58 protein-coding genes and 1 pseudogene (1 of these 59 cut by a window edge) are annotated in these 53,864 nt (G+C 64.6%); 38 read left to right on the top strand and 21 right to left on the bottom strand.

Features of this window, described 5'->3' with window-relative positions:
- Window positions 1-256 precede the first annotated feature (256 nt).
- The 4 genes from ACIOVF_RS14100 to ACIOVF_RS14085 all read left to right on the top strand — a co-directional run bounded on the left by ACIOVF_RS14100 (window position 257) and on the right by ACIOVF_RS14085 (window position 5,930).
- Window positions 257-1,420, top strand: a complete 1,164-nt coding sequence (locus ACIOVF_RS14100; protein ID WP_045198521.1) for an isovaleryl-CoA dehydrogenase — start codon at window positions 257-259, stop codon at window positions 1,418-1,420.
- Between the two features lie 132 nt (window positions 1,421-1,552).
- Window positions 1,553-3,157, top strand: coding sequence for a carboxyl transferase domain-containing protein (locus ACIOVF_RS14095; protein WP_045198519.1), 1,605 nt, complete (start codon window positions 1,553-1,555; stop codon window positions 3,155-3,157).
- Window positions 3,158-3,159: 2 nt separating this feature from the next.
- Window positions 3,160-3,978, top strand: a complete 819-nt coding sequence (locus tag ACIOVF_RS14090; RefSeq protein WP_045198517.1) for a gamma-carboxygeranoyl-CoA hydratase — start codon at window positions 3,160-3,162, stop codon at window positions 3,976-3,978.
- A complete protein-coding gene (locus ACIOVF_RS14085; protein ID WP_401290152.1) occupies window positions 3,975-5,930 on the top strand; it encodes an acetyl/propionyl/methylcrotonyl-CoA carboxylase subunit alpha in 1,956 nt (651 codons plus the stop codon). Before ACIOVF_RS14090 ends, ACIOVF_RS14085 begins: the two co-directional genes overlap by 4 nt.
- Window positions 5,931-6,044: 114 nt before the next feature.
- On the opposite strand, the gene ACIOVF_RS14080 is transcribed toward ACIOVF_RS14085, so the two are convergent.
- Window positions 6,045-6,704: a LexA family transcriptional regulator gene (locus ACIOVF_RS14080; protein WP_045198513.1), complete on the bottom strand. Its 660-nt coding sequence runs from the start codon at window positions 6,702-6,704 to the stop codon at window positions 6,045-6,047.
- A 131-nt stretch (window positions 6,705-6,835) separates the two neighbouring features.
- Here ACIOVF_RS14080 and ACIOVF_RS14075 point away from each other — a divergent pair, with 131 nt between their 5' ends.
- The 4 genes from ACIOVF_RS14075 to ACIOVF_RS14060 all read left to right on the top strand — a co-directional run bounded on the left by ACIOVF_RS14075 (window position 6,836) and on the right by ACIOVF_RS14060 (window position 10,749).
- Complete coding sequence (locus ACIOVF_RS14075) at window positions 6,836-7,168, top strand: DUF6124 family protein (RefSeq protein WP_045198511.1); 333 nt, start codon at window positions 6,836-6,838, stop codon at window positions 7,166-7,168.
- Window positions 7,169-7,613: 445 nt separating this feature from the next.
- Window positions 7,614-8,126, top strand: coding sequence for a DUF4880 domain-containing protein (locus ACIOVF_RS14070; protein ID WP_045198509.1), 513 nt, complete (start codon window positions 7,614-7,616; stop codon window positions 8,124-8,126).
- A 49-nt stretch (window positions 8,127-8,175) separates the two neighbouring features.
- Window positions 8,176-9,324: a M14-type cytosolic carboxypeptidase gene (locus tag ACIOVF_RS14065; protein ID WP_401290147.1), complete on the top strand. Its 1,149-nt coding sequence runs from the start codon at window positions 8,176-8,178 to the stop codon at window positions 9,322-9,324.
- Window positions 9,325-9,432: 108 nt separating this feature from the next.
- Window positions 9,433-10,749: a hypothetical protein gene (locus ACIOVF_RS14060; RefSeq protein ID WP_401290144.1), complete on the top strand. Its 1,317-nt coding sequence runs from the start codon at window positions 9,433-9,435 to the stop codon at window positions 10,747-10,749.
- Here ACIOVF_RS14060 and ACIOVF_RS14055 read toward each other — a convergent pair.
- From ACIOVF_RS14055 to ACIOVF_RS14045, 3 genes are all read right to left on the bottom strand, one after another.
- On the bottom strand, window positions 10,746-11,243 hold the full coding sequence (locus tag ACIOVF_RS14055) for a PaaI family thioesterase (protein WP_045198503.1): 498 nt from the start codon (window positions 11,241-11,243) through the stop codon (window positions 10,746-10,748). The genes ACIOVF_RS14060 and ACIOVF_RS14055 overlap by 4 nt on opposite strands.
- A 109-nt stretch (window positions 11,244-11,352) precedes the next feature.
- The gene (locus ACIOVF_RS14050; protein ID WP_195883836.1) at window positions 11,353-12,762 is read right to left on the bottom strand and encodes an amino acid permease; all 1,410 of its coding nucleotides are present in this window, start codon (window positions 12,760-12,762) and stop codon (window positions 11,353-11,355) included.
- Window positions 12,763-12,900: 138 nt separating this feature from the next.
- Window positions 12,901-14,391, bottom strand: coding sequence for an aldehyde dehydrogenase family protein (locus ACIOVF_RS14045; RefSeq protein ID WP_401290140.1), 1,491 nt, complete (start codon window positions 14,389-14,391; stop codon window positions 12,901-12,903).
- A 150-nt stretch (window positions 14,392-14,541) separates the two neighbouring features.
- On the opposite strand from ACIOVF_RS14045, the gene ACIOVF_RS14040 reads away from it, so the two are divergent.
- Window positions 14,542-15,459 (top strand): LysR substrate-binding domain-containing protein, encoded by a 918-nt coding sequence (locus ACIOVF_RS14040; RefSeq protein WP_045196844.1) that lies wholly within the window; start codon window positions 14,542-14,544, stop codon window positions 15,457-15,459.
- A 79-nt stretch (window positions 15,460-15,538) separates the two neighbouring features.
- Window positions 15,539-16,789, top strand: a complete 1,251-nt coding sequence (locus ACIOVF_RS14035; protein WP_401290137.1) for an aspartate aminotransferase family protein — start codon at window positions 15,539-15,541, stop codon at window positions 16,787-16,789.
- Here ACIOVF_RS14035 and ACIOVF_RS14030 read toward each other — a convergent pair.
- The gene (locus tag ACIOVF_RS14030; RefSeq protein ID WP_401290135.1) at window positions 16,786-17,421 is read right to left on the bottom strand and encodes an ArsR/SmtB family transcription factor; all 636 of its coding nucleotides are present in this window, start codon (window positions 17,419-17,421) and stop codon (window positions 16,786-16,788) included. The two genes, ACIOVF_RS14035 and ACIOVF_RS14030, sit on opposite strands and share 4 nt — an antisense overlap.
- Before the next feature lie 75 nt (window positions 17,422-17,496).
- Between ACIOVF_RS14030 and ACIOVF_RS14025 the strand changes: the two genes are divergently transcribed.
- Complete coding sequence (locus ACIOVF_RS14025) at window positions 17,497-17,985, top strand: DUF2938 domain-containing protein (RefSeq protein ID WP_258610465.1); 489 nt, start codon at window positions 17,497-17,499, stop codon at window positions 17,983-17,985.
- Window positions 17,986-17,994: 9 nt separating this feature from the next.
- Here the strand turns inward: ACIOVF_RS14025 and ACIOVF_RS14020 are convergent, their stop codons facing one another.
- Complete coding sequence (locus tag ACIOVF_RS14020) at window positions 17,995-18,282, bottom strand: hypothetical protein (protein WP_401290133.1); 288 nt, start codon at window positions 18,280-18,282, stop codon at window positions 17,995-17,997.
- A 166-nt stretch (window positions 18,283-18,448) separates the two neighbouring features.
- Here ACIOVF_RS14020 and ACIOVF_RS14015 point away from each other — a divergent pair, with 166 nt between their 5' ends.
- Complete coding sequence (locus ACIOVF_RS14015; RefSeq protein ID WP_401290130.1) at window positions 18,449-18,886, top strand: hypothetical protein; 438 nt, start codon at window positions 18,449-18,451, stop codon at window positions 18,884-18,886.
- A 92-nt stretch (window positions 18,887-18,978) separates the two neighbouring features.
- Here the strand turns inward: ACIOVF_RS14015 and ACIOVF_RS14010 are convergent, their stop codons facing one another.
- Window positions 18,979-19,923 (bottom strand): LysR family transcriptional regulator, encoded by a 945-nt coding sequence (locus ACIOVF_RS14010; RefSeq protein ID WP_045196831.1) that lies wholly within the window; start codon window positions 19,921-19,923, stop codon window positions 18,979-18,981.
- An 83-nt stretch (window positions 19,924-20,006) separates the two neighbouring features.
- On the opposite strand from ACIOVF_RS14010, the gene ACIOVF_RS14005 reads away from it, so the two are divergent.
- From ACIOVF_RS14005 to ACIOVF_RS13990, 4 genes are read left to right on the top strand one after another with little or no spacing between them, the layout of a single operon-like run.
- Window positions 20,007-21,059, top strand: a complete 1,053-nt coding sequence (locus tag ACIOVF_RS14005) for a Gfo/Idh/MocA family protein (RefSeq protein WP_401290127.1) — start codon at window positions 20,007-20,009, stop codon at window positions 21,057-21,059.
- A 53-nt stretch (window positions 21,060-21,112) separates the two neighbouring features.
- Entirely contained in the window at window positions 21,113-22,504 is a 1,392-nt protein-coding gene (locus ACIOVF_RS14000; RefSeq protein WP_401290125.1) for an MFS transporter, read from the top strand.
- Entirely contained in the window at window positions 22,501-22,956 is a 456-nt protein-coding gene (aroQ, locus tag ACIOVF_RS13995) for a type II 3-dehydroquinate dehydratase (protein WP_045196826.1), read from the top strand. The genes ACIOVF_RS14000 and aroQ overlap by 4 nt, the downstream gene beginning before the upstream one ends.
- Window positions 22,953-24,119, top strand: a complete 1,167-nt coding sequence (locus tag ACIOVF_RS13990; RefSeq protein WP_401290122.1) for a Gfo/Idh/MocA family protein — start codon at window positions 22,953-22,955, stop codon at window positions 24,117-24,119. The genes aroQ and ACIOVF_RS13990 overlap by 4 nt, the downstream gene beginning before the upstream one ends.
- Here ACIOVF_RS13990 and dsdC read toward each other — a convergent pair.
- The gene (gene dsdC, locus ACIOVF_RS13985; RefSeq protein ID WP_401290119.1) at window positions 24,112-25,044 is read right to left on the bottom strand and encodes a DNA-binding transcriptional regulator DsdC; all 933 of its coding nucleotides are present in this window, start codon (window positions 25,042-25,044) and stop codon (window positions 24,112-24,114) included. The genes ACIOVF_RS13990 and dsdC overlap by 8 nt on opposite strands.
- Window positions 25,045-25,046: 2 nt before the next feature.
- On the bottom strand, window positions 25,047-26,399 hold the full coding sequence (locus tag ACIOVF_RS13980) for a D-serine ammonia-lyase (protein WP_213601548.1): 1,353 nt from the start codon (window positions 26,397-26,399) through the stop codon (window positions 25,047-25,049).
- Window positions 26,400-26,575: 176 nt separating this feature from the next.
- Here ACIOVF_RS13980 and fusA point away from each other — a divergent pair, with 176 nt between their 5' ends.
- The 6 genes from fusA to ACIOVF_RS13950 all read left to right on the top strand — a co-directional run bounded on the left by fusA (window position 26,576) and on the right by ACIOVF_RS13950 (window position 34,358).
- Window positions 26,576-28,681, top strand: coding sequence for an elongation factor G (gene fusA, locus ACIOVF_RS13975; RefSeq protein WP_401290116.1), 2,106 nt, complete (start codon window positions 26,576-26,578; stop codon window positions 28,679-28,681).
- A 197-nt stretch (window positions 28,682-28,878) separates the two neighbouring features.
- Complete coding sequence (gene ligD / locus ACIOVF_RS13970) at window positions 28,879-31,329, top strand: DNA ligase D (protein WP_401290113.1); 2,451 nt, start codon at window positions 28,879-28,881, stop codon at window positions 31,327-31,329.
- On the top strand, window positions 31,326-32,339 hold the full coding sequence (locus ACIOVF_RS13965; protein WP_401290110.1) for an acyl-CoA dehydrogenase: 1,014 nt from the start codon (window positions 31,326-31,328) through the stop codon (window positions 32,337-32,339). Before ligD ends, ACIOVF_RS13965 begins: the two co-directional genes overlap by 4 nt.
- Entirely contained in the window at window positions 32,336-33,100 is a 765-nt protein-coding gene (locus ACIOVF_RS13960; protein WP_401290107.1) for a PIG-L deacetylase family protein, read from the top strand. The genes ACIOVF_RS13965 and ACIOVF_RS13960 overlap by 4 nt, the downstream gene beginning before the upstream one ends.
- Window positions 33,097-33,696 (top strand): class I SAM-dependent methyltransferase, encoded by a 600-nt coding sequence (locus ACIOVF_RS13955; RefSeq protein WP_401290104.1) that lies wholly within the window; start codon window positions 33,097-33,099, stop codon window positions 33,694-33,696. Before ACIOVF_RS13960 ends, ACIOVF_RS13955 begins: the two co-directional genes overlap by 4 nt.
- A complete protein-coding gene (locus ACIOVF_RS13950) occupies window positions 33,693-34,358 on the top strand; it encodes a glycosyltransferase (protein WP_401290101.1) in 666 nt (221 codons plus the stop codon). The genes ACIOVF_RS13955 and ACIOVF_RS13950 overlap by 4 nt, the downstream gene beginning before the upstream one ends.
- Here the strand turns inward: ACIOVF_RS13950 and ACIOVF_RS13945 are convergent.
- Window positions 34,327-35,250 carry a LysR family transcriptional regulator gene (locus ACIOVF_RS13945; protein WP_045196807.1) on the bottom strand — a complete coding sequence of 308 codons (924 nt, stop codon included), beginning with the start codon at window positions 35,248-35,250 and terminating at the stop codon, window positions 34,327-34,329. The two genes, ACIOVF_RS13950 and ACIOVF_RS13945, sit on opposite strands and share 32 nt — an antisense overlap.
- Before the next feature lie 114 nt (window positions 35,251-35,364).
- Here ACIOVF_RS13945 and ACIOVF_RS13940 point away from each other — a divergent pair, with 114 nt between their 5' ends.
- Both ACIOVF_RS13940 and ACIOVF_RS13935 read left to right on the top strand, forming a co-directional pair.
- On the top strand, window positions 35,365-36,561 hold the full coding sequence (locus tag ACIOVF_RS13940) for an MFS transporter (RefSeq protein ID WP_401290098.1): 1,197 nt from the start codon (window positions 35,365-35,367) through the stop codon (window positions 36,559-36,561).
- Between the two features lie 9 nt (window positions 36,562-36,570).
- Window positions 36,571-36,960 (top strand): nuclear transport factor 2 family protein, encoded by a 390-nt coding sequence (locus ACIOVF_RS13935; protein WP_401290096.1) that lies wholly within the window; start codon window positions 36,571-36,573, stop codon window positions 36,958-36,960.
- Here ACIOVF_RS13935 and ACIOVF_RS13930 read toward each other — a convergent pair whose 3' ends face one another.
- A complete protein-coding gene (locus ACIOVF_RS13930; protein WP_401290093.1) occupies window positions 36,961-37,821 on the bottom strand; it encodes a Ku protein in 861 nt (286 codons plus the stop codon).
- Window positions 37,822-37,999: 178 nt separating this feature from the next.
- On the opposite strand from ACIOVF_RS13930, the gene ACIOVF_RS13925 reads away from it, so the two are divergent.
- The 3 genes from ACIOVF_RS13925 to ACIOVF_RS13915 all read left to right on the top strand — a co-directional run bounded on the left by ACIOVF_RS13925 (window position 38,000) and on the right by ACIOVF_RS13915 (window position 39,557).
- Window positions 38,000-38,509 (top strand): DUF4142 domain-containing protein, encoded by a 510-nt coding sequence (locus tag ACIOVF_RS13925; RefSeq protein ID WP_401290090.1) that lies wholly within the window; start codon window positions 38,000-38,002, stop codon window positions 38,507-38,509.
- Between the two features lie 14 nt (window positions 38,510-38,523).
- On the top strand, window positions 38,524-38,811 hold the full coding sequence (locus ACIOVF_RS13920) for a hypothetical protein (RefSeq protein WP_045196801.1): 288 nt from the start codon (window positions 38,524-38,526) through the stop codon (window positions 38,809-38,811).
- Window positions 38,812-38,942: 131 nt separating this feature from the next.
- Entirely contained in the window at window positions 38,943-39,557 is a 615-nt protein-coding gene (locus ACIOVF_RS13915; protein WP_045196799.1) for a Yip1 family protein, read from the top strand.
- 20 nt (window positions 39,558-39,577) lie between these two features.
- Here the strand turns inward: ACIOVF_RS13915 and ACIOVF_RS13910 are convergent, their stop codons facing one another.
- On the bottom strand, window positions 39,578-39,850 hold the full coding sequence (locus ACIOVF_RS13910; RefSeq protein ID WP_258610448.1) for a DUF1652 domain-containing protein: 273 nt from the start codon (window positions 39,848-39,850) through the stop codon (window positions 39,578-39,580).
- Between the two features lie 293 nt (window positions 39,851-40,143).
- Here ACIOVF_RS13910 and ACIOVF_RS13905 point away from each other — a divergent pair, with 293 nt between their 5' ends.
- From ACIOVF_RS13905 to ACIOVF_RS13895, 3 genes are all read left to right on the top strand, one after another.
- Window positions 40,144-40,323, top strand: coding sequence for a general stress protein (locus ACIOVF_RS13905; RefSeq protein ID WP_082075430.1), 180 nt, complete (start codon window positions 40,144-40,146; stop codon window positions 40,321-40,323).
- A 49-nt stretch (window positions 40,324-40,372) separates the two neighbouring features.
- Window positions 40,373-40,933, top strand: coding sequence for an ATP-dependent Clp protease proteolytic subunit (locus tag ACIOVF_RS13900; RefSeq protein ID WP_045196795.1), 561 nt, complete (start codon window positions 40,373-40,375; stop codon window positions 40,931-40,933).
- 100 nt (window positions 40,934-41,033) lie between these two features.
- The gene (locus ACIOVF_RS13895; RefSeq protein WP_045196793.1) at window positions 41,034-41,261 is read left to right on the top strand and encodes a DUF6555 family protein; all 228 of its coding nucleotides are present in this window, start codon (window positions 41,034-41,036) and stop codon (window positions 41,259-41,261) included.
- A 1-nt stretch (window position 41,262) separates the two neighbouring features.
- Here ACIOVF_RS13895 and ACIOVF_RS13890 read toward each other — a convergent pair whose 3' ends face one another.
- The 4 genes from ACIOVF_RS13890 to ACIOVF_RS13875 form a co-directional block, all read right to left on the bottom strand.
- The gene (locus ACIOVF_RS13890) at window positions 41,263-42,180 is read right to left on the bottom strand and encodes a DNA-3-methyladenine glycosylase family protein (RefSeq protein WP_401290085.1); all 918 of its coding nucleotides are present in this window, start codon (window positions 42,178-42,180) and stop codon (window positions 41,263-41,265) included.
- 107 nt (window positions 42,181-42,287) lie between these two features.
- On the bottom strand, window positions 42,288-42,914 hold the full coding sequence (gene ycaC / locus ACIOVF_RS13885; protein ID WP_093383839.1) for an isochorismate family cysteine hydrolase YcaC: 627 nt from the start codon (window positions 42,912-42,914) through the stop codon (window positions 42,288-42,290).
- A 51-nt stretch (window positions 42,915-42,965) separates the two neighbouring features.
- Window positions 42,966-43,652, bottom strand: coding sequence for a hydrolase (locus ACIOVF_RS13880; protein WP_045196787.1), 687 nt, complete (start codon window positions 43,650-43,652; stop codon window positions 42,966-42,968).
- A 28-nt stretch (window positions 43,653-43,680) separates the two neighbouring features.
- The gene (locus tag ACIOVF_RS13875) at window positions 43,681-44,571 is read right to left on the bottom strand and encodes a pirin family protein (RefSeq protein ID WP_401290081.1); all 891 of its coding nucleotides are present in this window, start codon (window positions 44,569-44,571) and stop codon (window positions 43,681-43,683) included.
- 96 nt (window positions 44,572-44,667) lie between these two features.
- On the opposite strand from ACIOVF_RS13875, the gene ACIOVF_RS13870 reads away from it, so the two are divergent.
- The gene (locus ACIOVF_RS13870) at window positions 44,668-45,576 is read left to right on the top strand and encodes a LysR family transcriptional regulator (protein ID WP_045196855.1); all 909 of its coding nucleotides are present in this window, start codon (window positions 44,668-44,670) and stop codon (window positions 45,574-45,576) included.
- A 13-nt stretch (window positions 45,577-45,589) separates the two neighbouring features.
- Here the strand turns inward: ACIOVF_RS13870 and ACIOVF_RS13865 are convergent, their stop codons facing one another.
- The 4 genes from ACIOVF_RS13865 to ACIOVF_RS13850 all read right to left on the bottom strand — a co-directional run bounded on the left by ACIOVF_RS13865 (window position 45,590) and on the right by ACIOVF_RS13850 (window position 48,579).
- Window positions 45,590-46,465, bottom strand: a complete 876-nt coding sequence (locus ACIOVF_RS13865) for an alpha/beta fold hydrolase (protein WP_401290078.1) — start codon at window positions 46,463-46,465, stop codon at window positions 45,590-45,592.
- Between the two features lie 17 nt (window positions 46,466-46,482).
- Window positions 46,483-47,112 carry a LysE family translocator gene (locus ACIOVF_RS13860; RefSeq protein ID WP_176794269.1) on the bottom strand — a complete coding sequence of 210 codons (630 nt, stop codon included), beginning with the start codon at window positions 47,110-47,112 and terminating at the stop codon, window positions 46,483-46,485.
- Window positions 47,113-47,191: 79 nt separating this feature from the next.
- On the bottom strand, window positions 47,192-47,800 hold the full coding sequence (locus ACIOVF_RS13855) for a 2-hydroxychromene-2-carboxylate isomerase (protein ID WP_045196779.1): 609 nt from the start codon (window positions 47,798-47,800) through the stop codon (window positions 47,192-47,194).
- Window positions 47,801-47,847: 47 nt separating this feature from the next.
- A complete protein-coding gene (locus ACIOVF_RS13850) occupies window positions 47,848-48,579 on the bottom strand; it encodes an SDR family oxidoreductase (protein WP_045196777.1) in 732 nt (243 codons plus the stop codon).
- A 91-nt stretch (window positions 48,580-48,670) separates the two neighbouring features.
- Between ACIOVF_RS13850 and ACIOVF_RS13845 the strand changes: the two genes are divergently transcribed.
- Together ACIOVF_RS13845 and ACIOVF_RS13840 are read left to right on the top strand one after the other, a co-directional pair.
- The gene (locus ACIOVF_RS13845) at window positions 48,671-49,225 is read left to right on the top strand and encodes a TetR/AcrR family transcriptional regulator (RefSeq protein ID WP_045196775.1); all 555 of its coding nucleotides are present in this window, start codon (window positions 48,671-48,673) and stop codon (window positions 49,223-49,225) included.
- Complete coding sequence (locus ACIOVF_RS13840) at window positions 49,212-49,808, top strand: DUF4157 domain-containing protein (RefSeq protein ID WP_045196773.1); 597 nt, start codon at window positions 49,212-49,214, stop codon at window positions 49,806-49,808. The genes ACIOVF_RS13845 and ACIOVF_RS13840 overlap by 14 nt, the downstream gene beginning before the upstream one ends.
- On the opposite strand, the gene ACIOVF_RS13835 is transcribed toward ACIOVF_RS13840, so the two are convergent.
- On the bottom strand, window positions 49,809-50,405 hold the full coding sequence (locus ACIOVF_RS13835) for a TetR/AcrR family transcriptional regulator (RefSeq protein WP_045196771.1): 597 nt from the start codon (window positions 50,403-50,405) through the stop codon (window positions 49,809-49,811).
- Window positions 50,406-50,515: 110 nt separating this feature from the next.
- Here ACIOVF_RS13835 and ACIOVF_RS13830 point away from each other — a divergent pair, with 110 nt between their 5' ends.
- From ACIOVF_RS13830 to ACIOVF_RS13810, 5 genes and pseudogenes are all read left to right on the top strand, one after another.
- Window positions 50,516-51,571: a sugar phosphate isomerase/epimerase family protein gene (locus ACIOVF_RS13830; protein WP_401290073.1), complete on the top strand. Its 1,056-nt coding sequence runs from the start codon at window positions 50,516-50,518 to the stop codon at window positions 51,569-51,571.
- Window positions 51,572-51,600: 29 nt separating this feature from the next.
- Window positions 51,601-52,467: an alpha/beta fold hydrolase gene (locus ACIOVF_RS13825; protein WP_401290070.1), complete on the top strand. Its 867-nt coding sequence runs from the start codon at window positions 51,601-51,603 to the stop codon at window positions 52,465-52,467.
- 91 nt (window positions 52,468-52,558) lie between these two features.
- Window positions 52,559-53,605, top strand: a complete 1,047-nt coding sequence (locus ACIOVF_RS13820; RefSeq protein WP_045196765.1) for a class I SAM-dependent methyltransferase — start codon at window positions 52,559-52,561, stop codon at window positions 53,603-53,605.
- A gap of 54 nt (window positions 53,606-53,659) precedes the next feature.
- Window positions 53,660-53,767: pseudogene (locus ACIOVF_RS13815) on the top strand (GntR family transcriptional regulator); the annotation flags it as partial.
- Between the two features lie 80 nt (window positions 53,768-53,847).
- A protein-coding gene (locus ACIOVF_RS13810; protein WP_045196763.1) for a GntR family transcriptional regulator crosses the window boundary here: on the top strand, window positions 53,848-53,864 show its beginning. Its footprint extends 655 nt past the window's final position; the window shows 17 of its 672 coding nt (coding positions 1-17); it begins with the start codon at window positions 53,848-53,850; its stop codon lies beyond the right edge, outside the window.

Below are 53,864 nucleotides of genomic sequence, written 5' to 3'. Positions count from 1 at the left end.
GGCGGTCCCTTTTTGTGGTTGTTCTGGGAGCTGATTCAAGCGCGACTTACTCTGGCGCATATTTACGTTAACGTAAAGGTCATGGCGAGATTGACAGCTAACGATGGCAGGTTTACGTTAACGTAAAGGTTACAAGCCCATCGCTGGCAAGCCAGCTCCCACAGTGTTCGGTGCACTCGCTACTTGTGGGAGCTGGCTTGCCAGCGATGAGGGCAGACACCACACCCTGAGCCAAGAACAAATAGAAGGTGCCCGCATGCGTTATCCGACCCTGAACTTCGCCCTGGGCGAAACCATCGACATGCTTCGCGACCAGGTGCAGTCCTTCGTCGCCGCAGAGCTGGCGCCGCGCGCCGCGCAGATCGACCAGGACAACCTGTTCCCCGCCGACATGTGGCGCAAGTTCGGTGACATGGGCCTGCTGGGGATCACCGTCAGTGAAGAATACGGCGGCGCCGGCCTCGGCTACCTGGCCCACGTGGTGGCCATGGAAGAAATCAGCCGCGGCTCGGCCTCGGTCGCCCTCTCCTACGGCGCCCATTCCAACCTCTGCGTCAACCAGATCAACCGCAACGGCAACGCCGAGCAGAAAGCCAAGTACCTGCCCAAGCTGATCAGTGGCGAGCACATCGGCGCCCTGGCCATGAGCGAGCCGAATGCCGGTTCCGACGTGGTATCGATGAAACTGCGCGCCGAACAGCGCGGCGACCACTTCGTCCTCAACGGCAGCAAGACCTGGATCACCAACGGCCCGGACGCCAACACCTACGTGATCTACGCCAAGACCGACCTCGACAAAGGCGCCCACGGCATCACCGCCTTTATTGTCGAACGCGACTGGAAAGGCTTCAGCCGCAGCAACAAGTTCGACAAGCTGGGCATGCGCGGCTCGAACACCTGCGAGCTGTTCTTCGACAACGTCGAAGTACCCAAAGAGAACATCCTCGGCGTGCTCAACGGCGGCGTCAAAGTACTGATGAGCGGCCTGGACTACGAGCGCGTGGTGCTCTCCGGCGGCCCGACCGGGATCATGCAGGCCTGCATGGACCTGGTGGTGCCCTACATCCACGACCGCAAGCAGTTCGGCCAGAGCATCGGCGAGTTCCAGCTGATCCAGGGCAAAATCGCCGACATGTACACCCAGCTCAACGCCAGCCGCGCCTATCTGTACGCCGTGGCCCAGGCCTGCGACCGCGCCGAAACCACGCGCAAGGACGCCGCCGGGGTCATCCTCTACACCGCCGAGCGCGCCACCCAGATGGCCCTTGAGGCGATCCAGATTCTGGGAGGCAACGGCTACATCAACGAATTCCCGGCCGGCCGCCTGCTGCGCGATGCCAAGCTCTACGAGATCGGCGCCGGCACCAGTGAGATCCGCCGGATGCTGATCGGCCGCGAACTCTTCCAAGAGACGCGCTGAAGCGCTTAGCAGCAAGCTACAAGCGGCAAGTCGATGCAGCCCGCACAGTGCTGACGGCTCGCGACTGCCGCCATAACACAGATCAGTCTTGCAGCTTGAAGCTTGTCGCTTGATTCTGCGTGAGGAACCACAATGATCATCAAGTCTCACATCAATCCGAAGTCAGCAGAGTTCGCGCAGAGCTACGCCGCCATGGCGAACCAGGTCGACGCCTTGCGCAGCCTGATCGCCCAGGTGCACCAGGGCGGTGGGCCCAAGGCCCAGGAGCGGCACACCTCGCGGGGCAAACTGCTGCCACGCGAACGTATCGACCGCCTGCTCGACGCAGGTTCGCCGTTCCTTGAAATCGGCCAGCTGGCCGCCCATGAGGTGTACGGCGAAGACGTCCCGGCCGCAGGCGTGATCGCCGGCATTGGCCGGGTTGAAGGCGTCGAATGCATGATCGTCGCCAACGACGCCACGGTCAAAGGCGGCTCCTACTACCCGCTAACGGTGAAAAAACACCTGCGCGCCCAGGCCATCGCCCTGCAGAACCGCCTGCCGTGCCTGTACCTGGTGGACTCCGGTGGCGCCAACCTGCCGCGCCAGGATGAAGTGTTCCCCGACCGCGAGCACTTCGGGCGGATCTTCTTCAACCAGGCCAACATGAGCGCCCTCGGCATTCCCCAGATCGCCGTGGTCATGGGCTCGTGCACCGCCGGCGGCGCCTATGTGCCGGCCATGGCCGACGAAGCGATCATGGTCCGCCAGCAGGCGACGATCTTTCTTGCCGGCCCCCCGCTGGTCAAGGCTGCCACCGGCGAAGTGGTCAGCGCCGAAGACCTCGGCGGCGCCGACGTACACTGCAAAACCAGCGGCGTCGCCGACCACTATGCCGACAACGACGAACACGCCCTGGCCATCGCCCGGCGCTGCGTGGCCAACCTCAACTGGCACAAGCTCGGCGAGTTGCAGCAGCGCGCGCCGGTGGCGCCGCTGTACAGCAGTGAAGAGCTGTACGGCGTGGTGCCGGCCGATGCCAAGCAGCCGTTCGATGTGCGCGAGGTAATTGCGCGGCTGGTCGACGGCTCGGTATTCGATGAGTTCAAGGCGTTGTTCGGCACCACTCTGGTGTGCGGCTTTGCCCACCTGCACGGGTATCCGGTAGCGATCCTGGCCAACAACGGCATCCTCTTCGCAGAAGCTGCGCAAAAAGGCGCGCACTTCATCGAGCTGGCCTGCCAGCGCGGCATCCCGCTGCTGTTCTTGCAGAACATTACCGGCTTCATGGTCGGCCAGAAGTACGAGGCCGGTGGCATCGCCAAGCATGGCGCCAAGCTGGTCACCGCGGTGGCCTGCGCCCAGGTGCCGAAGTTCACCGTGATCATCGGCGGCAGCTTTGGCGCCGGCAACTACGGCATGTGCGGCCGCGCCTACGACCCGCGCTTCTTGTGGATGTGGCCAAACGCACGGATCGGCGTGATGGGCGCCGAACAGGCCGCCGGCGTGCTCGCCCAGGTCAAGCGCGAGCAGAGCGAGCGCAGCGGCCAGGCCTTCAGCGCCGAAGACGAAGCGCGTCTGAAGCAGCCGATCCTCGACCAGTACGAGCACCAGGGCCACCCTTACTACTCCAGCGCCCGGCTGTGGGACGACGGCGTCATCGACCCGGCGCAAACCCGCGAGATCCTTGGCCTGGCGTTGTCCGCGGCCCTCAACGCACCGATCGAACAGAGCCGTTTCGGCATTTTCCGGATGTGACCATGAGCGACTTCACTACCCTTGAACTGATCAAGGACCCCCGTGGTTTCGCCACCCTGTGGCTGAGCCGGGAAGACAAGAACAACGCCTTCAACGCGCAGATGATCCGCGAGCTGATCATCGCCATCGACCATATCGGCGCCGACAGCAGCCTGCGTTTCGTGCTGCTGCGCGGCCGTGGCCGGCACTTCAGCGCCGGTGCCGACCTGGCCTGGATGCAGCAGTCGGCGCAACTGGATTACAACACCAACCTTGACGACGCCCGCGAGCTGGCCGAGCTGATGTACAACCTGGCGCGGCTCAAGGTGCCGACCCTGGCGGTGGTGCAAGGCGCAGCCTTTGGTGGCGCCCTGGGCCTGATCAGCTGCTGCGACATGGCCATTGGCGCCAGTGACGCGCAGTTGTGCCTGTCGGAAGTGCGCATCGGCTTGGCGCCAGCTGTGATCAGCCCGTTCGTGGTCCAGGCCATGGGCGAGCGCGCCGCGCGCCGCTACGCCCTCACCGCCGAACGCTTCAGCGGTGAGCGCGCCCGTGAGCTGGGCCTGCTGGCCGAAGCCTACCCGGCCGCCGAGCTGGAACAGCAGGTCGACAACTGGATCGACAACCTGCTGCTCAACAGCCCGCAGGCCATGCGTGCCAGCAAGGAGCTGCTGCGTGAAGTCGGCCCCGGCGAGCTGACCCCGGCCATCCGCCGCTACTGCGAAAACGCCATCGCCCGCATTCGCGTCAGCCCTGAAGGCCAGGAAGGCCTGCGCGCCTTCCTGGAAAAACGCAGCCCGGCCTGGCAGGGCCAACCGTCGCACAAGGAGCCGCGCCCATGAGCCGCACCCCGTTGACCACCCTGCTGGTCGCCAACCGCGGCGAGATCGCCTGCCGGGTGATGCGCACCGCCAAGGCCCTGGGCCTGACCACTGTGGCCGTGCACAGCGCCATCGACCGTGAAGCGCGGCACAGCCGCGAAGCTGACATTCGCGTCGACCTCGGCGGCGCCAAGGCCGCTGACAGCTACCTGGACATCGACAAGCTGCTGGCCGCGGCCAAAGCCAGCGGCGCCCAGGCGATCCACCCCGGCTACGGCTTTTTGTCCGAAAACGCAGGCTTTGCCCGTGCCATCGAGCAGGCCGGGCTGATTTTCCTCGGCCCACCGGCCAGCGCCATTGATGCCATGGGCAGCAAGTCGGCGGCCAAGGCCCTGATGGAACAGGCCGGCGTGCCGCTGGTGCCGGGTTATCACGGCGAAGCCCAGGACCTGGAAACCTTCCGCGCCGCCGCCGAAAAGATCGGCTACCCGGTGCTGCTCAAGGCTACCGCTGGCGGCGGCGGCAAAGGCATGAAGGTGGTCGAGCACGAAAGCCAGCTCGGCGAAGCCCTGGCCTCGGCCCAGCGTGAAGCGCAGTCGTCGTTCGGCGATGCGCGCATGCTGGTGGAAAAATACGTGCTCAAGCCGCGCCACGTAGAGATCCAGGTGTTCGCCGACCAGCACGGCAACTGCCTGTACCTCAACGAGCGCGACTGCTCGATCCAGCGCCGGCACCAGAAGGTCGTCGAAGAAGCCCCTGCCCCGGGCCTGAGCAGCGCCCAGCGCCAGGCCATGGGCGAAGCGGCGGTCAAGGCGGCCCAGGCCATCGGCTATGTCGGTGCCGGTACCGTGGAGTTTCTGCTCGATGCCCGCGGCGAGTTCTTCTTCATGGAGATGAACACCCGCCTGCAGGTCGAACACCCGGTCACCGAAGCGATCACCGGCCTGGACCTGGTCGCCTGGCAGATCCGCGTCGCCTGTGGCGAGCCATTGCCAATCACCCAGGCGCAGGTGCCGCTCAACGGCCATGCCATCGAAGTGCGCCTGTATGCCGAAGACCCGGCCAATGACTTTCTCCCGGCCACCGGCCACCTGGCGCTGTACCGCGAGTCGGCGCCGGGCGAAGGCCGACGGGTGGACAGCGGCGTCAGCGAAGGCGACGAGGTCTCGCCGTTCTATGACCCGATGCTCGGCAAGCTGATCGCCTGGGGCGAAACCCGCGAGCAGGCGCGCTTGCGCTTGCTGGCGATGCTCGACGAGTTTGCCATCGGCGGGCTGAAAACCAATATCGCCTTTCTGCGGCGCATCCTCGCCCACCCGGCATTTGCCGAGGCCGAGCTGGATACCGGGTTCATCCCGCGTTATCAGGAACAATTGCTACCGGCACCGCAAGCCTTGCCGGCGGCGTTCTGGCAGGCGGCGGCCGAAGCCTTCATCCAGAGCCAGCCGCTGCGACCGCGTGACGATGACCGTCACTCGCCGTGGGCCGCCAACAACGGCTTTCGTGCCGGCGTGCCGGCGCAGGTCAGCCTGCACCTGACCTGCAACGGTGAAGCTCGGGTCATCAACCTGACTCAGACGGATGCATCGAAGCTGACCCTGGACGGCGAGCAGCTACTGATCGACGAAGACGGCCTGCGCCGCCGGCACCTGGCAATCCGCCGTGGCCAGACCCTGTACCTGCAATGGGACGGCGAGCTGCACAGCGTCAACCGCTACGACCCGATTGCCGAGGCCGATGCCAGCCACAGCCATCAGGGCGGCCTTGGCGCGCCAATGAATGGCAGTATCGTACGGGTGCTGGTGGAGGTTGGCCAGGCGGTGGAAGCCGGTGCGCAGCTGGTGGTGCTGGAAGCCATGAAGATGGAACACAGCATCCGCGCGCCCCATGCCGGGACAGTCAAGGCGCTGTTCTGCCAGGAAGGCGAGATGGTCAGTGAAGGGGCTGTGCTGGTGGAGCTGGACGAGGCTTGAGTCCAAGGGGCTGCTAGCGCAGCCTATCGCCGGCAAGGCCGGCTCCCACAGTAAGGGTCGATACAGGCCCTTTGTGGGAGCCGGTCTTGCCGGCGATGCGGGCGACGCGCAATTTCAGAATTTCACCAACGCCTGCACCACCACCCCCAGCAACTCACACTGCTCGCTGCACAAGGCCTTGGGATAGGTCGGGTTGAGCGGGCGCAAGTAGCGCTGGCCGCCCTCCTCGCTCAACTGGCGAAAACTCGTTGCCGTGCTGCCTGGCGAACGCGCGATCACCAGTTTGCCGGGTTCGGCCGCAAGCCCGGTATCGACCAGGATCAGCATGCCCTCCGGCACGCTCAAGCCCAACGGCGCGGTCATCGCGTCGCCTTCGACCCTGAGCCAGAACGCCCGCCCCTGCGCTTTATAGTCGGTTGACTGCAACGGCGTGTCATCGGCCACCTCAACCGGGTCAAGATTGCCCCAGGCCAGAATCGGGTAGCGAAAATACAGTTCGTGCTGTAGGCCATCGGCGCCAGCCACAGTAGTCGGGTTGCCCGATACCGTGTAGGAACCGTTGCTTTCCGACACCTGATTGGGGAAAACCATCTGCAGCGGCGGCAGCCCCACTTCCACCAGAATCTGATTGAGCACCCGCAGTTTCGGCTCGCGCTCCTCGCGCAGCCAGTGGCCCACGGCGCCCTGGGTGACTCCGATGCGTTCGGCGAGATTTTCCTGCGTGACTTTCAGTTCACGCATCCTGGCTTTAACCAGGTCAGTCCATTTATCCATCGCTGGCACGATACGGACTGCCTTCTGGCGCTCAATACACATATTGTAGTATTTAAACAATAGTCATAACTACAGAGCGTATTAATATCTGCCAACACCTTTCATCGCTTACCCAAACAGCAGGCAGACGCATGAAACCGATATCCCCTGAAACGGACCTCAGCCTTGATTCCGAAGCATTAAGTAACAGTGATGCCGCCCGGCGCGCGCTGGATTACTACCTCAACCCGGCACCGGTGACCTTTGGCCCCGACGAGCCGCTGCTGGTCGCCCGTGAGGGCCTCAGCAGCGCCCAGGCCACCGCCCATGCCAGCAATATATTGCGCTGCGCTGCCGCCACCGCCTACGAATCGGCTGACGGCATGCAAGGCGTACCGCGCGACCTGGCGCTGGCGTCGATGCACATGATCAACATGGCCAGGGCCATGCTCGAGCGCACGGCAGCCAATCAGGAGCATTCCTGAGCCTGTTGCAGAACGTTACGTGGGAGTCGACCGAAGGCGGGTGCTGGTGTCCGCCGGTCAGGAGGGAGCGCACTGCGTAAAAGTTTTTACGCAATGACAGAAAATTCATTTGACTTGCAAATGATAACGATTATTATTGCTCACAACTGGTCGCGAGACTGGTTGGATAAACTGAAAGCCCTTAGGTCGGACTCTCAGATTATCTCCTCATCAGGCTAATCACGGTTTTTGACCCGGCTTTTTGCCGGGTCTTTTTTTTGGTCTTCAGGCTAATGAAGATGGGTGTTGCTTGAATGGCCGCGATGATAGCAAATGAATGTCGCACAGTGAATGGTTGTAACAGCGCTTTGCGGAATTAGCACTTGAGAATCAATCTCGTTACGAATAAGCTGTTGCAGCGTCAAGGAAGACGCCCCCACTCCACCGACCAGCAAGGAGCTTGTACATGACCCGTCTGTTGCTGCCCCTTGAACACAATCCCCTTTCCCACCATCTGGCGGACGATGCCCTGCTGCAGCGCCTGAAAAAGCTGCCGCGCCGCGTTCAACAGGTATTCCTCCTCAGCCGCCTCGATCAACTGTCGTTCGCCAGCATTGCCGAGCGCCTCGACCTCCCGGCCATCACTGTCGAGCGCCACATGAACCAGGCGCTGCAGATTGCCCGCGAAGAGCGCGACGCCCTGGCGAGCATCGCCGGCCAGTGGTACGTACGCCTGCAAAGCCCGGACGTGACGGCCAGCGAACGCATCGATTTTCGCCGCTGGCTAGACAGCGCCCCGGCACACCGCGAGGCGTTCCACGCCACCGAGCTGCGCTGGCGCTCGCTGCTGGCTCCGGCGCGCCAACTGGGCGAGGACGGCTGGTACCGGCAACCACGCGCCGCGCTGTCGCTGGGCGGTTGCTCGGTGGCCATCGGCCTGGGCCTGGCGGCATTGGCAGCGATCGGTTTCTGGTCCTGAGCCAGGCGTGTAGAGTAGTTGCCACAACAACTCTACATGGAGCCTGGTGATGACCGTGACGCTGTCCCCCCTGCACATCGACTGCGATTTCGATTCCGGCAACATCCTCGTCAAGGATGCCAGTGACCCTACACGGGTCCGCCTGGAGATCCGCCCCGACACCCGCAGCGAGCACTTCCAGTGGTTCCACTTCAAGGCTGCGGGGCTGACCCCGGGCCAGACCCATGGTTTTGTCCTGGAAAACGCCGGTGCCTCGTCCTACCACGAGGCCTGGAGCGGTTACCAGGCCGTGGCCTCCTACGACCAGCAACAGTGGTTCCGGGTGCCCACCACTTTCGACGGCAAGGCCCTCGAATTCAGCCTCAAGGCCGAACAGCCCCAGGCCTGGTTTGCCTATTTCGAGCCCTACCCACGCGCGCGCCACAATCAGTTGATTGAACGCGCCACCCGCCTGCCTGGCGTTGAACTGCTGGCCACCGGCCGCAGCGTCGAAGGCCGTGACATCCAGTTGCTGCGCGCCGGCGACGGCGCCGCAACCAAGCGCAAACTGTGGATTATCGCCCAGCAGCACCCGGGTGAGCACATGGCCGAATGGTTCATGGAGGGGGTGATCGACCGCCTGCAAGACAATGACCCGACGATCCAGGCCTTGCTGCAGGAAGCCGACCTGTACCTGATCGCGAACATGAACCCCGACGGCGCCATCCACGGCCACCTGCGCACCAACGCCAAGGGCCAGGACCTGAACCGCGCCTGGCAGGATGCGAGCATCGACAAGAGCCCGGAGGTATTCTTCGCCCAGCAGCAGATGAAGCTGCACGGCGTCGACCTGTTCCTCGACGTGCACGGCGACGAAGAAATCCCCCACGTGTTCACCGCCGGCTGCGAAGGCAACCCCGGCTACAACGCGCGTATCGCTGCCCTGGAAACCACCTTCCGCGACAGCCTGTGCAAGCGCACCGTGGACTTCCAGCAGGTCCATGGCTACCCGCGCTCCGCCCCTGGCCAGGCCAATATGACCCTGGCCTGCAACAGCGTCGGCCAGGCCCATGACTGCCTGTCGCTGACCCTTGAGATGCCGTTCAAAGACCACGACGACGCGCCCAACGCCGAAACCGGCTGGAACGGCCAACGCAGCAAGGACCTGGCCAGCGCCGTGCTCGACGTGTTCGCGAAGATGGCCGCTACCCTGCGCTAAACCTGCTGGCGAGCAGGATCAACCGCCCTGGCAGGCAAAGCAAAGACCTGCCGGGGCCTTCGAACCCTAAATGGCGGCCACCAACGCCTCCTTTAGGGAACCTGCGCCATGACCACCCGCCTCCCCCATTTGCTCAAGGGCACCAGCCTCAGCCTGCTGCTGGCCCTGCCCCCGGTTCAGGCACTTGAGCTGTATGCCGATGACGACACCCACCTGAACGCCAACTTCCTCGCCGTGTACGGCCTGTTCAACAGCCGCAAGAATTACGACGGCACCCCAGGCGGCTCGACCTGGCGCGAAGGCTTTATCAAATATGGCTTGAGCGCCGACCAGCGCCTGGGCGAACTGGGCACGGTTTATGGCACCGCCAACCTGGTCAGCTCGGCGACCTGGGGCGACGGCGATGCTGCCGGCATCAGCGATGGCAGCGAACGCACGACTAAATTCGACGAAGCCTTCGCCGGCTGGCGCTCGGGCAAACTGATCCCGGCACTGGGCGAGGATGGCCTGGACCTGTCGTTCGGTCGCCAGGTCATCACCCTCGGCGATGGCTTCATCATCAACGACGACGGCCTGAACTTCGGCAAGGGCCCGGCCGACGGCGAGCTCAATCGCGGCGGCGCCTATTATCTGGCCGCCCGCCATGCTTTCGACAAGACCGCAGTACTGCGCCTGGGCGCCAAGGATGGCCTGCATGGCAGCCTGTTGTGGATGAAGTCGGACAACCGCGCCCAGGCCAACAGCGAACTGGCCGCCGGCACCCTGGCCTACAGCGCTGCCCCCGGCACCCTGGAACTGACTTACATTCGCGGCCTGAATGTCGATGATCGCTATGCCAGCGAGTTCCAGAAACAACGTGAAGGCATGGACATCTACAGCCTGCGCGGCGCCGGTGATGCTGGGGTCGAGAACGCGCATTTCGCCTTCGAATATGCCTGGCAAAACAAGCACGCAGGGCCGGAGAAAGCCTGGTACGCCGAAGCCGGCTACACCTTTGCCGAGGTGCCCTGGCGCCCGGACCTGACCTACCGCTACAGCCGCTATTCCGAAGGCTGGGACTCGATGTTCAACGGCATGAACCGCGGCTACGGCACCTGGTTCCAGGGCGAGGTCACGGGCAACTATTCAGGCCCGTTCAACAGCAACAACGACGTGCACTTTGTCGGCCTCAAGGCCACCCCGGTCGAGGCCCTGACCCTGGGCGTGCTGCTGTTCAACTACAAGACCCTGCACGAGCGCGGCACGCTGAACCTCGACGGCCGCGAGCTGGACCTGTACGCCGAATGGGCGGTCAGCGAGCACCTGATCATCAGCCCGCTGCTGGGCCTGTACCAGCCGCGCAAGAGCAGCGATGACGGCGGCAACCAGGTTGGCGGCAATGGCACCAACGTCTACAGCCAGTTGACCATTGCCGTGCCGTTTTAAGCGGTGCCGTGGGCCTTGTGCTTGAGCTTTTCGGTGTCGACCCGGACGAACACCGAGTCGGCGCTGACGGTCAGCACGTCGTCGGCCCAGACTTCGCAGATCACCCGGCTCTTGCGCCCCACTTCACCCTCGACCCGGGCCTTGAGCAGCAGCTCGACGCCCATCGGCGTGGGTTTCAGGTAGGTCAGGTTGAGCTGGCCGGTGACGCAGTCGATACGCGGCAGGCTGCCCGGCTCGCGGCCTTCGGCGCGGTAGTGGTAGGCCATGGCGGTCCAGTTCGAATGGCAGTCGACCAGCATCGCCAGCAAACCGCCATAGACCAGCCCCGGCCAGCCGAGGAAGGTGCTGTCGGGCGAGTGCCGGCACAACAGGTGGATACCGTCGGCGTCCCAGTGGCTTTTCAGGTGCAGGCCGCTGGGGTGGGAACAGCCACAGCCGTAGCAGACGCCTTCGGGGGCGGCCAGTTCCTGCAGGGATAAGGCTTGGGTACTCATAGGCTTCCTGATTGTCTGTTTTTTAAAGGGAAAGCAACGCCGATAGTAACGCCGGACAACGAAAAAGCCCATGAACCGGTCATGGGCTTTTGCCGTGCCAAGCGCCGCGCTAGAGGCCTTTGGCCGATACCGACGGGCTGCCGGCCGGCTCGCTGGCCGGTGTTTTACGGCGGGTCAGCGAGATCAGCAGGATGGCCAGGGTCACCCCCGCGGTCATCAGGGTTTCATAGCGGTAGGCCGGGCTGATCAGCATGTAGCCGAGCACCAGGGTAATCAGGCCGATGACCAGCCAGGTCAGCCACGGGAACAGCCACATCTTGAACGCAAGCTCCGTGCCCTGGCGATCGGTGATGGCGCGCATGCGCAGCTGCGACACAGCAATCACCAGGTACACCAGCAAGGCGATGGCGCCGGTGGTCGAGAGCAAGAAGCCGAAGACCTTGCCCGGGAACACATAGTTGACCAGGCAACCGGCAAAGCCTGCGAAGGTCGAGAGAATCACCGCCACGGTCGGCACGCCATTGCCGGAGATACGCTTGGTCATCTTCAGCGCCTCGCCCCGCGAGCCCAGCGAGTAGAGCATGCGCGAGGCGGTATAAAGCCCCGAGTTCATGCAACTGGTCACCGCCACCAGCACCACTAGGTCGACCATCAGCTTGGCGCCCGGCACGTTGAGCACTTCCAGCACGCGCTGGAACGAGCCAACGGCCTTGAGGCCCGGGTCGTTCCAGGCTACCAGCGAAACGATGAAGAAGATCGAGACGATGTAGAAGATCGCGATGCGGTACACCACCAGGTTGGTGGCCCTGCGGATCTTGTCCTTGGGGTTGGACGTTTCGTCGGCGGCGATGGTGACGATCTCGGCGCCGAAGAACGAGAAAATGGTCACCAGCACGCCGCCGAGCACCGCGCCAAAGCCGTTGGGCATGAAGCCGCCAGTGGCCCACAGTTGCTGCACGCCGGAGACTTCGGCCAGTGGCCAGAAGCCGAACACCGCCAGGGTGCAGACGCCAATAAAGGCAAGAATGGCAATGACCTTGATCAGCGCGAACCAGTACTCGAACTCGCCGAAGTTCTTCACGCTGATCAGGTTGGTGCCCGACAGCACGATCATGATCAGAAAGGCGAACAGCCACGACGGCACGCCGGGGAAGTAGGCATGCAGGATATCGGCACCGGCAATCGCCTCGACCGGAATGATCAGCACCCAGAACCACCAGTACAGCCAGCCGATGGTAAACCCGGCCCAGGGCCCGATGGCCTGGCTGGCGTAGGTGGAGAACGAGCCGCTGTTGGGGTTGGCGATGGCCATCTCCCCGAGCATGCGCATCACCAATAGCACCAGCAGGCCGGTCATGGTGTAGGAAATCAGAATGGCCGGCCCGGCGGTGGCGATGGCCGTTGACGAGCCAATGAACAGCCCGGCGCCGATGATCCCGGCAATGGAGATCATCGACACCTGGCGCGAGGTCAGACCGTGTTGCAGCGAACGCTGTTTCTTTTGTTGTAGCGATGCCATGGGTAACCCTCTACTGGTAGGGTGAAAGCGTTTTTATTGTTCCACTGGCGGGATTGGTGGCGCGGCCATCGCTGGCAAGCCAGCTCCCACAGAATCCTTGTGGGAGCTGGCTTGCCAGCGATGGGGCCGACTCGGTATTCAGTCGAAGACAATCCCCTGCGCCAACGGCAGCTCGCGGGAATAGTTCACGGTATTGGTCTGCCGGCGCATGTAGGCCTTCCACGAATCCGAGCCCGACTCACGGCCACCGCCGGTTTCCTTCTCACCGCCAAAGGCGCCGCCAATCTCCGCACCGCTGGTGCCAATGTTGACGTTGGCAATCCCGCAGTCACTGCCCGCGGCGCTCTGGAAGCGCTCGGCTTCGCGCAGGTCGGTGGTGAAGATGCACGACGACAAGCCTTGCGGCACTTCGTTGTTCAGGCGCAGGGCTTCTTCGAACTCGTCGTAGGCCAGCACGTAGAGGATCGGTGCGAAGGTTTCATGGCGTACCACGGCGCTCTGGCCAGGCATCTCGACGATCGCCGGGGCCACGTAGTAGGCATTCGGGTACTGCTCCTGCAGCTGCCGCTCGCCACCGAATACCTGGCCGCCTTCATCGCGGGCCTGGGTCAGGGCATTGTGCATGGCGCTGAAGGACTGCTTGTCGATCAGCGGACCGACCAGGTTGTCCTTGCGCGGGTCGCCGATACGAACCTTGGCGTAGGCGGCTTTGACCCGAGCAACCACTTCGTCCTTGATCGAGCGATGGACGATCAGCCGGCGCAAGGTGGTGCAGCGCTGGCCAGCAGTACCGACGGCGCTGAAGAGGATGCCGCGCACGGCCAGATCCAGGTCGGCACTCGGTGCAAGAATCATCGCGTTGTTGCCACCGAGTTCGAGGATGCTGCGGCCGAAACGTGCAGCCACCCGCGGGCCGACTTCACGGCCCATGCGGGTGCTGCCGGTGGCGCTGACCAGCGGCACGCGCGGATCGTCGACCAGCGCTTCGCCGGCCTCACGATCACCGATGATCAACTGGCTCAGGCCTTCTGGCGCATCACCAAAGGCTTTCAGGGCTTTTTCGAACAGCGCCTGGCAGGCCAGCGCGGTCAGCGGGGTTTTCTCCGACGGCTTCCAAACCACGGCGTTGCCGCACACCAGTGCCAGGGTGGTGTTCCAGGCCCAGACCGCGACGGGGAAGTTGAAGGCGCTGATCACTCCAACCACCCCCAACGGGTGCCAGGTTTCACGCATATGGTGGCCCGGGCGCTCGGAGGCGATAGTCAGGCCGTAGAGCTGGCGCGACAGGCCGACGGCGAAGTCGCAGATGTCGATCATTTCCTGCACTTCGCCCAGGCCTTCCTGGGTGATCTTGCCGGCTTCGATCGACACCAGTTCGCCGAGCTCGGCCTTGTGCTTGCGCAGCACTTCGCCGAACAGCCGCACCAGTTCGCCACGCCGTGGCGCCGGCACATCACGCCAGCGCAAGAAGGCCCCATGGGCGGCGTCGATACGACGGGTTACTGCCGCTTTGTCTTCCAGGGTAAGCGCTGCGATCTGGCTGCCGTCGATGGGCGTAAAAACAGCATGAGTGCCGCCGTTATATAAACTTTCAGGCACGCCCAAACGGGTAAGTAGTTCAGCAACCATCTTATTATTCTCCTACAGCGGATACGGGTTGAAATCGTTGATGCAGGTCAGTATTAATCTATAGGGCCGCTGCTCACAAACGACCTTTTAGAAGCACATGATTCCGTAACGGAATGACCTCATCTCTTTTTCGCCAGGTTGACCCCGCCCATGTCCAAACGCCTGATGCCCTCCACCACCGCCCTGCAGTGCTTCGAAGCCGCCGCCCGGCACCTGAGTTTTACCCGTGCAGCCCAAGAGCTGCACCTGACCCAGAGCGCGGTGAGCAAGCAGGTCGCGCAGCTTGAAGAGATGCTCTCGCACCCGCTGTTCCAGCGCATCCGCCGGCGCCTGCACCTGACCCCGGCCGGCGCCCTGTACCTGGCCGAGGTGAACAAGATCCTGGTGCAACTGGACATGTCCAGCCGCTACATCCTCAGTTATGGCGGCGAGACCGAAGTGCTGCGCATCGCCACCCAGCCGACCTTCGGCGAGCGTTGGCTGGTGCCCAACCTCAAGGGCTTCGGCGAGCGCCATCCGCGTATTCACCTGGACATCCGCAACGAACTGGAACCCTTCGACCTGGTTCAGGCCAAGGCCGACATCGCCTTCTTTTTCGGCCAGGGCACCTGGCCCGGGGCAACCTGCATCGAGCTGTTCAAGGAGCAGGTGGTGCCGGTGTGCGCCCCGGACCTGCTGGCCCGGCAGCACTTCGACAGTGCCGAATCACTCACCGAACACCGCCTGCTGCAGTGCACCTCGCGGCCCGAGGCCTGGCATGAGTGGTTTCTCGGCCAGGGCCTGCACAGCCAGAACAGCTACCACGGCCCACGCTTCGACACCTTCTACATGTGCATCCGCGCCGCCCAGGCCGGCTGCGGCATCGCCCTTGTCCCGCGTTATCTGGTGGCCGAGGAGCTGGCCGAAGGCAAATTGGCGATCCCCTGGAACCACCCGAAAACCAGCGAGGGCTCGCATTTTATCGCCCACGCCGAGCATGCCGCCGAGGTGCCCAAGGTCCGCGCCTTTGTCGAGTGGATCGTTGAGCGCGTGGGCAGTGGCGGGCAAGTTCCGGAATTGAAGGAATGATTGCAATCCTTTATTTCGTTTGCACTGAATAACCGCGGCTCGCTTAGATAATAAGAAACTGCAGCGAGGCCGCGGGCAAATGAGTCACGAAACTATCAGCCAGTCTATTTCCGTAGTTCACCCTATTACACTGTCACACGGTAAAAACGCGGAAGTCTGGGACACCGACGGCAAACGTTATATTGATTTTGTCGGCGGTATTGGCGTGTTGAACCTGGGCCACTGCCACCCGCGAATTGTCGCCGCCATCCAGACGCAGGCCACGCGCCTGACCCACTACGCCTTCAACGCCGCCGGGCATGAGCCCTACATCGAGCTGATGCACCGGCTGGCGCAGTTCGTGCCAGTGTCTTACCCGCTCAGTGGCATGCTCACCAACAGCGGTGCGGAAGCTGCAGAAAACGCCCTGAAGATCGCTCGCGGTGCCACCGGCAAGACTGCGATCATCGCCTTTGACGGCGGCTTTCATGGCCGCACCTTGGCGACCCTCAACCTCAACGGCAAGGTCGCCCCCTACAAGCAGCGCGTCGGCGTGCTGCCGGGGCCGGTGTATCACCTGCCCTTCCCCAGCCAGGACAGCGGGGTGAGCACCGAGCAGGCGCTCGAGGCCATGCAGCGCCTGTTCAGCGTCGAGATCGACGTCAATGACGTGGCCGCCTTCATCTTTGAACCGGTGCAGGGCGAGGCCGGCTTCCTGGCTATGGAACCTGCGTTCGCCCAGGCCTTGCGCAGTTTCTGCGACCAGCACGGGATCCTGCTCATCATCGATGAAATCCAGTCGGGTTTTGGCCGCACCGGCCAGCGCTTCGCCTTCCCGCGCCTGGGCATCGAGCCGGACCTGCTGTTGCTGGCCAAGAGTATTGCCGGCGGCATGCCGCTGGGCGCGGTGGTCGGGCGCAAGGCGCTGGTCGACAACCTGCCCAAAGGCGGCCTGGGCGGTACCTACTCCGGCAACCCTATAGCCTGCGCCGCCGCGCTGGCCACCCTGGATGAAATGAGCGATGCCAACCTGGCAACCTGGGGCGAGCAGCAGGAAGCGGCGCTGCTCAGGCGCTTCGAACGCTGGCAGGCCAACAAACTTTCACCTTACCTGGGCCGCCTGACCGGCACCGGCGCGATGCGTGGCATCGAGCTGGTCAACGCCAATGGCAGTCCGGCCACGGCGCAGCTGGCACACCTGCTGGCATCTGCCAGGAGCGCCGGCCTGCTGCTGATGCCCAGCGGCAAGGCCCGGCACATTATCCGCCTGTTGGCTCCACTGACCATCGAGCCTGAGGTGCTGGAAGAAGGCCTGGATATCCTCGAACGCTGTCTCGGAGAACTGGCTTAACCCTGCAGCGGCCCGGGCCACTGCTCGACACCCGGAAGGTAGTGACGCGCCCTGAAGCCCCCGGCTTTCAGGGCCGTCACCGCATCGCGGGAAAACACGCACCAGGGCCCACGGCAATAGGCGACCACTTCCTGGCTGGCCGGCAGTTCTCCCAGGCGCTGCTGCAATTCGCTGAATGGAATATTGATCGCCCCCGGCAAGTGCCCCTGGGCAAATTCCTCGGCCGGGCGCACATCGAGCAGGGTCACGCTGTGCTCCTGCAAACGCTCAAGCAGCTCTTCCCTGCTGATCCCTTCCAGCTGGTCAGGCGCACTCAGGCTATCGCTCATCAGCTCGCGGATCGCCGCACGGTTGAACGCGGCCAATTGCCCGAGCGCCGCCAGCACCTCGGTGATCGGCCCGGCGCTGAGCCGGTAGAGCACGCGCTTGCCATCACGGCGGGTCTGCACGAAGCCGGCGCGGCGCAAGTGCTGCAGGTGCTGGGAGGCGTTGGCCACCGACAGCTGGCACTGCTGGGCCAGTTGCTCGACGGCCAGCTCACCGCCCGCCATCTGTTCGAGCAGATTCAGACGATGGGCGTGGCCAAGGGTCCGCGCCAGCTCGGCAATCTGCTGGTGTTGTTGGGTTTTCATATCAGTCATTGACAGCAAGGTAGCATTGGCCAATCATTCAATCAATCTATTGAATGTTATTAAAAGGAGTACGCCATGCTTGAAGGATTGACCCTTGCGATACTGATTGGCGTAACGGCCACCGCCATTGCCGATCTCTGGTCACTGTTCCAGTTGCGCGTGCTGGGCATGGCCGGGCCGAACTGGGGCTTGGTCGGCCGCTGGATTGGCCATATGCCGCGCGGGCAGTTCGCCCATCAGAGCATCGCCAAGGCGCCTGCGCTGGCCAACGAACGGCTGATCGGCTGGAGTGCGCATTACCTAATCGGTGTGATGTTCGCCGCTTTGCTGCTCGCCCTTTGCGGGCTGGAGTGGGCGCAACAGCCACGGTTTATGCCAGCATTTGTGCTTGGCCTGGCGACCGTGGCGGCGCCCTACCTGATCATGCAGCCCGGCATGGGCGCCGGTGTCTTTGCCTCGAAAACCCCCAGGCCGAATGTGGCGCGGGCACGCAGCCTGCTGGCCCATGGGGTGTTTGGCGTGGCCTTGTACCTGGCCGGGTTGTTCTGGGCCGGGCTGTTGTAGCCCAACTGATTACAGGCCCAGTTCTTGCGGAGTAAGCATGTCGCATTCAAAGGCGATCCAGCCGCCTTCCAGCTCGGCATGGCCGTTAACGATCGGGCCGTAGTAGCTCAGGCCGTTATCGAGGGTCACGCAGATGTGCGTCGCCTTGTCCGGAGCGGCCAGGGCACCGACAAAGTGGACCTTCTTCAGCGTCTCGGTAACGGCTTCAAGACCCACCCGAATTGCAACGTTTTCCACCGCTTCAACGTCTGCATGCAGGTCGTCGCTGACGGTTACGGCGGCTGTGTAGTTGTACATGGTCGAACTCCAACGACAATTCTATCGGCGTCTGCTGACGCTCACGGGCGCATAGGGTAATGGAGCGGCCCGGAAAAAGCCCGCGCCTATCGACGAGGCGACGCACGAAGGTACCCTCGGCCCGCCCCGGCTGGTATTGTGCCCCCCGGTAAAACCTGTCAGAGGAATGACATTGAGTGCTGAACAGAACCTGACCTCGGACATGTTCGAGGTCGACAAGCGCCTGGGGCTCAAGCCCGTGGTGGATTTCAACAACTACCTGCAAAAAGCCTTCGGCGACGGGCCTTGCACCTGTATCCGCTGCCGCACCAGCGGCGGTGACGAAACGGGCTACGAGTACCAGCACACCTTCGTGCTCGACGGCCAGACGCTCAACCGGCGCTTTGCCAACACCGCGGGCAGCGATGTGCTCAATGCACTGAAGAAGGCCTGGCTTTCGTACACCAAGGCCGATCTGCCGGCGCTGGGTGCGCTGGACCTGAGCGCAGTGAAAGGTTTTGTTGAACCGCAGCTGCACAAGCGCCTGCTGCCGTTGTTCCTGGCCAGCGGCCTGGTGCGTGAAGTCGACGGGCAGTGGATGCTGCAGGTGCAAGCCGGCGATTGAGTGCTTGGGGCTGCTTGCGCAGCCCATCGCCGGCAAGGCCGACTCCCACAGTTTTGAGCCTGCACAGCACCTGTGGGAGTTGGCCTGCCCCCTCAGCCACCCACCGCCAGCGCAAACGGCCCCTGCGCCAGTTGCTCACGCAAGAACGCCACGCAACTGCGGACCTTCGCCGAGCTACCCGAACGCGCCGCCGTCACCGCCCAGACATCCGCCGGCTGGTGATAGGCCGGCAACACCCTGACCAGCGCCCCCTCCTGCAAGCTGGCGGCCACATCCCAGTACGAAGCCATGATGATGCCGTGCCCGTCCATCGCCCATTGGCGGACGATATCGCTGTGGTTGGCGGCCATGGGCCCGGTGACCTTGACCGTTTCCGGCCCGCCCGGGCCGACCAGTCGCCACACGCCAAAGCGGTCGTCGCGGCTGCGAAACAGCAGGCAATCGTGCTGGGCCAGTTCCGCCGGTACCCGCACCGGGCCGCGCCGCGCCAGGTAATCCGGCGATGCCGCCAGCACCCGCTTGTTCTCGGCAATACGGTGAGCGATCAGGTGTTTTTCCTGCACCTCGCCGACGCGGATGTCGATATCGAAGTTCTCGCCAATCAGGTCGACCCGGCGGTCGAGCAGTTCCAGCCAGATATCCAGGGTCGGGTGACGCTTGCGCAACAGCGACAAGATCGGCGCGATGTGCTCGCGGCCCAGGCGCAGGCTGGTGCTGATACGCAGGGTGCCGCGCGGCTCGCTGTGGGCAGCGGACAACGACTCGAGCATCGACTCGACGTTCTCGAGAATCTTCTGCGCCCAGATGAACGCCGCCTCGCCGTCGCTGGTGATATTCACCCGCCGCGTGGTGCGGTTGAACAGCTTGACCCCCAGCAGGGTCTCGAGGGTGGCAATGCGCTTGCTGACATGCGCCGGCGACAGGCCGATCTCGGTGGCGGCGGCGATGAAGCTTGAGCGGCGCGCCACTTCGCAGAACAACTGCAGGTCGCGCAGCAGCGGTTCATTATTCGCTAATAGCGCATTCTGATTCTTCATCTGGCCCAATTATCTCCTGGGAGTTTTTTATTAGCCTCTCACAAAACCGCTGCCGCGGTCCGCATAACAATAACGAGAGCGCCATGAACAAACTTCGCATTGCCGTTGCCGGTGCCGGCCTGATTGGCCGCAGGCATATCGAACTGATCCAGGCCAGCGCCGAGTGCCAACTGGCCGCCCTGATCGACCCGGCCCCGGCCGCCGCCGAGCTGGCAGCCAGCCACGGCGCTGCCCTCTACCCTTCGCTTGAGCAACTGTTTGCCGAGCAGCGCCCGGACGGGGTGATCCTCGCTACGCCCAATCACCTGCATGTCGAAGGCGCCCTGGCCTGCGTCGACCACGGTGTTGCCGCGCTGATCGAAAAACCCGTGGCCCACACCCTGGAGGAAGGCAAGCGCCTGCTGGCGATCGCCGAGCAAAGCGGTGCGCGGCTGCTGGTCGGCCATCACCGTGCCCACAGCGCGATCCTCGCCAAGGCCCGCGAGGTAATCGCCGAAGGCTTGCTCGGCAACCTGGTGGCGGTGATGGGCAGCGCGCTGTTCTACAAGCCCGACGACTATTTCGACGCCGCGCCCTGGCGCCGGCAGCTCGGCGGCGGGCCGGTGCTGATCAACATGATCCACGAGATCGGCAACCTGCGTTCGCTGTGCGGCGAGATCGTCGCCGTGCAGGCCCAGGCTTCCAGCGCCACCCGTGGCTTTGCCGTGGAAGACAGCGTCGCCATCAGCCTGCGCTTTGCCAACGGCGCCCTCGGCACCTTCATGCTCTGCGACACCGCCGCCTGCGCCCGCAGCTGGGAGCAGACCGCGCGGGAGAACCCCGATTACCCCAGCTACGCCGACGAAGACTGCTACGTGATCTGCGGCACCCAGGGCACGCTGTCGATCCCGACCATGCGCCTGAAGTACTACGAGCAATCTGCCGAGCGATCATGGTGGAAACCCTTCAGCACCGCCGTGGCGCCGCTGCAAAGCGCCGACCCGCTGGCCCGCCAGCTGGCGCACTTCTGCCAGGTGGTGCGTGGCGAACAAGCGCCGCTGGTGAGCGTGCGCGACGGCCTGCGCAACCTGCAGATCGTCGAAGCCATCAGCAGCGCCGCGCGCAGCGGGCAGATCGTCGACACCGACAGCCTCTGAAGCCTTTTATCCAGTCCTACCGCTCCATAACAACAACAAACGGAGACAGACAGATGGCCAACCATCCCCAAGGGCTGCATGCAGCCCGGCAAACCAAGAAAGCCACGGCCAGCGGCTGGGTCGGCTCGGCGCTCGAGTACTACGACTTCTTCATTTATGCCCAGGCTGCGGCGCTGATTTTCCCGCAGATCTTCTTCCCTTCCAGCGACCCGAAACTGGCCATCGTCGCCTCCCTGGCCACCTACGGCGTCGGCTACCTGGCGCGCCCGGTCGGCGCCTTCGTGCTCGGCCACTGGGGCGATACCCGCGGGCGCAAGCATGTGTTGCTGCTGTGCATGCTGTTGATGGGCCTGGCCACCTTCGCCGTCGGCCTGCTGCCGACCTACAACCAGATCGGCTACTGGGCGCCAGTGCTATTGGTGGTGCTGCGCCTGGTCCAGGGCTTTGCCGTGGCTGGGGAAATCGCCGGTGCCAGCTCGATGATCCTCGAACATGCGCCGCCCGGGCGCCGTGGCTTTTACGCAAGCTTCACCCTGCAGGGCGTGCAGGCCGGCCAGGTGCTGGCGGCGGCAATCTTCCTGCCGCTGGCCTATTTCATGCCCGAAGAGGCCTTCAACAGCTGGGGCTGGCGCATCCCCTTCCTGCTCAGTGCCGCCGTGCTGCTGGCAGCATTCATCATCCGCCGCGAGGTCGAGGAGCCGGCGGCGTTCACCCAGAAAGTCGCCAAGGTGGTGCGCCAGCGCTCGCCCATCGGTGAAGCCTTCAAGCACAGCTGGCGCGGCATGCTGGTAGTACTCGGGGTGTCGCTGATGAACGTGATCCCGGTGGTGACCACCGTGTTCGGCGCCGCCTATGCGGTACAGCCGGCCTACGGCGTGGGTTTTGACAAGAGCGTGTACCTGTGGATCCCGGTGGTCGGCAACATCGTCGCAGTGCTGGTGATCCCCTTTGTCGGCAACCTCTCCGACCGCATCGGCCGCCGCCCGCTGATCATCGGCAGCGCCATCGGCTGCGGGTTGATGTCGTTCCTTTACCTCTATGCCATCAGCCTGCACAACCTGCCGCTGGCGTTTGCCGCCTCGCTGCTGATGTGGGGGATGATCTACCAGGGCTACAACGCCATCTTCCCAAGCTTCTTCCCCGAGCAGTTCCAGACCCATTACCGGGTCTCGGCCATGGCCGTGGCGCAGAACATCGGCTACATGATCACCGCCTTGCTGCCGGCGCTGTTCACCGCCGTGGCGCCGCCGGGCTCCGACAACGTGCCGATGCTGATCGGCGCCATCACCTGCCTGGTCACCGCGCTGTCGGCCATCGCCGCCTGGAGCGCCCCGGAAACCTACCGCACGCCCATCGACCAACTCGGCAAGGCCGACGCGGTGAGCCTGGACAAACCCACCTACGACGCCCTGCGCGCCAACGCCCTGACTGGAAACCAGCCATGAATACCCTGCTCGTGCTCAACGGCCCCAACCTGAACATGCTCGGCCTGCGCCAACCCGAAGTCTACGGCCGCGAAACCCTGGCCGATGTCGAAAACCTCTGCCAGCAGGCCGCCCGGCGCCTGGAACTGAAGCTTGAATTCCAGCAGACCAACCACGAAGGCCAACTGATCGACTGGATTCACCAGGCCCGTGGCCGGGTCGCCGGAGTCGTCATCAACCCCGGCGCCTGGACCCACACCTCGGTGGCAATTCACGACGCTTTGATTGCCGCCGAGGTACCGGTGATCGAGGTGCATATCTCCAACGTCCACCGCCGCGAAGCCTTCCGCCACCACTCCTATGTATCGCTGGTGGCCAAGGCGGTGCTGGCCGGTTTCGGCACTCACGGCTACGTGCTGGCGATCGAACATTTTGCCCGCGAACTCAAGCACGCCAACGGAGGCGCCCAATGAAAACCATGGCCAACCCACAACAACGACTGCGCCTGGGCTTTGTCGGCGGCGGCCTGGAGTCGTCGATCGGTTCGACTCACCGCTATGCAGCGTCTCTGGACGGCCATTACCAGCTGGTCGCCGGGGTCTTCGCCCGCGACCCCGAGCGCAACCTGGCCGCGGCCCAGGCCTATGGCGTGGCGCCAGAGCGCGCCTATGCCGATTTTGAAGCCATGGCCAGGGCCGAAGCCGCCCGCGCAGACGGCATCCAGGTGGTGTCGATCATGGCGCCCAATGCCGTGCACGTACCGGCGAGCCTTGCGTTTCTCAAGCACGGTATCGACGTCATCTGCGACAAGCCGCTGGCGGCGAACCTTGCCCAGGCCAATGCCCTGCTCGATCAGGTTCGCCAAGGCCCGGCCCTGCACCTGCTGACCCACAACTACAGCGGCTACCCGTTGATTCGCGAAGCCCGCGAACTGATCGCTCAGGGTGCGATCGGCGAGGTGCGCCTGGTGCAGGTCGAGCACGCCAGCGCCTTCGGCACCCACCCGCTGGAGCAGCAAGGGGTCAAGGCCCTGGCCTGGCGCACCGACCCCAGCCAGGCCGGCGCTTCGTCGGTACTGGCCGATGTCGGCGTGCATGCCCACCAACTGCTGCGCTTTGTAACAGGCCAGGAGGTCAGCCAGGTCTCGGCCGAGCTCAGCACCCTGGTGCCGGGCCGCGTCTCGGACGACAACGCCCACGTCAAACTGCGCCTGAGCGGCGGCGGCCGAGGCCTGCTATGGGCAAGCTTCGTCGCTGCCGGCCAGCGCCATGGCTTGCAGATCCGGATCTTTGGCTCGAGCGGCTCGCTGTACTGGCACCAGGAACAACCCGAGCGCCTCGAACTGCGCCACCAGGACCAGCCGCACCAGGTGCTGCGCCGGGGTGAAAGCTGGCTCAGCGATGCCGCCAGGCAAGCCACGCGAATCAAGGCCGGCCAGCCCGAAGGCCTGCTCGAAGCCTTCGCCAACATCTACAGCGACGCCGCCGAACTGATCAAGGCCCGCCGCGAACAGCGCGCCCCGGCGCCCTTGGCACGCCTGTGCCCGACCGCTGAAGACGGCCTGCGCGGCATGGCATTTATCGAGGCGTGTGTGCAGTCGGATCGCCAGGAGGGGCGCTGGATCGAAGTCAGTTGAGCGCACACTCGCGCAACCACTCAATCATCACCCGCAAACGCAGCGGTAACCTCTCCCGCGGCGGATGCACCAGGTAGTAACCCTGCCCCGCCGTCTGGCTGAAGCCCCCCAGGGGCAGGATCAACGCGCCCTGGTCCAGCAACGGTTGCACCAGGCGCCGGCGACCGATGGCCACGCCGGCATGGTGGCTGGCGGCGGCGCTGCACAGGTCGGAGCGGTCGAAGGTCAGGTGGCGGGCGGGCAGGTGCTGGCCTACGCCCTGCTCGCCGGCCCAGCGTTGCCACTCGGCGTCGAAGGCGGCATGTTCCCAGGCCAGGGCATCGTGCAGCAAGGTGCACTGGGCCAGGCGGCCGGGGTGGTCGATCAGGCCGTGGCGCTCGGCATACTGCGGGCTGCACACCGGGGCGACGTGCTCATCCATCAACAACTGGCTGGCCAGCCCGGGAAACTCGCCATGGCCATACAACAAGGCCAGGTCCACCGGGCGGGTGCGAAAATCCACCGGCTCGTTGCCGGTGCGGATGTCCAGGCTGACCTGCCGATAGCGCTGCTGGAAATCCGCCAGGCGCGGCACCAGCCAGTGCTGGGCCAGCGACGGCCGCACATACAGGCTCAGGGCACCGCTGACTTCTTCAGTCGACGGTTGCAGGGCTTCTTGCAGTTGCGCTTCCAAGCCTTGCAGCACCTGATAGAGGCGCTCGCCTTCAGCGGTCAGGCGAATGCGCCGGGTCAGGCGTTCGAACAGGCGCAACGCCAGGGCTTGCTCCAGGCGGGCGATGCGATGGCTGACGGCGCTGGCAGTCAGGCACAGCTCTTGCGCGGCCTGACTGAAGCTCAGGTGCCGGGCAACCGCGACAAAGGTGTGCAGGTTGGCGAACTGGGCACCGCTCAAGCGGCTGCCAAGGCGATCGGGCAGGTTGAGCATGGTCAGTTACCGGCAAGTTCTGCGCGGCCCCTGGCCAGGTAGCGGTCCATCTCCTCGCGCGGCACCATGCTGCCGCCGGTGCCCCACACCAGGTGGGTGGCGCGGGCCATGCGCGCCTCACTCAAGCCCAGGCGCTGACGGTAGCCCTGCTGCTCCTGCAGCACAGTGCACATGCCCGCGAGCCCGGCCAGCGCTGACGGCTCGAGTTCGATGCCCTCACACGCCTGCATCTGCGCCAGCTGGCGGTACAGGGTGGCGTCGCTGACGGTGTAGTAGCCATCGACCAGGCGCTGCAACGAACGGCCGACAAAACCCGAGGGCCGGCCCACCGCCAGGCCGTCGGCGGCGGTCTGGTTGTCGATGCCGAAGTCGTACACCGACACCGCGTCGTGCAGGCCGGTGTACACGCCTAGGAACATGCACGGCGAGTGGGTCGGCTCGGCGAACAGGCAATGTACTGCGTCGCCAAAGATCTGCTTGAGGCCAAAGGCCACGCCGCCAGGCCCCCCGCCGACGCCGCAAGGCAGGTAGACGAACAGCGGGTGCTCGGCATCCACCACGATGCCCTGTTCCGCCAACTGGCGCTGCAGGCGCTCGGCGGCCACGGCGTAACCGAGGAACAGGTTCAGCGAGTTTTCATCATCGACGAAGTGACAGTGCGCATCGCCCTCGGCCTCCTTACGGCCCTGCTCCACCGCCACGCTGTAGTCGGCGCTGTACTCGCGCACCTCGACGCCGCAGGCGCGCAGGCGCTCCTTTTTCCACTGGCGGGCATCGGCAGACATGTGCACGGTGGCCTTGAAACCCAGGCGCGCGCTGATGATGCCGATCGACAAGCCCAGGTTGCCGGTGGAGCCGACCGCCACGCTGTACTGGCCGAAGAACGCCCGGGCGGCATCGCTGTCGAGCCTGGCGTAGCTGTCGCCCGGTTGCAGCAGGCCACCTTTGAGGGCCAGGTCTTCGGCATGCTTGAGCACTTCATAGATGCCGCCGCGGGCCTTGATCGAACCGGAAATCGGCAGCAGGTTATCGGCCTTGAGCCACAGCGCGCCGTTCACTGGCAATTGCTGCTCGGCGCACAGCACCGCCTGCAACGCGTGTAGCGCCACCAACGGCGATTCGATGATGCCGGCGCTGGCCGAGGTTTCGGGGAATGCCGAGGCGATGAACGGGGCAAAGCGTTCGAGCCGCGCGCTGGCCTCACGGATATCCGCGGCGGTCAGCGCCACGTCAGCGAGGGCTTCGGCGCTCGGCGCCAGGGCCGGGTTGAACCAGCAGGTCGGGCGCAGCGCCACAAGACCTGCGATCAGCGGATGACTTTGGCACCAGGCAGTAACGGATTTTTCCAGCGGCATCGGGCAGCTCCATGAGGCGAATACAGCGATTAAGCGACAGCCCCGGGCGCTTTACAACCGATGCCTGCTCAGCCCATGGATGAACCTGCTTCAGCCATGGCCCGCCGTGCAAGGCGCTGCACTTCTGCTACCTTGGGAATACCCTCTTCTTGTGCATTACACACAGGTGACCCCTCATGGCGCGCACCACCCCTATCGAGCTGTACCGCAACATCGGCATCGTCGCCCATGTTGACGCCGGCAAGACCACCACCACCGAACGCATCCTGTTCTACACCGGGGTCAACCACAAGATGGGCGAGGTGCACGACGGCGCCGCGACCATGGACTGGATGGCCCAGGAGCAAGAGCGCGGCATCACCATCACTTCGGCGGCGACCACGGCGTTCTGGCAGGGCTCGACCAAGCAGTTCCCCGACAAGTACCGCTTCAACATCATCGACACCCCCGGCCACGTCGATTTCACCATCGAGGTCGAGCGCTCGCTGCGCGTGCTCGACGGCGCGGTGGTGGTGTTCAGCGGCGCCGACGGCGTCGAGCCGCAATCGGAAACAGTCTGGCGCCAGGCCAACAAGTACCATGTACCGCGCCTGGCCTACGTCAACAAGATGGACCGCCAGGGCGCGGACTTCCTGCGCGTGGTCAAGCAGATCGACCAGCGCCTGGGCCACCACCCGGTGCCGATCCAGCTGTCGATTGGCGCCGAGGAACACTTTGCCGGGCAGATTGACCTGGTGAAGATGAAGGCCATCTACTGGAACGACGACGACCAGGGCACCAGCTACCGCGAAGAAGAGATTCCCGCCGACATGCTCGCGCTTGCCAACGAATGGCGCGCGCACATGGTCGAGGCCGCCGCCGAGGCCAACGACGAGTTCATGGAGCTGTACCTCAACGGCCAGGAGCTGAGCAACGAGCAGATCAAGGCCGGCCTGCGCCAGCGCACCCTGGCCAACCAGATCGTCCCGGCGATCTGCGGCTCGTCGTTCAAGAACAAGGGCGTGCCGCTGATGCTCGACGCGGTCATCGACTACCTGCCGGCGCCCTCGGAAATCCCGGCGATCAACGGCACCGACCCGGACCACGAAGACAAGCACCTGGAACGCCATGCCGACGACAACGAACCGTTCTCGGCGCTGGCGTTCAAGATCGCCACCGACCCCTTCGTCGGCACCCTGACCTTCGCCCGGGTCTACTCCGGCGTGCTCAGCTCCGGCAATGCCGTGCTCAATTCGGTCAAGGGCAAGAAGGAGCGGATCGGGCGCATGGTGCAGATGCACGCCAACCAGCGCGCCGAGATCAAGGACGTGTGCGCCGGCGACATCGCCGCGCTGATCGGCATGAAGGACGTCACCACCGGCGACACCCTCTGTGACATCAACCAGCCGATCATCCTCGAGCGCATGGACTTCCCCGACCCGGTGATCTCGGTGGCGGTCGAGCCGAAAACCAAGGCCGACCAGGAGAAAATGGGCATCGCCCTGAGCAAGCTGGCCCAGGAAGACCCGTCGTTTCGCGTGCGCACCGACGAAGAGACGGCGCAGACGATCATCTCCGGCATGGGCGAGTTGCACCTGGACATCATCGTCGACCGCATGCGCCGCGAGTTCGGCGTCGAGGCCAATATCGGCAAGCCGCAGGTGGCCTACCGCGAGAAGATCCGCAATACCTGCGAGATCGAAGGCAAGTTCGTTCGCCAGTCCGGCGGTCGCGGCCAGTACGGCCACTGCTGGATCCGCTTCGCCCCGGGCGATGAAGGCAAGGAGGGCCTGGAGTTCGTCAACGAAGTGGTCGGCGGCGTGGTGCCGCGTGAATACATCCCGGCGATCCAGAAAGGTATCGAAGAACAAATGCAAAACGGCGTGCTCGCCGGTTATCCGCTGATCGGCCTCAAGGCCACGGTGTTCGACGGCTCGTACCACGACGTCGACTCCAACGAGATGGCCTTCAAGGTCGCCGCCTCCATGGCCACCAAACAGCTGAAGGATAAAGGCGGTGCAGTACTGCTGGAGCCGGTGATGAAAGTCGAAGTGGTGACCCCCGAAGAATACCAGGGCGACATCATGGGCGACCTCAGCCGGCGCCGCGGGATGATCCAGGAAGGCGGCGAGACCCCGGCGGGCAAGGTAGTGCGCGCGGAAGTGCCGCTGGGCGAGATGTTCGGCTACTCCACACAGATGCGCTCGATGACCCAGGGCCGCGCCAGCTACACCATGGAGTTCACCAAGTACGCCGAGGCGCCGGCGAGCATCAGTGACGCGATTATCAAGAAACAGGGCTGATACGGCGACCGCTTCACGGTCGATCGCCGGCAAGGCCGGCTCCCACAGGATAGCGGCGCACTCGAATCCTGTGGGAGCCGGCCTTGCCGGCGATGGGGTGCGTAGCAGCCCCTCCTCGAACAAAAGCCGATTGAACTCCCACCCCTGCCGCCCTATCCCAATGCTTAGGACCCGCCCAAAAGCCGCAGGACACCGCCATGGCCAAGCCGTTGCAGGAGTACGCGCGCAAGCGCAATTTCGACGCTACCCCGGAGCCCGCAGGCCATCAACGCAGCGGCAAAAAAGCCGCCCACGCCCTGCAGTACTGCATCCAGAAACACGACGCCAGCCACCTGCACTATGACTTTCGCCTGGAGCTGGACGGCACCCTGAAAAGCTGGGCCATCCCCAAGGGCCCGTCGCTTGACCCCAAGGTCCGGCGCCTGGCCGTACACGTCGAAGACCACCCGCTGGACTACGCCAGTTTCGAAGGCACCATCCCCGAAGGTCATTACGGTGCCGGTGATGTGATCGTCTGGGACCGTGGGGTATGGATTCCCGAAGAAGATCCACACAAGGCCTATGCCAAGGGCAAGCTGCGCTTTCGCCTGCAGGGCGAGAAACTCTCGGGCATCTGGAACCTGTTTCGCACTCACCTGGCCGGCAAGAAGGAGCAGTGGCTGCTGATCAAGTCCGACGATGCCCAGGCGCGCCCGCAGGCCGACTACGACATTCTCGAAGCCGAGCCGGACAGCGTGGTCAGCGAACGCACGCTGCCCACGCGCACACCCAAGGCAGACGGCAACAGCGAACTCGGCGGCGCGAAAAAAGCTGCCCTGCCCGCCTCGCTCAAGCCGCAACTGGCCACCCTGGTAGAGACGCCGCCCGAAGGCGGCTGGCGCTACGAAGTCAAATTCGACGGCTACCGCATTCTCGCCCGCATCGAAGGTGACGAGGTGCGCCTGTTCACCCGCAACGGCCATGACTGGACCGACAGGCTGCCCCGGCAAGCCAAGGCCCTGGCCAGGCTCGGCCTGCACTCGGCCTGGCTCGATGGCGAGATGGTGGTGGCCAATGAGCACGGCGTCGCGGATTTCCAGGCCCTGCAGAATGCCTTCGACCAGCAACGCGACGAGCAGATCCTCTATTACCTGTTCGATGTGCCCTACCTCAACGGCATGGACCTGCGCCAGTGCCCGCTGGAGCAACGGCGTGCGGCGTTGGCAAAGGTGCTGGAAAAGGCCGATGAAAAGCGCCTGCGCTTTTCCGCCGACTTTGACCAGAGCGTCGAATCGCTGCTCGACAGCGCCTGCAAAATGCAGATGGAAGGCCTGATCGGCAAACGCCTGGGCAGCAGCTACCTGAACCGGCGCAGCAGCGACTGGATCAAGCTCAAGTGCAAGCAGCGCCAGGAGTTCGTCATCGTCGGCTTTACCGAGCCCAAGGGCTCGCGCGAGGCCTTCGGCGCGCTGCTGCTGGCCCTGCATGATGACCGCGGCGAGCTGCGCTATGCCGGCAAGGTCGGCAGCGGGTTCAACAGCGCGACCCTGGCCCATATTCACCAGCGCCTCAAACCCCTCGAAGTGGCCAGGCCGCAGTTTGCCAAGCCGCCCAGCGGCGCCGAGGCCAGGGGGGTGCACTGGCTCAAGCCAAGGCTGCTGGCCGAGGTCGCCTATGCGCAGATGACCCGCGACGGCGTGGTCCGCCATTCGGTGTTCCATGGCCTGCGCGACGACAAACTGGCCAAGGCCATTGGCCTGGAGCAACCCGTGAAAACCCCGGCAAGCAAAACGTCCAACCTGCACCTGACCCACCCCGACCGCGTCATCGACGCCAGCACCGGCATCAGCAAGCGCCAGGTCGCCGAGTACTACGCCCAGGTCGCCGAGTGGATCCTGCCGCACCTCAAGCGCCGCCCGGTGGCGCTGGTGCGCGCACCCGATGGCCTGGCCGGCGAGCTGTTCTTCCAGAAGAACGCCGCGCAATTGAACATCCCGGGCCTTGAGAGCCACGCCAAGGCCGAAGCCGGCCAGGCGCTGATGATCATCGACCAGGCCCGGACCCTGCTCGGCGCGGTGCAGATGAACACCCTCGAGCTGCACACCTGGAACGCCACCGCCAAGGATTTCGACAAGCCCGACCGCCTGATCCTCGACCTCGACCCGGACCCGGCGCTGCCGTGGAAGGCCATGCTCGAAGCCACCCAGCTGACCCTGGCGCTGCTCGACGAACTGGGCTTGCAAGCGTTCCTCAAGACCAGCGGCGGCAAGGGCATGCACATTGTCGTGCCGCTGACCCGGCGCGCCGGCTGGGACGAGGTCAAAGGCTTCAGCCACGCTATGGTCCAGCACCTGGCCGGGCTGTTCCCCGAGCGCCTGTCGGCGGTGTCCGGGCCGAAGAACCGGGTCGGGCGGATCTTCATCGACTACCTGCGCAACGGTAAAGGCGCAACCACGGTTTGTGCCTATTCGATCCGCGCCCGCGAAGGGCTGCCGGTGTCGGTGCCGATTCGCCGTGAAGAGCTGACCGAGCTTAAAGGCGCGAACCAGTGGAACCTGCTCAACCTCGACGAACGCCTGGCCGCAGGCGATGACCCTTGGGCCGGGTATGGCCAGGTACGCCAGTCGATCAGCAAGGAACTGCGCCGGCGCATGGGGGTTGAGTCATGAACCACCTGGAGCTGTTACAGACCTTCGCCCGTCGCCCGCAGGCGCTGACCCTCGACCGCCAGTTGCAACGCTGCCTGGAACAATGCCGGGAGACCGGTCTCGACCAACTGCCGCTGCCCGGCCATGGCCGCACCCTGCAGCGTTGGCAGGTATTGGCCCAAGTCGCCGGGGCTGATCTGGCCCTGGCCAAGCTGTTCGAGGGCCACACCGACGCCCTGGCGATCATCCATGAGTGCGGCGCCAGCCATCTGGACCCGGCGGGCAGTTGGGGGGTATGGGCAGCCGAGCCGCCGAATGCGCGGGTGCGTATCGTCCGTCGCACCGGCAACGACGTGCACCTGCAAGGCCGCAAGGCCTGGTGCTCCGGCGCCCTGCAGATCGACCGGGCGCTGCTCACCGCCTGGGACGAACAAGACCGTCCGCAACTGGTGGCGGTGGCCTTGAACCAACCGGCGCTGCGCATCTTCAATGACGGCTGGCAGGCGGTCGGCATGGCAATTACCGCCAGCGTCGATGTCGAGTTCAACGACTGCCCGGCGCACCTGGTCGGCAGCAGCGGCCAGTACCTGACGCGACCGGGCTTCTGGCACGGTGGCGCTGGCATCGCCGCCTGCTGGTACGGCGCGGCGCAATCCCTGGGCGAGTTTTTGCGCGAACACTGCCGCAGCCATGAAGACGCCCACGCCCAGGCCCATCTGGGTGCAGTCGACGCTGCGCTTGCCGGTGCCCGGGCGGCCCTGCACGAAACCGCGGCGTGGATCGACGGCCATCCCGGCGGCGATGCCGAGCTGAGCGTCCGGCGCCTGCGCGCGCAGGTCGAAAACGCCGCGCTGTGCGTGCTCGATCACGTCGGCCGGGCCCTGGGCGCGACGCCGTTCTGTCGCGACAGCCAGTTTGCCCGGCTCAGCGCCGACCTGCCGGTGTTCCTGCGCCAGAGCCATGCCGAGCGCGACCTGGCCGAGTTGGGTCGGCAAGTGCGTGCAACCCCCGAGGGAGGCTGGCGGCTATGACCCTGCAACCACCGCAGAACCCGATCCAGGCGCCGGGCACCCCGCTGGCGCACTGGCAAGCGTCGGCGACCCTGCAGTCGGTGCCGGCAATTACCCATGACCAGTTGGTGCCTGGTGGCAGGCGCCTGGTGGTGGTCGCCCCGCACCCGGACGACGAAGTGCTCGGCTGCGGCGGGGTGCTGGCTGGCATGCGCGGCCGTGAACACGAATTGCTGCTGGTCTCGGTCAGCGACGGTGAGGCCAGCCACCCCGATTCGCGCCACTGGACCAGCGAACGCCTGCGCCAGCAACGCCCACGGGAAAGCGCCGATGCCCTGCGCCGCCTCGGGCTGGACCTGAGCCGCCTGAGCTGGCTGCGCCTGGGCCTGGCCGACAGCGCCGTGGCCAACCATGAACGCTGGCTGGCCGAACGCCTGGTGCAGCTACTGCGCGCCAGCGACCGGGTGCTGACCACCTGGCGCCTGGACGGCCACTGCGACCATGAAGCGGTGGGCCGCGCTTGCGCCCGTGCCTGCGACACCGTCGGTGCGCGCCTGATCGAAGTGCCGATCTGGGCCTGGCACTGGGCCCGCCCCAGCGACCCGCGGCTGCCCTGGCAGCGCGCCCACAAGCTGTTTCTCGACCGCGCGGTGCTGGCCCTCAAGCAACAGGCCATCGCCGCCCATACCAGCCAGTTGCAGGCCGACGAACAGACCCCGCCGGTGCTTGACCGCGAGGCCCTGGCCCGCCTGCAGCAACCCTTCGAACTGGTGTTCACATGAGCGTCTCGGCCAGCTACTTCGAACACCTGTTCGCGCACAGCGACGACCCTTGGGCGTTTCGCACCCGCTGGTACGAAAAACGCAAGCGCGAGCTGCTGCTGGCCAGCCTGCCGCGCCAGTACTACGGCCGGGTGTTCGAGCCGGCCTGCGCCAATGGCGAGCTCAGCGCCGCCCTCGCCGAGCGCTGCGAAAGCCTTTTGTGCCAGGACCTCAACGCCACCGCCGTGCAACTGGCCGGCGAACGCCTGCGGCCATGGCCCAACGCCGAGGTTACCCAAGGCTGCCTGCCCGGCGACTGGCCGGCCGGCGAGTTCGAGCTGATCGTGCTCAGCGAGATCGGCTACTACCTGGACCCCGGCCAGTGGCTGGAAGTACTGGAGCGCGCCACCGCCAGCCTGAGCGCCGACGGTGCTCTGCTGCTGTGCCACTGGCTGCACCCGATCGACGGCTGCCCGCAAACCGGCCACCAGGTCCATGAACTGTTGGCCGAGCGCTTGCCGTTGTACCGCAGCCTGCGCCACGAAGAGACCGACTTTGTTCTTGAATACTGGTGCGTCCAGCCTTATGCCATCGACCTTGACGAGCCCTGCCAATGATTGCCGTGATTGTCCCCGCGCATAACGAAGAACAACTGCTCGGCCGCTGCCTGCGCGCCCTTGGCCGTGCCGCCCGGGCGCTAACGGCGCGGGGCGAAGAGGTGCAGACGGTGGTGGTACTGGACGCCTGCAGCGATGCCAGCGAGGCCGTCGCCCGCGCCCATGGCGTGGAGCTGCTCAAGGTCCAGGCGCGCAATGTCGGCCAGGCGCGCCGCGCCGGTGCGGCGTTGATGCTCGAGCGTGGCGCACGCTGGCTGGCCTTCACCGATGCCGACAGCTGCGTCCCGGCCGACTGGCTGTTATGCCAGTTGGCCTTTGCCGCCGATGCGGTGTGCGGCACGGTGCATGTCGAGACCTGGCAAGCCCACCAGGATGCGGCGCTGCGCGAACGCTACCTGGCCCATTACCAGGCCCGCGAAGGCCACCGGCACATACACGGCGCCAACCTCGGCATCTGCGCCCGCGCCTACGAAAAGGTCGGGGGGTTCCAGCCATTGCCGCTGCACGAGGATGTGCAACTGGTCAACGACCTGCAGCAAAGCGGCGCACATATCGTCTGGACCGCGCGCAACAGCGTGTCGACCAGCAGCCGCAAGGACTGCCGGGTGCGCGGCGGCTTCGGAGACTTTCTCAACAACCTGAGTGATCCGGCCCGGGCGTAGCCAGCCAGGCCTTGATGAAGTCGATCCAGGCGCGGACCTTGCGCGGTACGTGGCGGCTGGACGGATACAGGGCATACACGCTTTGCGGCGCAAAACCATAGCCGGGCAGCCCATCGAGCAACTGCCCGCTGGCCAGCTCATCGGCCACCAGCCAGTCCGGCAGCAGCGCCACGCCTGCGCCCTGCACGGCAAAGGCACGCAGGATCGAGGCGTTGTCGGCGATCAGCAATGGCGTGCCCTGAGGGACATACTCCGAACTGCGCGCCTTGCTGTCGACCAGCGCCCAGCGGTTGTTCTGCTCGAAACGGCTGTGCACCAGTTGCGGCAGCTGAGCCAGGCGCGCGGGTGAGTTGATCAACTGCTCGCCGTGGGCAGCCAGCAGGCCGGGCGCCAGCACCAGGCGCACCTGGTAGCTCGCCAGGCATACGCCACGGTAATCGGAGTCGTGTGCCTGGCCCAGGCGGATGGCGACATCGAAGCGCTCGCGCACCAGGTCGACCTGAGCGGTGTGGGTTTCCAGACGCACGCTCAGCTCAGGGTGCAAACGGCAGAACGCTTGCAGTGCCGGGGCGAGCACCTTCAGCCCGTACTCGACCGTGGTGGTAATCCGCAGGCTGCCCTGCAAGCCGGCGTGCTCGGCGCGCGCTTCGTCGATGGCGATGCGGGCATCTTCGACCAACAACAGGCAACGCTGGTAAAAGCGCTCGCCGGCATCGGTCAAGGCGATGCGGCGGGTGGTACGGGTCAGCAGGGTGACGCCCAATTCAGCTTCCAGTTGCTTGATGCTGAAGCTGACCGCAGCGCGGGTTTGCTGCAAGCGCTCGGCGGCGCCGGTGAAGGAGCCTGCCTGCACCACGGCGCAAAACAGTTCGAAACGGTCGAGGCTGACCATGCGTGTGGGTTCGCCATTGTCAAAATAATTCGACCAATCTGCCGGGTTTACGCACCTTATTCAAGCGCCAACAAGCCACTAGACTGCGCCTTTCTCCAGCCCTTCGAAGCACTCATGCCCTATCGCACGAAAGTCACCCTGGTCTACCTGCTGGGTTTCACCCTCGACCTGCTCAACATGTTTGCCCTCAACGCCGCTTATCCGGCCCTGGGCCAGGAACTGCACGCCTCGGTGGCGCAACTGAGCTGGAGCAGCAACCTGTACATGCTCGGCCTGACCCTGGTGATCCCGCTGGGCACCTGGCTGGCCACGCGGCTGGGTGAACGGCAAACGCTAATGCTGTCGCTGGCACTGTTCGGCCTGGGCTCGGCGCTGGCAGGCAGCGCCGGTTCGATCGACAGCCTGCTGGTCTGGCGCCTGCTGCAAGGCCTGGGTGGCGGCCTGCTGATTCCGGTGGGCCAGGCCATGGCTTATCGCCTGTATGCGCCCGAGCAGCGCCACCACCTGACCTCACTGGTGATGATGGTCGCCTTGCTGGTCCCGGCGTTGTCGCCGGCACTGGGCGGGGTGGTAGTCGATCAGGGCTCGTGGCGCTGGATCTTCTTCGCCATGCTGCCGCTGAGCCTGATCACCCTTGCCCTGGTGCTGGCCTGGCTGCCGGCAAACCCGCCGTTGCCTGCGCCGCAGCCAATGCTGGAGTTGCGCCTGCTCGGCCAACCGCTGCTGCGCACGGCGATGCTTATCTACCTGTGCGTGCCAGGCGTGTTCATCGGTGCCAACCTGGTGGCCGCCCTGTACCTGCAGCAGCGCCTTGGGCTCAGCGCCACGGCCACCGGCGCCCTGATGCTGCCCTGGTCAGTGGGCGCCCTGGCGGCGATCGCCTGGGTGCGCTGGCGCTTCAACCTGAGCGGCCCCAAGCGCCTGCTGATTGCCGGGATGCTGATCCAGTGCGCCGCCCTGCTGTGGCTGGCCCTGCCCTCGGTTACCGGGCACCAGGCCTGGCTGGCGCTGATCTTCGCCCTGCTCGGCATGGGCAGCAGCCTGTGCAGCAGCAGCGCGCAAAGCCTGGCGTTCCTGGCCATTGCGCCTGCGCAAATGGGCCAGGCCAGCGCCTTGTGGAACCTCAACCGCCAGCTGAGCTTCTGCCTCGGCGTCGCCGTGCTCGGCGCCGTGCTTAACCGGTTGCTGCCCGATGACCAGGCGTTCCGGCACACCTTCATCCTCGCCGCGCTGCTGACCCTGATTCCGCTACCGCTGGTGCTGAAACTGCCCGGGGCTCGCGGCCTGGGGCTTACTACCACTCCTACTTGAGATGTGCCCATGACCCATCCCGCTTTCAAGGAAGTTCTCGACGCCCACGTAGCCATCGAACAATGGCTGTCCGGCGCAGCCCACGCCACAGAGCTGGACGCATTGATGGCGCGCTTCAGCGCGCAGTTCTCGATGATCAACCTGCCCGGCCAAATCGTCGATTATCAGGGCTTGCAGCAACTGTTCGCCCACGCCCACGGCCAGCGCGCCGGGCTGCAAATCAGCATCGATGAGCTGCAAGTGATTGGCGAAGGGTCAAGCCTTTGCGTGGTCAGTTATCGCGAATGGCAGGTCGATAACGCCGGCAATCGCTCGGTGCGCCGCTCGACCGCGGTGTTCGAGCGCCACGATGGCGCCCTGCGCTGGCGCCATCTGCATGAAACCACCGTGGCCGGCTGATCAGGCCTTCTTGCGCGGCTTGCTGCCGGCAGGCTTTTTCGCCGCTGGCGCGGCTTTCTTCGCCGCCGGTTTGCGCCCGCCCAGGCTGCGTTTGAGCAGCTCGGTAAGGTCGATGATATCGGCGCTTTTCTGCTCGCCTTCGCCTTCCAGCGGCTCGACCGTGGCGATCTTGCCCTGGCTGGCCTTCTCTTCAACCAGGCTCATGATGGTGTCCTTGAAGTCGTTGCGGTAGTCCTCGGGCGTCCAGTGCCCGCTCATGTCCTCGACCAGGCGCCTGGCCATTTGCAGCTCACGCTTGTCGATGCTCGAATCGCGTACGCTGGCGTCCAGTTCCAGGCTGTCGAGGCTGCGCACTTCCTCGGGCCAGCGCAGGGTGATCATCACCATCGCGTCCTCCAGCGGGCGCAGCAGCGCCAGGTGCTGCTGGGTGTGCAGCACCACCTTGGCCAGGGCCACCTTGCCGGTGCTCTCAAGGGTTTCGCGCAGCAAGGCATAGACTTTGCCACCACGCCGGTCGGGGCTCAGGTAATACGGGGTGTCGAACTGCTGCAGGGGGATTTCGTTGCTGTCGACGAACGAGAAGATATCGATGGTCTGGGTCGCCTCGGGGCGGGCCTTGCGGATCTCCTCCTCGCTGATCACCACGTACTGGCCCTTCTGGTATTGCACGCCCTTGACGATGTGCTCGCGGGCGATCTCCTTGCCGGTGACTTTGTTCACCCGCTTGTAGCCCACCGGTTCCATGCTGCGCTCATCGAGCCAGTCGAAATCGACCCGGTCGCTGCTGATCGCAGTACTCAACGACACCGGGATGTGCACCAGGCCGAAGCTGATGGCACCTTTCCAGATGGCTCTGGCCATGACGTTCTCCCAGGGGTATTTGAAGGGCCCTTTGTCAGTCTGACTGCGCCGGTCGGTGAAGGTTTGCTGCAACTGCGCAGATCCGCTGCTGCACAGCATTGAAGCTGAACTCTGGCGCCGGCAGCCTTTCGTAAAACTAACAGCCGTCCGTTTGTTCACACCCACGGAGATACCGCTCATGAGCCCGTTCCTGCGCCCCACCCGCCTCGCCCTGGGGCTTTGCGCCCTGCTCAGCATCGGCGCCCAGGCCGCCAGCAACAATGCCTTTGTCGACGAAGCCATCAGTGCTGGCATGGCGGAAATTCAGACCAGCCAGCTGGCCCTGGAAAAAACCCGCTCGCCCGAGGTAATGGCGTTTGCCCAGCAGATGATCAAGGATCACACTAAAGCCAATCAGCACCTGCTTGAGCTGGCCAGACAACATGACTTCAGCGTCCCGGACGACGCTGCCCTGACCAGCAAGGCGCGCAAGATGATGCTGCAGGTGCAGGACGGCGCGTCGTTCGATGCGGCCTATGCCACCCATCAGGTCGACGCCCATGAACAGGCGGTGCGCCTGTTCGACGAAGAGAGCCGGTCGACCTCCGACCCGGACGACCTGCGCACCTTTGCCAAGACCACGTTGCCGACCCTCAAGCATCACCTGCAAATGGCCAAGCAACTGCAGAACGCGCACCGCAAGAACTGAAGGAGGGCCCTGGAATGAGAAAGGTCAGCCCGGCCAGCCCGACCAGCCTGCAGATCGACTTTGTCCAGGACACGCTGTTCGGCCCGGTGGCCCACAGCGCCGAATGTGAAGTGCAGCTGGCGCCATTGAACATCAATGGCCTGCCCGGCCTGCGCCTGCAGGTACGCGCGCCGGTACCGGCCAAGCTTGAGCGTTCGCACAGCGTGGCGTTTGTCTGGGAGGGCCGCACTTATCGCGGGATCGTCCAGTATCACCGGCGCTGTGATGACGGCGGCTTGCAGTTGCAGCTGGAGCTGCAGTAACCCGGCTCCCACAACAGCGGTGTATACACCGGGCCTTGGGCTGGGTGGTTCAAATAAATGAAACCCCGACGCCGGCCAGACCTCCATAGAACAGGGAGAAGTGTTTCCCACCCTGCTTACCGGAGGTCACCATGAGTACCCATCTGGTTCAACTCTTCACCCACCCCGATGACGCCTGGATGGAAATCCGCCAGGAAGAAGAACTGCACCCGCGCCACTACCTGCCGCACCTGCTGCTGATGGCGCTGATTCCCGCCCTGTGCCTGTTCATTGGTACCACCAGTATTGGCTGGAGCCTGGCCGGCACCGAGCGGGTGCGCCTGAGTGTGGCCAGCGCCGCCGAGCTTGGGGTGCTGTTGTATGCCGCCTGCGTGGTCGGGGTGATGATCATGGGCGGGTTCATTCGCTGGATGTCGCGCACCTTCGATGCCCGCCCCAGCCTCAACCAGTGCATCGGTTTTGCCGCCTACACCGCCACGCCGTACTTTGTCGCCGGTGTCGCCGGGCTCTACCCCGGGCGCTGGCTGGCGTTGATCGTGCTGGGTGCGGCGTCGGCCTATGCGACCTTCCTGCTGTACGTTGGCCTGCCGACCTTCCTGCGCCTGCGCAAGGAAGACGGCCTGCTGTATTCGACCAGTGTCTGGGCGGTGGGGCTGCTGGTGCTGGTGACCATCCTGGTATCGATGATCCTGTTCTGGTTCAACGTCCTCAGCCCTGAATACCTGCGCCCGGCCAGCCTCGGCTGACTGGACGCAGTCGGCGTGGTTCAGGCAAGCGCCTGGGGCTTGAACGGAATCTGGCTACGCCCCAGGCGCTGCTCTTCGCGCACCTGGGCCACCAGGGCGGCAAGTTCGTGGCAGGTAGTCAGGCTATGCACCTTGATGCCGGTGACGGTCAGGCAGTCGCCCAGGCTATCGCCCTGCCCCAGCTGGATGGTCAGGTGCTCGCCATCGGAGCACGACACCACACTGTGTTCAGGCAGCAATGCCTGTTCGATCATATGGCACAACTCAAGCGTGGAAACTCCAATCAGTGACATGCTGCGATCCTCGTGTCGGAGGGCCCGACTACTCAGTTACTACCGCGTCGGCCCTTAATGCCAATTGAAATCGCTGATGCCGCGCCGTTTCCCCCATGCAGGGCAGCAATGATCTTTCGGAAGAGCCACCCGTGGGTCGCCAAGTTCAAAGCATTCGCGGCTGTCGCGGATGAACGGCGGCCCCGGACCGTTCGTCCCGCAGCGGCGAAATATTTCAAACTTTGCCTGCGCCGACCGCCTCCCAACCTGTGTAAGGCAAACGCCTTGCGAACATTCACAAGAGGAAGAGAATCATGGCTAGCAAAGACACTTCGAATCCCGGGAATTTCGCGAACGACCGGCAAAAAGCGTCTGAAGCCGGGAAAAAGGGTGGCCAGGCTTCCGGTGGCAATCAAAAGCCAAGTGACCAGAGCCGCAAGCCCGACATGGGCAAAGACCAGACCCGCAAACCAAGTGGTGGCGGCCGTAGCTAAAGGACGAAAGGCCGGCGCACGCCACGTGCGTCGGTCCCGAGGCACTGCCATGAGCCAACAGGTGATCCACTTTCATTGCCAGATCGACCAGGACACCACCGAGCGTTTTCGCGACCGCTGCCTGCAGGCCGTCGACGATGGCGCCACCTCCTTGCTGCTGTTTTTGTCGACCACCGGTGGCAGCACCAACTTCGGTTTCTCGCTGTACAGCTTTCTCAAGTCCTTGCCGGTGCCGTTGTGCGCAGTCAACGCCGGCAACATCGAATCGATGGGCATCATCATGTACCTGGCCGCTGGCGAGCGTGTCGCCGCGCCGCATTCGCGTTTTCTCATCCACCCCATGACCTGGCACTTCAGCCAGAGCGCGGTGGACCATTCGCGCCTGCGTGAATACCTGTCGAGCCTGAACAACGACCTGGAGCGCTACGTGCGCATTTTCGAGCTGGAGACTGCCCAGGCAGAGCGCAAGCTGGACATCTTCCATTGCCTGTCGACCGAAGAAAAGGTCATCCCCGCCTACGATTCGCTGGCCTGCGGCATCGCCCATCGCCTGGAGCAGGTGGTGTTCGAAAAGGATGCCCGGCACCTGACCATCAGCGGCGCCCACTGACAGGCTGAAATCCGATGGAATTTTTCTACCGGCGCAGCACTCACTAGAGGCATTGAAGGGATTTTCTTGGTCACTGCTCTGTAAGGATCATTCCAGACCCATGAACAACGCAAAACTGTTCGTCATCGACTACCAGCTTCACGGCGATCACAAGTCCTTCATCATCCGCGCCGAGATGATGGACAACGCTGAAGCCTGGCACTGGGCAAGTTGCGACGCCGGTATCGGTCGCATAGGCCGGTACGGTCGCGAAAAAGTCAAAAAAGTCAGCAAGCCACTGGCCGAACGCTACGGCATTACCGATGTGACCTGGCGCCAGTCCAGCTGAGTCAGCTCAACGACGCCCACAGGTGCTGGGCGGCATAGGCGCGCCACGGGCTCCAGGCCGGTGCGCGCTGGGCCAGTTGCGCCTCGGGGCCTTCGAGCAGGCGCAGGGCCTTGACCAGCGCCACGTCGCCCAGCGGCAAGGCATCGGCCGCGCCCATCTGGCGCAAGGCCAGGTAGTGGGCGCTCCACGGGCCGATGCCGCGCAGCCGGCACAGGCGCTGGACCCAGGCCTCCAGGTCGCGCTCAGGGCGCAGCAGTTGCGGGTCGTGCAGCAGTGCCCGGGCCAGGGTCGAGAGTGTCGCGGCCCGCGAGCGCGGCATGCCCAGGCCACTGAGGTCGACGTCAGCAACAGCCTCTGCGCGGGGGAACACATGGGTCAGGCCGGGTACACGCTGAAGCTGCGCGGCCAGCGGCTCGCCGTACCCCGCCACCAGGCGCCCGGCCAGGGTAATCGCCCCGGCGACGCTGATCTGCTGGCCCAGCACTGTACGCATGGCCTGCTCGAACCCATCCCAGCCCCGAGGCACGCGCAGGCCCGGGCGCAGTTCGATCAATTGCGCCATCAACGGGTCGCGGCGCAGCAGTGCTTCGATCTTCAGCGGCTCGGCATCCAGGTCGAATACTCGCCGGACCCTGGCCAGCAACCCCGGCAACGCGCCGGCAGAGCTAGCGATCACAGTGACTTTCAGCCGGTGCCCACGCGCCTTCGCGACCTGGACGATGCCCTGGCCACGAGCGAGATCAAAACTGCGGGTATAGACCCCCGCTACGACCGTCTCTACCCCGCTAATCGCCCGCGCAGCAAGAAACCCCAGCAGCGACGGCCAGTGCAAGGGTGGCTGGTAAGCCAGCCAGAAGCTGATGGCGCTGGCGGGCCGAATGCTGCGGCGATGGCCTGACAGGCTGGAAGTGGAATTCATGCGCCGATCATCACCTGGGAAACGGCAACGACGCCAGGGATTTCGACGACTGTCAGACGACGACGGCCGGGCCACGCCAGCGCCCGGCCGTCGATCATTGAACGGCGTTACTTGCCGTTGGTGAGGGTGTTATAGCTGGTCATCAGGTTGCGGTAGTCGGGGATGTGGTTGGCGAACAAGGTGCCCAGGCCTTCGATATCGTTGCGCCAGTCGCGGTGCAGCTCGCAGGCCAGGCCGAACCAGGTCATCAGCTGGGCGCCGGCTTGCGACATGCGGTTCCAGGCCGAGTCGCGGGTCAGCTCGTTGAAGGTGCCCGAAGCATCGGTAACCACGAACACCTCAAAACCTTCTTCCAGGGCCGACAGCGCCGGGAAGGCCACGCACACTTCGGTCACCACGCCGGCAATGATCAGTTGCTTCTTGCCAGTAGCCTTGACCGCCTTGACGAAGTCTTCGTTGTCCCAGGCGTTGATCTGCCCCGGACGGGCAATGTACGGCGCCTCGGGGAACTGCGCCTTGAGCTCGGGCACCAGCGGGCCGTTGGGGCCGGTTTCGAAGCTGGTGGTGAGGATGGTCGGCAGCTTGAAGTACTTGGCCAGGTCGCCGACGGCCAGCACGTTGTTCTTGAAACGGTCCGGGTCGATGTCTCGCACCAGCGACAGCAGGCCGGTCTGGTGGTCGACCAGCAGGACGGCAGCGTTGTTCTTGTCCAGGCGGACGTAGGGCTTGGTCATAGTCTTACTCCTTGCGTTGAGACGCCGGTGCCAGGCACCGGACATGAGGGATCAGCGTTGCGAATCGAGCAGTTCGTTGTCGCGGGCTACCTGTTGCGCCTTGAGGTAGCTTTCAATCAGCAGCTGGTAATGCGGGAACACCGAGCTGTAGGCCTCGGCCCATTGCTGGGCGTCTTCGCGGTTCCAGCTGCGCTGGACCTCCGAGCACACCGCAGCGGTGTCCATCGGCACCACACCGGCCTGCATTACCCGCGCCAAGGTGATTTCCTCAGCCATCTTCGAGTAGGTACCGCTGGCGTCGATCACGGCAAACACCTGGTAGCCTGCAGCAACTGCGCTGATGCTCGGGAAGGCCATGCACACACTGGTGATGGTGCCGGCGATGATCAGTTGCTGCTTGCCGGTAGCCTTGACTGCCTCGACGAACTCGGGATTGTCCCAGGCGTTGATTTCACCTTTACGGGCGATATAGCGGGCATGCGGCGCGGCTTGGTGAATTTCCGGAATCAGCGGGCCATTGGGGCCTTGTGGCACCGAAGCGGTAGTGATCACCGGGATCTTCGCCAGGCTGGCAATCCTGGCCAGGGTGATGGCGTTGGCCCGCAGCTCGGTCATGGGCATGTCCTTGACCGTCTGGAACAGGCCGCTCTGGTGGTCGATCAGCAGCATCGCGACATTTTCAGGGTCGATCCGCGGCACCTGGCCGTTGAAGTTGGCAACGTTGGCAAAGGTACTCATGGCGTATTCTCCTTCAGGGGTTATGAGACTAGTTGTGGTGGCGCGGACCGGCCTGCCCGCTCATCTGGCCGAAGCGCCCGGCGCGAAAATCGTCAAAGGCCTCGGCGATTTCGGCATCGCTGTTCATCACGAACGGGCCGTAGCCAACGATCGGCTCATCCAGCGGCTCGCCACTGAGCAGCAACACCGACACATCGCTTTGCGCTTCAAGCAGCAGCTCGTCACCGGCGCGGTCAAACAGCACCAGTTGCGCGGCGCCAACCTGGCGCTCGCCGTTGACCAGCAACTGGCCGCGCAACACCACCAGCGCGGTGCTGCGCCCGGCGGCACTGGGCAGGCGCACGGGCGCGCCGGCCTTGAGCTGCAGGTCCCAGACATCCATGGCCGAGAAAGTCTGCGCCGGGCCCTGGTGGCCGCGAAACGCACCGGCAATCACCCGCAAGGTGCCGGCGCCGTTGCCCAGTGGCACCAGCGGGATGTCGTTGCTGAGCAGGGTCTGGTAACCGGCCGGCGCCGATTTGTCCCTGGCTGGCAGGTTGACCCACAGCTGGACCATTTCCAGGGTGCCGCCCTTGGCAGCGAACGCCGGCGAGTGGAACTCTTCATGGAGAATGCCGCCGGCGGCGGTCATCCACTGCACATCGCCCGGGCCGATCAGGCCGCCGGCGCCAGTGGAGTCGCGGTGCTCCAGTTCGCCCTGGTAGACGATGGTCACGGTTTCGAAACCGCGATGGGGATGCTGGCCGACCCCGCGACGCGCCGTGGTCGGGGTGAAGTCGTGGGGGCCGGCATAGTCCAGCAGCAGGAACGGGCTGATGTGCTGGGCCAGGTTGTCGTAGGTAAACAGGCTACGAACCGGGAAGCCATCACCTACCCAGTGGGGGTTCGGGCTGCTGTAGACGCTTTGGATCTTTTTCATCAGATGCCTCCTCTCGTGCATGGCTATAACCATACGAGCGCAACGACATCGGCGGTAGATCGGTTAAACTGCCTTCAGCGTTCCATATGGAGAACACTGGTGGAAGACCTCAACGACCTTTACTACTTTGCCCAAGTTGTCGATCACGGCGGCTTTGCCCCGGCCGGTCGCGCCCTGGACATGCCCAAGTCCAAGCTCAGCCGGCGTATTGCCGGGCTGGAAGAACGCCTGGGGGTGCGCCTGATCCAGCGCTCGACCCGGCACTTTTCAGTGACCGAGATCGGCCAGGCTTACTACCGCCACTGTGTGGCCATGCTGGTGGAGGCCGAAGGCGCCGCCGAATTGATCGAGCGCAACCGCGCCGAGCCCCAGGGCATCGTGCGCCTGAGTTGCCCGACGGCGTTGCTGGATTTCTGGGTGGGGGCCATGCTTACCCGCTTCATGGTCCAGTGCCCGCTGGTGCAGCTGCATATCGAAAGCACCAACCGCCAGGTCGACCTGATCCAGGAAGGCATCGACATTGCCTTGCGCGTGCGCGTACCGCCTTTGGAAAGCAGCGATCTGGTGATGAAGGTACTGGCGCGCAGCACCCAGTACCTGGTGGCGGCGCCCGCCTTGCTCGAACGCCTGCCCCCGCGCCCGGTGCCCGCCGACCTGAGCGCCCTGCCGAGCCTGCACTGGGGCTACCCGCAACGCGATTACCACTGGCACCTGCTCGGTCCCGACGGCGTCCGCGCCAGCCTGCGGCACAGCCCGCGACTGGTCACCGATGACCTGGTGGTACTGCGCCAGGCGGCGGTGGCGGGTGTCGGCGTGGTGCACTTGCCGCTGGTGGTGATCCGCGAAGAACTCGACGCCGGCCGCCTGCTGCAAGCCACGCCGAACTGGGCACCGGAGTGCGGCGTGGTGCACGCGGTGTTCGCCTCGCGGCGCGGCTTGCTGCCGTCGGTGCGCAGCCTGCTGGACTTTCTGGCGGCGGAGTTCGAGGCCAGTGATATTGCCTGAACCTGCGGCTTGATTACTGTTCCAGCAAAAACGCCACGACCCGCTCGCTGCACGCCGCCGGATCTTCCTGCATGAAGCAGTGCCCACCCGCCACCTGGCTGGCGCTGACCTGAGGATTGCCCAGGGCCCAGCGCTGCACCGACTGCGGCACGAAGGGATAGGTGGTTTGGCCATACAGCACCAGGCTCGGGGTGCTCACCTGGGCCAGCGACGCCCACATGCGCCGGGGGAAGGAGCTGAATATTTCCACTTCACGGCTAGGGCGGCACTTGAGCACCACGCCTTCGCCGCAATCGCCAATGGCGTGTTCGATATAGGACTGCAACGCCGGCTCGCTCCAGCCCTTGAAGATCCCCCGCCCTTCCAGCGATGCCCGCGCCGCCGTGCGGTCAGGCCAGTGGCTGCGACGGGTGGCAGCCTTGCGCGCCAGAGCATGGCGACGGTGCAGGCCGACCAGCGCCGCCGCGCCCATGATGCCCATCATCGCCCGGGTGAACAGCACCGGGTCAAGCAGCACCGCACGCTGGAACAGCTGCGGCTGTTGCGCCAGCATCAGGCCGGTGAGCACCCCGCCAAAACTGTGGCCGACGGCAAAGCGTGGTACATCGCCGTACTCGCCACGGCCGGCCTCGAAGGCTTCGATGGCAAGCTCGGCAGTGCGGTTCCAGCCGGCGAACGGGCCGCCATGGTCGCTGTCGCCATGGCCCTGGACATCGCACAGCCACAGGTCGAACTGCTCGGCCAGGCGCGCCAGCAACGGCTGGTAGACCAGGCAGCAAAAGCCGTTGCCGTGCAAAAAATGCAGCAGCGGCTTGCCACTGGCTGGGGAGCGCCAGCCGCGCAGGGTGAAGCCAGCACTTGTGTCATGGGACCAGGGAATCAACTGCATGTGCCAGCGCACTCACGTCAGGAAAAACCCGATTCTACAAACAGCAGGGGGTACAGGGATATCACCAGCAGCGCCGCCATCAGCAGATTGAACAACATCAGCCAGCGCGGGTTCTGCAACACCGTGCGCAAGGCGCTGCCGAACATCACCCAGACGCAGACACTGGGCAGGTTGACCAGGGCGAACACCGCGGCAATGACGATGACGTTGGTGACGTAGCCCTGGGCCGGGGTGTAGGTGGTGATCGCGCCCACGGCCATCACCCAGGCTTTCGGGTTGACCCACTGAAAGGCTGCCGCGCCCCAGAAGCCCAGGGGCTTGCGGCTCGACGAGTCGCTGACCGACAGCGGCCCGGAGGTAGCAATCTTGTAGGCCAGGTACAACAGGTAGGCGGCGCCCACGTAGCGCAGCACGGTGTAAATCGGCGGGTAGGCTTTGAACACCTCGCCCAGGCCAAAACCCACCGCCAATACCATGACCATGAAGCCGACACTGATGCCCAGCGCGTGAGGAATCGAACGGCGCACGCCGAAGTTCACCCCGGAGGCCAATAACATGGTGTTGTTGGGCCCCGGGGTGATCGATGAGACGAACGCGAACAACACAAAGGCAGTGATCAGGTCCAGTGAGCCGAGCATGGCAGGCATCCAGTATTTTTATTGGGCTGCCCTGACACTAACGGAGTCCTGATCCGCCTCGACCATACAGTTAGTGAAAATAATGCCGCTACACTTGACTGTCGTGCTCGGCCAGCGCTTCGACGACGAACTCCAGGCGGTCCTGGCCGAAGAACATCTGCTCGCCGACAAAGCAGCTTGGCGCACCGAACACGCCACGGCGCACCGCTTCTTCGGTAGCGTCCTTGAGTGCGGCCTTGACCTCGGGCTCGGCGCTCCAGGCCTGGTATTGCTCGGGGTCGAAGCCGGCCTCCTGCAGCACTGCCGCCAGCACCTGCGGGTCGGCAAGATTGCGCTGGCGCACCCACAGGGCCGTGAACACCGCGTTCAGGTAGGCCTCGAAACGCTCTGGCTGGTAGCGCTGCACGGCCACCGTGCCGCGCATCAGGCCCAGGGTGTTGATCGGGAAGCCCGGCGGCAAGGCCAGGGTCACGCCGTAGCGTTTGGCGTAGCGCTGAAAATCAACGAACACATGCCGGGCCTTGGCCGGCACCATCGCCGGCGAGGCGTTGCCGGTGGCCTGGAATACCCCGCCCAGCAACATCGGCCGGTACACCAGTTGCGCATCGTGCTCGGCGCAGAGTTTCGGCAACTGGGTCCAAGCCAGGTAGCTGGCCGGGCTGCCCAGGTCAAAGAAGAATTCTACGGTTTTGCTCATCTGCAGCAGGTCCTTTTTTTGTTGTTGCGCAGGCTGTTGTCAAAGGCTTACCAGCGCTCCATCCACGGCCGCAGGTCAAGCTCGAAGGTCCAGGCGTCGCGCGGCTGGCTGTGCAGAAACCAGTAGCTGTCGGCGATATGTTGCGGGTCGAGAATGCCGTCCTGGTCCTTGAGCGCATAGCGCTCGGGGAAGCTGTCGCGGATGAACGCGGTATCGATGGCACCGTCCACCACCACATGGGCGACATGAATATTGCGCGGCCCAAGTTCGCGGGCCATGCTCTGGGCCAGGGCGCGAATGCCGTGCTTGGCGCCGGCAAACGCGGCAAATCCGGCTGCGCCGCGCAAGCCTGCAGTGGCACCGGTAAACAGGATAGTCCCACGCTCGCGGGTCACCATGCGCCGCGCCACCGCCTGGCCGCTGAGAAAGCCTGCGAAACAGGCCATTTCCCAGATCTTGAAGTACTTGCGCGCGGTCTCTTCGAGAATGCTGCAGGGCACGTTGGCGCCGATGTTGAAGACAAAGGCTTCGATCGGACCGACGCTGCTTTCGATCTCTTCGACCAGCGCCGCCACCTCCTCTTCCTTGCGCGCATCCGAGGCAAAACCGTAGGCCTCGCCACCGGCGGCGCGGATCTCGTCCACCAGCGGCTGCAGCTTGTCGGCGCTGCGCCGGGTCACGCAGGCGACATAACCCTCGCGGGCAAAACGCCGGGCAATCGCGCCGCCGGTTGCATCACCGGCCCCTACCACCAGTACCACCTTCTTGCCTTGGGTCATGTCTCGCCTCCATTGGTAAACGATCATTTAGTAAACGAACGCTATGCTATGATTCAGGCTTCGTCAAGCCAGCCCTGTGGAGCCTACCGGCGTGCGTTATTCCACCACTCACAAAGAACAAACCCGGCAGAAACTGCTGCAAAGCAGCGGCGCCCTGGCCAAGCGCGGCGGCTTTGCCGCCACTGGCGTGGCCGGGCTGATGAAGGCCATCGGCCTGACCGGCGGCGCCTTCTACAACCACTTCCCGTCCAAGGACGAGCTGTTCACCGAGGTGGTGCGCCGCGAGCTGTCGCACAGCCCCATCGCCCAGCAGCCGATGAACCGCGCGCGGCTCGAACGCTGCCTGGAGCAGTACCTGAGCATGGCCCACCTGCACAATGTCGAAGGCGGCTGCGCGATCCCGACCCTGGGCGCGGAAATCGCCCGCGCCGAGCAGCCGGTGCGCGCGGAAGCCGAACACTGGCTGTGCCAGCTCCAGCAAGCCTGGGCGCAAACCCTCGAAGACCCGGCCCTGGCCTGGGCGCTGATCAGCCAGTGCGTGGGCGCGCTGGTGCTTGCGCGCATGCTCGCCAGCGAGCCGATACAGGAGGAAGTGCTCAAGGCCTCTCGCGATTTCATTGCCGGGGCCCTGCATGAAGCGCCTTGAGTCGTTGCTGCTCAGCCTTGCCCTGAGCGCCCCGCTCACCGCCCTCGCCGCCTGCCCGGCCGGCCAGTACGAAATCTGCCTGGGCAGTTGCATCTGTTCGCCCATCGACCCCGGCCAGGCCGGCACCGTGCTCGACGACCTCGGCCGGGTGGCCAGCAGCTCCCTGGCCCTGGCCTTGCAGCAGGCGCGCAACACCGCTGCGGCCGGCACGCTGCTGCCGATCCCCCTGCACATCCGCGCCCAGCTCGAATCCTACTATGACTTCCAGGTGCTCGACGCGGCGCGCTACAAGGTCGGCGACCAACAAGCCCTGGACAGCGCCAACGCCCTGCTGCAGAACCCCGACGTCAACGCCGTGACCCTGATCGACATCATCGTTTTTCGCAACCAGGCCGACGCCGAAAACAACGTCGCGCTCTGGGCCCACGAACTGCACCACGTGCAGCAGTACCAGCAATGGGGTGTGGAGGAATTCGCCCGGCGCTACTCGCGCGACTTCGACGCCGTCGAAGCGCCGGCCTACGAGATCCAGGCAAAGGTCAGCAAGGCCCTGCGCGAGCGGGCCTCGGGCCAGGCGCGCTGATCAGGCCAGGGCGGCGTGCAAAGCGCACAACGCCGGTTTGATCATCGCCTGCAGGCGCGCCGTGGCAATGCCGTCGCGGGCCTGGATGGCAATACCGTGCAGCAAGGTGGCAAACAGGTCGCCCAGCGCCTGCGGGTCGGCCTCGGCCTTGAGCTCGCCACGGCCATGGGCCTGCTGCAGCAGGTCGATGATCGACTGGGTACGCTGGCGGCGCAGCTCGCTCATCCAGTCCAGTACGCCGCTGATATCCGGGCCGCCGCTGGCGGTCGATGACACCGCCAGGCAACCGCGCGGGCCGTCCGCTGCGGTGTAGGTGGCAATGGCCTCAAGGAGGATCTGCTCCACGGCCTGGCCCACCGCCAGCTCACGGTTGATGACCCGCTCGGCAAAGCCGCCCTGCTCGGCCAGGTACAGCGCCACCACCTCGCGAAACAGCTGCTCCTTGCTGCCGAAGGCGGCGTAGATGCGCGCCGAGGCAATGCCCAGGGCACTGACCAGCAAGGCCATTGACGTGCCTTCGTAACCGTATTGCCAGAAGGTCGCCAGGGCCTTGTGCAGGGCCTGGTCGCGATCGAATTCCCGGGGACGTCCGGCCATGGGTTGTGTGTCCATCAAATCAGATGGGGCGGATTCTACCCTGCAAGACAGTTGACGCAAGCGCGTTGTCGCCCTATTGTTTGTCGATCGACAAACAATAGGAAGTCATCATGCGTACCCTCAAAGGTCCTAGCCTGCACCTGGCCCAGTTCAGTGCCGAACAAGCCCCTTTCAACAGCCTGCCCGAGATCGCCCGCTGGGCTGCCGGCCATGGTTTCAAGGCCTTGCAGGTGCCGGCCTGGGACCGGCGTCTGTTCGACCTGGAACTGGCCGCACACAGCCAGACTTATTGTGATGAGCTGCGCGGCATGCTTGCCGAACACGGCCTTGAGGTCAGCGAGCTGAGCACCCATCTGCTCGGCCAGTTGGTAGCGGTTCACCCGGCCTACGACGCCCTGTGCGACAACTTCGCCCCGCCCGCGCTGCACGGCAAACCCCAGGCGCGCACCGCCTGGGCGCTGGAACAACTGCAGCTGGCAATCAAGGCCTCGCAACGCCTGGGCCTGACCGACATGGGGACTTTCTCAGGCTCACTGGCCTGGCCTTACCTGTTCCCGTTTCCGCAGCGCCCGGCGGGCCTGATCGAGGCGGCTTTCGAAGAGCTGGCGCGGCGCTGGCGGCCCATCCTCGATGCCTGCGAAGACCACGGCATCAACCTCTGCTATGAGATTCACCCCAGCGAAGACCTGCACGACGGCAGCAGCTTCGAGCGCTTCCTCGACCTGGTGGATAACCACCCGCGCTGCAACCTGTTGTTCGACCCCAGCCACTTCGTCCTGCAGCAACTGAATTACCTCGACTACCTGGACATTTACCACGCGCGCATCCGCATGTTTCACGTCAAGGATGCCGAGTTCAACCCAACCGGCCGCCAGGGCATCTACGGCGGTTACTGCGACTGGACCGAGCGCGCCGGGCGCTTCCGATCCCTGGGCGACGGCCAGGTCGATTTCAAGGCGATCTTCTCCAAGCTTGCGCAATACGACTTCCCCGGCTGGGCCACCCTGGAATGGGAATGCTGCCTCAAGGACCAGGAAGACGGCGCCCGCGAAGGCGCGGCGTTCATCCGTGAGCACATCATCCAGGTCACCACTCGCACCTTCGACGACTTCGCCGGCGCGCCGATCGACCCGCAACAGATCCGGACCCTGCTGGGCCTGGCTTGAATCCCCCTCTTTCACTTGGAGTGCAACCGATGTCCATCACCGCCGAAGCCGACTTTGAACACCGCTACCTGATCCTCGAACCCGGCCGCCGCCTGCATTGCGTGCAACTGGGCAGCGGCCAGCCGGTGCTGCTGATCCCCGGCTGGCCGCAGACCTGGTACGCCTGGCGGCATGTCATGCGCGCCCTGGCTCGCCAGGGTTACCAGGCGATTGCCGTCGACCTGCCGGGCACCGGGCTGTCCGACCCGGCCAGCGAAGGCCATGACACCGGCACCATCGCCGCCCTGCTGCACCGCGCCATGGGCCAGCTCGGCCATCAGCGCTACCGGCTGGCCGGGCATGATGTGGGCATGTGGGTCGGCTACGCGCTGGCCAGCGATTACCCCGAGGCGGTCAGCCAGCTGGTGCTCAGCGAAGCGGTAATCCCGGGCCTGGCCGAAGCGCCGCCGATCTTTGTCAGCGCCGAGCAGAACATCTTTATCTGGCACTTTCTCTTCAACCAGTTGCAGGATCTGCCCGAAGCCCTGATCACCGGCCGCGAGGACCGCTACCTGACCTTTATGTACGAGCGTTGGGCGCACCATGTCGACCGCGTGGCCGTCGACACTTACATCAGGGCCTACAGCAAGCCCGGCGGTTTGAGCGGCGGCCTGGCCTACTACCGTTCGATCAGCCAGACCATCGCCCAGAACCGCCAGCGCGCCGGCAAGCGCCTGGGCATGCCAGTGCTGGCCATCGGCGCCGAGCATGCTACCGGCGAGGTGCCGTTGCAGACCCTGCAGGCCCATGCCGACAACCTGCGCGGCAGCGTCATCGCCGACTGTGGGCACTTTGTCATGGAAGAGGCGGACGAAGCGTTCAGCGCCCAACTGCTGGCGTTCTTCGAAGCGAACTAGACTTAAAGGTTGCCCCCGCAACACATTGGCCCGAGGTTGCCGGCCCGCCGGCAGCCCCGTTGACGTTGGACTTCTTGCAGGAGAACACGCAATGGACGAAGCCAGACTCAATGACTTCATGGGCAAGCTGGTCACCGACATGGGTGCCGCGGCCATGCTTGCCAACCTGATCCTCGGCGATGAACTCGGTTTGTACCGGGCCATGGCCGACAGCCAATTCATCTCCCCCGAACAACTGGCCGACAAGACCGGCTGCAATCCCCGCCTGCTGCGCGAATGGCTGAGCGCCCAGGCCGCGTCCGGCTATATGGAGCACAGCGAAGGACGCTTTCGCCTGCCCGAAGAACAGGCCATGGCCCTGGCCATCGAAGACTCGCCGGTGTATGTCGCCGGCGGCGCCTCGGTGATCGCCGCGCTGTTCCACGACAAGGACAAACTGGTCGCCGCCATGCGCGGCGATGGCGCCCTGGCCTGGGGTGATCACCATCCGTGCATGTTCAGCGGCACCGAACGTTTCTTCCGCCCCGGCTACCGCGCCCACCTGGTGGCCGAATGGCTGCCGAGCCTGAGCGGGGTGGTCGACAAGCTGCAGGCCGGGGCCAAGGTCGCCGATATCGGCTGCGGCCACGGCGCCTCGACGGTGATCATGGCCCAGGCCTTCCCGGCCTCGCGCTTCAGCGGCTTTGACTACCACGGCCCGTCAATCGCTATCGCCAGCCAACGCGCCGCCGAAGGCGGTGTGGCCGAGCGCACGCAGTTCGTCCAGGCCAGCGCCAAGAACTTCCCCGGCACCGATTACGACCTGATCTGCTATTTCGACTGCCTGCACGACATGGGCGACCCGGTCGGCGCCGCCCGGCATGCCTATGAGTCGCTCAAAGCCGATGGCACGGTGCTGCTGGTCGAGCCCTATGCCAACGACACCCTGGATGAAAACAGCACCCCGGTCGGGCGCTTGTTCTATGCCGCTTCGACCTTTATCTGCACGCCGAACTCGTTGTCGCAGGAAGTTGGCCTGGGGCTCGGCGCCCAGGCGGGCGAGGCGCGGCTGCGCGCGGTGTTCGAGGAAGCCGGGTTCAAGCACTTTCGCCGGGCGACCGAGACGCCGTTCAATTTGATCCTTGAAGCGCGCAAGTAAGCGCTGATACCTGGTCGGGCCAGCCTCCACCCAACCTGGGGGGCTGGCCTCATCGCCGCCAAGGTCGCGCTGGATTACCTGCGCTTGAAACACAACGACAGCAGCAACCTGCGCGACATCGCCGCGCCCATTGCCCTCAAAGAACCCCGCATAGGCCGCTGAGCATGCCAGCGGGCAGGTCTGGCGCCATGCATGGCGAGTTTCGTATACCATATCCATAAATAACTTCGGACGACGCCACCGTGACCGTACCCCGCCT

Source organism: Pseudomonas sp. NPDC087612 (genome assembly GCF_044743505.1).
Classification (GTDB): domain Bacteria; phylum Pseudomonadota; class Gammaproteobacteria; order Pseudomonadales; family Pseudomonadaceae; genus Aquipseudomonas.
This window is presented reverse-complemented; position numbering and strand designations above follow the sequence as displayed.

Bases quoted from the DNA above. Each gene is read 5' to 3' on its own strand.
- fusA (WP_401290116.1), top strand. From the start codon at position 26,576: ATGGCGCGCACCACCCCTATCGAGCTGTACCGCAACATCGGCATCGTC.
- ACIOVF_RS13950 (WP_401290101.1), top strand. From the start codon at position 33,693: ATGATTGCCGTGATTGTCCCCGCGCATAACGAAGAACAACTGCTCGGC.
- ACIOVF_RS13835 (WP_045196771.1), bottom strand. From the start codon at position 50,405: ATGGCCGGACGTCCCCGGGAATTCGATCGCGACCAGGCCCTGCACAAG.
- ACIOVF_RS14010 (WP_045196831.1), bottom strand. From the start codon at position 19,923: ATGAAGAATCAGAATGCGCTATTAGCGAATAATGAACCGCTGCTGCGC.
- ACIOVF_RS13930 (WP_401290093.1), bottom strand. From the start codon at position 37,821: ATGGCCAGAGCCATCTGGAAAGGTGCCATCAGCTTCGGCCTGGTGCAC.
- ACIOVF_RS13940 (WP_401290098.1), top strand. From the start codon at position 35,365: ATGCCCTATCGCACGAAAGTCACCCTGGTCTACCTGCTGGGTTTCACC.
- ACIOVF_RS13820 (WP_045196765.1), top strand. From the start codon at position 52,559: ATGGACGAAGCCAGACTCAATGACTTCATGGGCAAGCTGGTCACCGAC.
- ACIOVF_RS13855 (WP_045196779.1), bottom strand. From the start codon at position 47,800: ATGAGCAAAACCGTAGAATTCTTCTTTGACCTGGGCAGCCCGGCCAGC.
- ACIOVF_RS13945 (WP_045196807.1), bottom strand. From the start codon at position 35,250: ATGGTCAGCCTCGACCGTTTCGAACTGTTTTGCGCCGTGGTGCAGGCA.
- ACIOVF_RS13865 (WP_401290078.1), bottom strand. From the start codon at position 46,465: ATGCAGTTGATTCCCTGGTCCCATGACACAAGTGCTGGCTTCACCCTG.
- aroQ (WP_045196826.1), top strand. From the start codon at position 22,501: ATGAATACCCTGCTCGTGCTCAACGGCCCCAACCTGAACATGCTCGGC.
- ACIOVF_RS14060 (WP_401290144.1), top strand. From the start codon at position 9,433: ATGACCACCCGCCTCCCCCATTTGCTCAAGGGCACCAGCCTCAGCCTG.
- ACIOVF_RS13905 (WP_082075430.1), top strand. From the start codon at position 40,144: ATGGCTAGCAAAGACACTTCGAATCCCGGGAATTTCGCGAACGACCGG.
- ACIOVF_RS14085 (WP_401290152.1), top strand. From the start codon at position 3,975: ATGAGCCGCACCCCGTTGACCACCCTGCTGGTCGCCAACCGCGGCGAG.
- ACIOVF_RS13920 (WP_045196801.1), top strand. From the start codon at position 38,524: ATGAGAAAGGTCAGCCCGGCCAGCCCGACCAGCCTGCAGATCGACTTT.
- ACIOVF_RS13850 (WP_045196777.1), bottom strand. From the start codon at position 48,579: ATGACCCAAGGCAAGAAGGTGGTACTGGTGGTAGGGGCCGGTGATGCA.
- ACIOVF_RS13880 (WP_045196787.1), bottom strand. From the start codon at position 43,652: ATGAGTACCTTTGCCAACGTTGCCAACTTCAACGGCCAGGTGCCGCGG.
- ACIOVF_RS14100 (WP_045198521.1), top strand. From the start codon at position 257: ATGCGTTATCCGACCCTGAACTTCGCCCTGGGCGAAACCATCGACATG.
- ACIOVF_RS13840 (WP_045196773.1), top strand. From the start codon at position 49,212: ATGAAGCGCCTTGAGTCGTTGCTGCTCAGCCTTGCCCTGAGCGCCCCG.
- ligD (WP_401290113.1), top strand. From the start codon at position 28,879: ATGGCCAAGCCGTTGCAGGAGTACGCGCGCAAGCGCAATTTCGACGCT.
- ACIOVF_RS14040 (WP_045196844.1), top strand. From the start codon at position 14,542: ATGTCCAAACGCCTGATGCCCTCCACCACCGCCCTGCAGTGCTTCGAA.
- ACIOVF_RS13875 (WP_401290081.1), bottom strand. From the start codon at position 44,571: ATGAAAAAGATCCAAAGCGTCTACAGCAGCCCGAACCCCCACTGGGTA.
- ACIOVF_RS14000 (WP_401290125.1), top strand. From the start codon at position 21,113: ATGGCCAACCATCCCCAAGGGCTGCATGCAGCCCGGCAAACCAAGAAA.
- ACIOVF_RS14050 (WP_195883836.1), bottom strand. From the start codon at position 12,762: ATGGCATCGCTACAACAAAAGAAACAGCGTTCGCTGCAACACGGTCTG.
- ACIOVF_RS13910 (WP_258610448.1), bottom strand. From the start codon at position 39,850: ATGTCACTGATTGGAGTTTCCACGCTTGAGTTGTGCCATATGATCGAA.
- ACIOVF_RS13860 (WP_176794269.1), bottom strand. From the start codon at position 47,112: ATGCCTGCCATGCTCGGCTCACTGGACCTGATCACTGCCTTTGTGTTG.
- ACIOVF_RS14070 (WP_045198509.1), top strand. From the start codon at position 7,614: ATGACCCGTCTGTTGCTGCCCCTTGAACACAATCCCCTTTCCCACCAT.
- ACIOVF_RS13980 (WP_213601548.1), bottom strand. From the start codon at position 26,399: ATGCCGCTGGAAAAATCCGTTACTGCCTGGTGCCAAAGTCATCCGCTG.
- ACIOVF_RS14035 (WP_401290137.1), top strand. From the start codon at position 15,539: ATGAGTCACGAAACTATCAGCCAGTCTATTTCCGTAGTTCACCCTATT.
- ACIOVF_RS13895 (WP_045196793.1), top strand. From the start codon at position 41,034: ATGAACAACGCAAAACTGTTCGTCATCGACTACCAGCTTCACGGCGAT.
- dsdC (WP_401290119.1), bottom strand. From the start codon at position 25,044: ATGCTCAACCTGCCCGATCGCCTTGGCAGCCGCTTGAGCGGTGCCCAG.
- ACIOVF_RS13825 (WP_401290070.1), top strand. From the start codon at position 51,601: ATGTCCATCACCGCCGAAGCCGACTTTGAACACCGCTACCTGATCCTC.
- ACIOVF_RS14080 (WP_045198513.1), bottom strand. From the start codon at position 6,704: ATGGATAAATGGACTGACCTGGTTAAAGCCAGGATGCGTGAACTGAAA.
- ACIOVF_RS14055 (WP_045198503.1), bottom strand. From the start codon at position 11,243: ATGAGTACCCAAGCCTTATCCCTGCAGGAACTGGCCGCCCCCGAAGGC.
- ACIOVF_RS14045 (WP_401290140.1), bottom strand. From the start codon at position 14,391: ATGGTTGCTGAACTACTTACCCGTTTGGGCGTGCCTGAAAGTTTATAT.
- ACIOVF_RS13960 (WP_401290107.1), top strand. From the start codon at position 32,336: ATGACCCTGCAACCACCGCAGAACCCGATCCAGGCGCCGGGCACCCCG.
- ACIOVF_RS14020 (WP_401290133.1), bottom strand. From the start codon at position 18,282: ATGTACAACTACACAGCCGCCGTAACCGTCAGCGACGACCTGCATGCA.
- ACIOVF_RS14075 (WP_045198511.1), top strand. From the start codon at position 6,836: ATGAAACCGATATCCCCTGAAACGGACCTCAGCCTTGATTCCGAAGCA.
- ACIOVF_RS13955 (WP_401290104.1), top strand. From the start codon at position 33,097: ATGAGCGTCTCGGCCAGCTACTTCGAACACCTGTTCGCGCACAGCGAC.
- ACIOVF_RS13965 (WP_401290110.1), top strand. From the start codon at position 31,326: ATGAACCACCTGGAGCTGTTACAGACCTTCGCCCGTCGCCCGCAGGCG.
- ACIOVF_RS13915 (WP_045196799.1), top strand. From the start codon at position 38,943: ATGAGTACCCATCTGGTTCAACTCTTCACCCACCCCGATGACGCCTGG.
- ACIOVF_RS14025 (WP_258610465.1), top strand. From the start codon at position 17,497: ATGCTTGAAGGATTGACCCTTGCGATACTGATTGGCGTAACGGCCACC.
- ACIOVF_RS13925 (WP_401290090.1), top strand. From the start codon at position 38,000: ATGAGCCCGTTCCTGCGCCCCACCCGCCTCGCCCTGGGGCTTTGCGCC.
- ACIOVF_RS14065 (WP_401290147.1), top strand. From the start codon at position 8,176: ATGACCGTGACGCTGTCCCCCCTGCACATCGACTGCGATTTCGATTCC.
- ycaC (WP_093383839.1), bottom strand. From the start codon at position 42,914: ATGACCAAGCCCTACGTCCGCCTGGACAAGAACAACGCTGCCGTCCTG.
- ACIOVF_RS13990 (WP_401290122.1), top strand. From the start codon at position 22,953: ATGAAAACCATGGCCAACCCACAACAACGACTGCGCCTGGGCTTTGTC.
- ACIOVF_RS14090 (WP_045198517.1), top strand. From the start codon at position 3,160: ATGAGCGACTTCACTACCCTTGAACTGATCAAGGACCCCCGTGGTTTC.
- ACIOVF_RS14030 (WP_401290135.1), bottom strand. From the start codon at position 17,421: ATGAAAACCCAACAACACCAGCAGATTGCCGAGCTGGCGCGGACCCTT.
- ACIOVF_RS13900 (WP_045196795.1), top strand. From the start codon at position 40,373: ATGAGCCAACAGGTGATCCACTTTCATTGCCAGATCGACCAGGACACC.
- ACIOVF_RS14095 (WP_045198519.1), top strand. From the start codon at position 1,553: ATGATCATCAAGTCTCACATCAATCCGAAGTCAGCAGAGTTCGCGCAG.
- ACIOVF_RS13890 (WP_401290085.1), bottom strand. From the start codon at position 42,180: ATGAATTCCACTTCCAGCCTGTCAGGCCATCGCCGCAGCATTCGGCCC.
- ACIOVF_RS13935 (WP_401290096.1), top strand. From the start codon at position 36,571: ATGACCCATCCCGCTTTCAAGGAAGTTCTCGACGCCCACGTAGCCATC.
- ACIOVF_RS13830 (WP_401290073.1), top strand. From the start codon at position 50,516: ATGCGTACCCTCAAAGGTCCTAGCCTGCACCTGGCCCAGTTCAGTGCC.
- ACIOVF_RS14015 (WP_401290130.1), top strand. From the start codon at position 18,449: ATGACATTGAGTGCTGAACAGAACCTGACCTCGGACATGTTCGAGGTC.
- ACIOVF_RS14005 (WP_401290127.1), top strand. From the start codon at position 20,007: ATGAACAAACTTCGCATTGCCGTTGCCGGTGCCGGCCTGATTGGCCGC.